At 70.9% G+C, this 55,690-nt stretch carries 53 protein-coding genes (2 of these 53 running past the window's edge); 24 read left to right on the forward strand and 29 right to left on the reverse strand.

The window, feature by feature from the left end:
* The 4 genes in view from A37W_RS0101400 to dctP are tightly spaced (at most 40 nt apart) and all read right to left on the reverse strand, a layout consistent with a single transcriptional unit that may run on beyond the window.
* Positions 1–706 carry the 5' portion of a cytochrome P450 gene (locus tag A37W_RS0101400; protein ID WP_018301238.1) on the reverse strand. Its footprint begins 494 nt before the window's first position, so 706 of the gene's 1,200 nt are visible here — the first part of the coding sequence; its start codon is at positions 704–706; the stop codon falls past the left edge of the window.
* Positions 676–1,956: a TRAP transporter large permease gene (locus A37W_RS0101405; RefSeq protein ID WP_018301239.1), complete on the reverse strand. Its 1,281-nt coding sequence runs from the start codon at positions 1,954–1,956 to the stop codon at positions 676–678. The genes A37W_RS0101400 and A37W_RS0101405 overlap by 31 nt, the downstream gene beginning before the upstream one ends.
* A complete protein-coding gene (locus A37W_RS0101410) occupies positions 1,957–2,475 on the reverse strand; it encodes a TRAP transporter small permease (protein ID WP_018301240.1) in 519 nt (172 codons plus the stop codon).
* 40 nt (positions 2,476–2,515) lie between these two features.
* Positions 2,516–3,520, reverse strand: coding sequence for a TRAP transporter substrate-binding protein DctP (dctP, locus tag A37W_RS0101415; RefSeq protein ID WP_018301241.1), 1,005 nt, complete (start codon positions 3,518–3,520; stop codon positions 2,516–2,518).
* A 192-nt stretch (positions 3,521–3,712) separates the two neighbouring features.
* Here dctP and A37W_RS22615 point away from each other — a divergent pair, with 192 nt between their 5' ends.
* Positions 3,713–4,249, forward strand: coding sequence for a MarR family winged helix-turn-helix transcriptional regulator (locus A37W_RS22615; protein WP_018301242.1), 537 nt, complete (start codon positions 3,713–3,715; stop codon positions 4,247–4,249).
* Here A37W_RS22615 and A37W_RS0101425 read toward each other — a convergent pair.
* A complete protein-coding gene (locus A37W_RS0101425; protein ID WP_018301243.1) occupies positions 4,246–5,409 on the reverse strand; it encodes a CaiB/BaiF CoA transferase family protein in 1,164 nt (387 codons plus the stop codon). The two genes, A37W_RS22615 and A37W_RS0101425, sit on opposite strands and share 4 nt — an antisense overlap.
* Before the next feature lie 124 nt (positions 5,410–5,533).
* On the opposite strand from A37W_RS0101425, the gene A37W_RS0101430 reads away from it, so the two are divergent.
* The 14 genes from A37W_RS0101430 to hisD (A37W_RS0101500) all read left to right on the forward strand — a co-directional run bounded on the left by A37W_RS0101430 (position 5,534) and on the right by hisD (A37W_RS0101500) (position 20,273).
* Positions 5,534–6,622 (forward strand): 2-hydroxyacyl-CoA dehydratase family protein, encoded by a 1,089-nt coding sequence (locus A37W_RS0101430; protein WP_018301244.1) that lies wholly within the window; start codon positions 5,534–5,536, stop codon positions 6,620–6,622.
* Positions 6,619–7,857 carry a 2-hydroxyacyl-CoA dehydratase family protein gene (locus tag A37W_RS0101435; protein ID WP_018301245.1) on the forward strand — a complete coding sequence of 413 codons (1,239 nt, stop codon included), beginning with the start codon at positions 6,619–6,621 and terminating at the stop codon, positions 7,855–7,857. The genes A37W_RS0101430 and A37W_RS0101435 overlap by 4 nt, the downstream gene beginning before the upstream one ends.
* Positions 7,858–7,916: 59 nt before the next feature.
* Complete coding sequence (locus A37W_RS0101440; RefSeq protein ID WP_018301246.1) at positions 7,917–9,101, forward strand: CaiB/BaiF CoA transferase family protein; 1,185 nt, start codon at positions 7,917–7,919, stop codon at positions 9,099–9,101.
* A complete protein-coding gene (locus A37W_RS0101445) occupies positions 9,098–10,135 on the forward strand; it encodes a CoA transferase (protein ID WP_018301247.1) in 1,038 nt (345 codons plus the stop codon). The genes A37W_RS0101440 and A37W_RS0101445 overlap by 4 nt, the downstream gene beginning before the upstream one ends.
* Complete coding sequence (locus A37W_RS20680) at positions 10,135–11,262, forward strand: CaiB/BaiF CoA transferase family protein (RefSeq protein WP_018301248.1); 1,128 nt, start codon at positions 10,135–10,137, stop codon at positions 11,260–11,262. The genes A37W_RS0101445 and A37W_RS20680 overlap by 1 nt, the downstream gene beginning before the upstream one ends.
* A gap of 31 nt (positions 11,263–11,293) precedes the next feature.
* A complete protein-coding gene (locus A37W_RS0101455) occupies positions 11,294–12,298 on the forward strand; it encodes a TRAP transporter substrate-binding protein (RefSeq protein ID WP_018301249.1) in 1,005 nt (334 codons plus the stop codon).
* Positions 12,299–12,350: 52 nt separating this feature from the next.
* The gene (locus A37W_RS22620) at positions 12,351–12,863 is read left to right on the forward strand and encodes a TRAP transporter small permease (RefSeq protein ID WP_018301250.1); all 513 of its coding nucleotides are present in this window, start codon (positions 12,351–12,353) and stop codon (positions 12,861–12,863) included.
* Positions 12,860–14,158 (forward strand): TRAP transporter large permease, encoded by a 1,299-nt coding sequence (locus A37W_RS0101470; RefSeq protein ID WP_018301251.1) that lies wholly within the window; start codon positions 12,860–12,862, stop codon positions 14,156–14,158. The genes A37W_RS22620 and A37W_RS0101470 overlap by 4 nt, the downstream gene beginning before the upstream one ends.
* Before the next feature lie 38 nt (positions 14,159–14,196).
* Positions 14,197–15,027 (forward strand): alpha/beta hydrolase family protein, encoded by an 831-nt coding sequence (locus tag A37W_RS0101475; protein ID WP_156169257.1) that lies wholly within the window; start codon positions 14,197–14,199, stop codon positions 15,025–15,027.
* Between the two features lie 82 nt (positions 15,028–15,109).
* A complete protein-coding gene (locus A37W_RS0101480) occupies positions 15,110–16,333 on the forward strand; it encodes a cytochrome P450 (RefSeq protein ID WP_018301253.1) in 1,224 nt (407 codons plus the stop codon).
* A 340-nt stretch (positions 16,334–16,673) separates the two neighbouring features.
* Positions 16,674–17,132, forward strand: coding sequence for an NUDIX hydrolase (locus A37W_RS0101485; protein WP_018301254.1), 459 nt, complete (start codon positions 16,674–16,676; stop codon positions 17,130–17,132).
* A gap of 46 nt (positions 17,133–17,178) precedes the next feature.
* Positions 17,179–18,666: an inorganic phosphate transporter gene (locus A37W_RS0101490; protein ID WP_018301255.1), complete on the forward strand. Its 1,488-nt coding sequence runs from the start codon at positions 17,179–17,181 to the stop codon at positions 18,664–18,666.
* A 3-nt stretch (positions 18,667–18,669) separates the two neighbouring features.
* Positions 18,670–18,876 carry a hypothetical protein gene (locus A37W_RS0101495; RefSeq protein ID WP_018301256.1) on the forward strand — a complete coding sequence of 69 codons (207 nt, stop codon included), beginning with the start codon at positions 18,670–18,672 and terminating at the stop codon, positions 18,874–18,876.
* Positions 18,877–18,983: 107 nt separating this feature from the next.
* On the forward strand, positions 18,984–20,273 hold the full coding sequence (gene hisD / locus A37W_RS0101500; RefSeq protein WP_018301257.1) for a histidinol dehydrogenase: 1,290 nt from the start codon (positions 18,984–18,986) through the stop codon (positions 20,271–20,273).
* Between the two features lie 166 nt (positions 20,274–20,439).
* Here the strand turns inward: hisD (A37W_RS0101500) and A37W_RS0101505 are convergent, their stop codons facing one another.
* The 17 genes from A37W_RS0101505 to A37W_RS0101585 form a co-directional block, all read right to left on the reverse strand.
* Positions 20,440–21,786: an amidase gene (locus A37W_RS0101505; protein WP_018301258.1), complete on the reverse strand. Its 1,347-nt coding sequence runs from the start codon at positions 21,784–21,786 to the stop codon at positions 20,440–20,442.
* The gene (locus A37W_RS0101510) at positions 21,773–21,952 is read right to left on the reverse strand and encodes a hypothetical protein (RefSeq protein ID WP_018301259.1); all 180 of its coding nucleotides are present in this window, start codon (positions 21,950–21,952) and stop codon (positions 21,773–21,775) included. The genes A37W_RS0101505 and A37W_RS0101510 overlap by 14 nt, the downstream gene beginning before the upstream one ends.
* Complete coding sequence (locus A37W_RS0101515; protein WP_018301260.1) at positions 21,949–22,647, reverse strand: RraA family protein; 699 nt, start codon at positions 22,645–22,647, stop codon at positions 21,949–21,951. Before A37W_RS0101515 ends, A37W_RS0101510 begins: the two co-directional genes overlap by 4 nt.
* Complete coding sequence (locus A37W_RS0101520) at positions 22,644–23,336, reverse strand: alpha/beta fold hydrolase (protein WP_018301261.1); 693 nt, start codon at positions 23,334–23,336, stop codon at positions 22,644–22,646. Before A37W_RS0101520 ends, A37W_RS0101515 begins: the two co-directional genes overlap by 4 nt.
* The gene (locus A37W_RS0101525) at positions 23,333–24,451 is read right to left on the reverse strand and encodes a cobalamin-independent methionine synthase II family protein (RefSeq protein WP_018301262.1); all 1,119 of its coding nucleotides are present in this window, start codon (positions 24,449–24,451) and stop codon (positions 23,333–23,335) included. The genes A37W_RS0101520 and A37W_RS0101525 overlap by 4 nt, the downstream gene beginning before the upstream one ends.
* Positions 24,448–25,485 carry a dipeptidase gene (locus A37W_RS0101530; protein WP_018301263.1) on the reverse strand — a complete coding sequence of 346 codons (1,038 nt, stop codon included), beginning with the start codon at positions 25,483–25,485 and terminating at the stop codon, positions 24,448–24,450. Before A37W_RS0101530 ends, A37W_RS0101525 begins: the two co-directional genes overlap by 4 nt.
* A gap of 28 nt (positions 25,486–25,513) precedes the next feature.
* On the reverse strand, positions 25,514–25,957 hold the full coding sequence (locus A37W_RS0101535) for a hypothetical protein (RefSeq protein ID WP_018301264.1): 444 nt from the start codon (positions 25,955–25,957) through the stop codon (positions 25,514–25,516).
* Complete coding sequence (locus tag A37W_RS0101540; RefSeq protein ID WP_018301265.1) at positions 25,957–26,955, reverse strand: cupin domain-containing protein; 999 nt, start codon at positions 26,953–26,955, stop codon at positions 25,957–25,959. Before A37W_RS0101540 ends, A37W_RS0101535 begins: the two co-directional genes overlap by 1 nt.
* A gap of 32 nt (positions 26,956–26,987) precedes the next feature.
* A complete protein-coding gene (locus A37W_RS0101545; RefSeq protein ID WP_018301266.1) occupies positions 26,988–27,998 on the reverse strand; it encodes an ester cyclase in 1,011 nt (336 codons plus the stop codon).
* Positions 27,995–29,023 carry a LacI family DNA-binding transcriptional regulator gene (locus A37W_RS0101550; protein WP_018301267.1) on the reverse strand — a complete coding sequence of 343 codons (1,029 nt, stop codon included), beginning with the start codon at positions 29,021–29,023 and terminating at the stop codon, positions 27,995–27,997. Before A37W_RS0101550 ends, A37W_RS0101545 begins: the two co-directional genes overlap by 4 nt.
* On the reverse strand, positions 29,023–29,787 hold the full coding sequence (locus tag A37W_RS0101555) for an SDR family NAD(P)-dependent oxidoreductase (protein ID WP_018301268.1): 765 nt from the start codon (positions 29,785–29,787) through the stop codon (positions 29,023–29,025). Before A37W_RS0101555 ends, A37W_RS0101550 begins: the two co-directional genes overlap by 1 nt.
* 5 nt (positions 29,788–29,792) lie before the next feature.
* Positions 29,793–31,121, reverse strand: a complete 1,329-nt coding sequence (gene hisD / locus A37W_RS0101560) for a histidinol dehydrogenase (protein WP_018301269.1) — start codon at positions 31,119–31,121, stop codon at positions 29,793–29,795.
* Complete coding sequence (locus tag A37W_RS0101565) at positions 31,118–31,624, reverse strand: ester cyclase (protein ID WP_018301270.1); 507 nt, start codon at positions 31,622–31,624, stop codon at positions 31,118–31,120. Before A37W_RS0101565 ends, hisD (A37W_RS0101560) begins: the two co-directional genes overlap by 4 nt.
* Complete coding sequence (locus A37W_RS0101570; RefSeq protein ID WP_026198228.1) at positions 31,621–32,670, reverse strand: ABC transporter ATP-binding protein; 1,050 nt, start codon at positions 32,668–32,670, stop codon at positions 31,621–31,623. The genes A37W_RS0101565 and A37W_RS0101570 overlap by 4 nt, the downstream gene beginning before the upstream one ends.
* A 5-nt stretch (positions 32,671–32,675) precedes the next feature.
* Positions 32,676–33,530, reverse strand: a complete 855-nt coding sequence (locus A37W_RS0101575; protein ID WP_026198229.1) for a carbohydrate ABC transporter permease — start codon at positions 33,528–33,530, stop codon at positions 32,676–32,678.
* Between the two features lie 92 nt (positions 33,531–33,622).
* On the reverse strand, positions 33,623–34,651 hold the full coding sequence (locus A37W_RS0101580) for a carbohydrate ABC transporter permease (protein WP_018301273.1): 1,029 nt from the start codon (positions 34,649–34,651) through the stop codon (positions 33,623–33,625).
* A 158-nt stretch (positions 34,652–34,809) separates the two neighbouring features.
* Positions 34,810–36,051 (reverse strand): ABC transporter substrate-binding protein, encoded by a 1,242-nt coding sequence (locus A37W_RS0101585; protein WP_018301274.1) that lies wholly within the window; start codon positions 36,049–36,051, stop codon positions 34,810–34,812.
* Positions 36,052–36,258: 207 nt separating this feature from the next.
* On the opposite strand from A37W_RS0101585, the gene A37W_RS0101590 reads away from it, so the two are divergent.
* From A37W_RS0101590 to A37W_RS0101600, 3 genes are all read left to right on the forward strand, one after another.
* Complete coding sequence (locus A37W_RS0101590; RefSeq protein WP_018301275.1) at positions 36,259–37,326, forward strand: nuclear transport factor 2 family protein; 1,068 nt, start codon at positions 36,259–36,261, stop codon at positions 37,324–37,326.
* Positions 37,327–37,423: 97 nt separating this feature from the next.
* Positions 37,424–38,605 (forward strand): nuclear transport factor 2 family protein, encoded by a 1,182-nt coding sequence (locus A37W_RS0101595; RefSeq protein WP_018301276.1) that lies wholly within the window; start codon positions 37,424–37,426, stop codon positions 38,603–38,605.
* An 83-nt stretch (positions 38,606–38,688) separates the two neighbouring features.
* Positions 38,689–39,180 (forward strand): cell wall hydrolase, encoded by a 492-nt coding sequence (locus A37W_RS0101600; protein ID WP_156169254.1) that lies wholly within the window; start codon positions 38,689–38,691, stop codon positions 39,178–39,180.
* Between the two features lie 167 nt (positions 39,181–39,347).
* On the opposite strand, the gene A37W_RS0101605 is transcribed toward A37W_RS0101600, so the two are convergent.
* Positions 39,348–40,121 (reverse strand): ribonuclease activity regulator RraA, encoded by a 774-nt coding sequence (locus A37W_RS0101605; RefSeq protein ID WP_018301278.1) that lies wholly within the window; start codon positions 40,119–40,121, stop codon positions 39,348–39,350.
* A gap of 131 nt (positions 40,122–40,252) precedes the next feature.
* Here A37W_RS0101605 and A37W_RS20690 point away from each other — a divergent pair, with 131 nt between their 5' ends.
* Both A37W_RS20690 and A37W_RS0101615 read left to right on the forward strand, forming a co-directional pair.
* Positions 40,253–41,560 carry a mandelate racemase/muconate lactonizing enzyme family protein gene (locus A37W_RS20690; RefSeq protein ID WP_018301279.1) on the forward strand — a complete coding sequence of 436 codons (1,308 nt, stop codon included), beginning with the start codon at positions 40,253–40,255 and terminating at the stop codon, positions 41,558–41,560.
* Positions 41,560–42,555, forward strand: coding sequence for a mannonate dehydratase (locus tag A37W_RS0101615; RefSeq protein ID WP_018301280.1), 996 nt, complete (start codon positions 41,560–41,562; stop codon positions 42,553–42,555). Before A37W_RS20690 ends, A37W_RS0101615 begins: the two co-directional genes overlap by 1 nt.
* 260 nt (positions 42,556–42,815) lie before the next feature.
* Here the strand turns inward: A37W_RS0101615 and A37W_RS0101620 are convergent, their stop codons facing one another.
* The 5 genes from A37W_RS0101620 to A37W_RS0101640 all read right to left on the reverse strand — a co-directional run bounded on the left by A37W_RS0101620 (position 42,816) and on the right by A37W_RS0101640 (position 49,445).
* On the reverse strand, positions 42,816–43,466 hold the full coding sequence (locus tag A37W_RS0101620) for a glutathione S-transferase family protein (protein WP_018301281.1): 651 nt from the start codon (positions 43,464–43,466) through the stop codon (positions 42,816–42,818).
* 189 nt (positions 43,467–43,655) lie between these two features.
* A complete protein-coding gene (locus A37W_RS22625; protein WP_018301282.1) occupies positions 43,656–45,614 on the reverse strand; it encodes an ABC transporter permease in 1,959 nt (652 codons plus the stop codon).
* Between the two features lie 66 nt (positions 45,615–45,680).
* Positions 45,681–47,072, reverse strand: coding sequence for an ABC transporter substrate-binding protein (locus tag A37W_RS22630; RefSeq protein ID WP_018301283.1), 1,392 nt, complete (start codon positions 47,070–47,072; stop codon positions 45,681–45,683).
* A gap of 109 nt (positions 47,073–47,181) precedes the next feature.
* Positions 47,182–48,336, reverse strand: a complete 1,155-nt coding sequence (locus A37W_RS0101635; protein WP_018301284.1) for a mandelate racemase/muconate lactonizing enzyme family protein — start codon at positions 48,334–48,336, stop codon at positions 47,182–47,184.
* Positions 48,333–49,445: an ABC transporter ATP-binding protein gene (locus tag A37W_RS0101640; protein WP_018301285.1), complete on the reverse strand. Its 1,113-nt coding sequence runs from the start codon at positions 49,443–49,445 to the stop codon at positions 48,333–48,335. The genes A37W_RS0101635 and A37W_RS0101640 overlap by 4 nt, the downstream gene beginning before the upstream one ends.
* 337 nt (positions 49,446–49,782) lie before the next feature.
* On the opposite strand from A37W_RS0101640, the gene A37W_RS0101645 reads away from it, so the two are divergent.
* Positions 49,783–50,685 (forward strand): AEC family transporter, encoded by a 903-nt coding sequence (locus A37W_RS0101645; RefSeq protein ID WP_018301286.1) that lies wholly within the window; start codon positions 49,783–49,785, stop codon positions 50,683–50,685.
* A gap of 31 nt (positions 50,686–50,716) precedes the next feature.
* On the opposite strand, the gene A37W_RS0101650 is transcribed toward A37W_RS0101645, so the two are convergent.
* Positions 50,717–52,735: an aldo/keto reductase gene (locus tag A37W_RS0101650; RefSeq protein ID WP_018301287.1), complete on the reverse strand. Its 2,019-nt coding sequence runs from the start codon at positions 52,733–52,735 to the stop codon at positions 50,717–50,719.
* 102 nt (positions 52,736–52,837) lie between these two features.
* Here A37W_RS0101650 and A37W_RS0101655 point away from each other — a divergent pair, with 102 nt between their 5' ends.
* From A37W_RS0101655 to A37W_RS0101665, 3 genes are all read left to right on the forward strand, one after another.
* On the forward strand, positions 52,838–53,818 hold the full coding sequence (locus A37W_RS0101655; RefSeq protein WP_018301288.1) for a cation diffusion facilitator family transporter: 981 nt from the start codon (positions 52,838–52,840) through the stop codon (positions 53,816–53,818).
* Positions 53,819–54,175: 357 nt separating this feature from the next.
* A complete protein-coding gene (locus A37W_RS0101660; protein ID WP_026198232.1) occupies positions 54,176–55,456 on the forward strand; it encodes an ABC transporter substrate-binding protein in 1,281 nt (426 codons plus the stop codon).
* Between the two features lie 6 nt (positions 55,457–55,462).
* On the forward strand, positions 55,463–55,690 hold the 5' portion of the coding sequence (locus A37W_RS0101665) for a carbohydrate ABC transporter permease (RefSeq protein ID WP_018301290.1). The gene runs 783 nt beyond the window's last position; the window shows 228 of its 1,011 coding nt (coding positions 1–228); the start codon lies at positions 55,463–55,465; its stop codon lies beyond the right edge, outside the window.

A 55,690-nucleotide genomic window follows, 5' to 3' on the forward strand; every position in this document is an offset into this window, starting at 1 on the left:
CCATGCCGGCAAGCTCGGTCTCGTCGAAGGGTTCGCCGCGGGTGTCGTGGGCCATGAAGCCGGACACCATGTCGACCTCGGGGTCCCGCGGGGCGGCCATCCGGTCGGCGACGAGGTCCCGGGCGAAGCCGTCGATGGTGCGGCTGATGCCGCCCGCGGTCTTCAGATCCCGCGACTGCACCGCGGCGACGTAGTCGTGGGACAGCCGCCCGATCTCGTCCGCCTCGGCCACGTCCATGCCGATGACGAGGCAGAGCGCCCGGACCGAGAAGGGCGCCGAGAAGGCGGTGCCGAACTCGGGCTCCGCCTCGGCCTCCAGCTCCGCCCGCAGCGCCTCGGCCTTGTCCCGCAGCGGCGACTCCATCCCGGCGATCCGGCTCTCGCGGAAGAACCGGTTCAGCGCCTGCCGGTAGCGATGGCTCTCGGGCGGGTCGCGCTGGAGCGGCAGGCGGGGCAGGCCGATCTTGGGCGAGGCGGGGATGACGGACTGCCGCGTGGCGGTGAAGGTCGCGGGGTCCTTCGACGCCGCCACGACGTCCTCGTAGCGGGTGAGGGTGAAGAAGCCGCCCCACTCGGTCGATCCCGCCACCGGGCACTCGGCCCGCAGGCGCGCGTGGGTGCCGATCGGGTCGGCCAGCTCGGCCTCGCCGTGGGGGTTCCAGTCGGGCGTCGGGCTCAGCGGGCGTAGACCGTCGTCGGCAGCCATAGCGAGATCTCCGGGATGTAGGTGACGAGGAGCAGGAACAGGACCATCACGACGGTGAAGGGCCAGATGCCGCGCACCGCCTCGGACAGGGGGGCGCGGGCGATGGAGGACAGGACGAAGAGGTTGAGGCCGATCGGCGGCGTCAGGAACGCGATCTCCATGTTCACGATCAGGATGATGCCGAAATGGATCGGGTCGATCCCCAGCGTCGGCAGCACCGGCAGGACGATGGGCGTCACGATCAGCAGCACCGCGACGGCGTCGAGGAACATGCCCATGACCAGCATCACGAGGTTCAGCGCGATCAGGAACTGCCAGGGCTTCAGATCCCACGCCGCCGCCAGCTCCACCAGCGCGGTCGGCACGCCCGATCCGGTGATCCAGTGCGCGAAGAGCAGGGCGAAGATCACGATGAAAGTGACGGCGCTCGCCGCCTTCATCGCTTCGGCCACCATGCCGAACACGTCGCGCCAGCCGATCTCGCGGTAGACCAGCACCGCGACGAGGACCGAGGCGATGGCGGCGACGCCGGCGCTCTCGGTGACGGTGGTGTAGCCGGTGTAGATGCCGGCGAAGACCGAGACGGGGATCGCCAGGGCGGGCAGGGCGCGCAGGTTGCGCCGGGCGAAGTCGCGTGCGGGCACCCGCTCGCCCGAGGCGTAGCCGCGGCGGCGCGAGATCACCATCACGACCAGGGCGAGGAGGACCGCCTGCAAGAGGCCCGGCACGACGCCTGCGAGGAACAGGCGCGGCACCGACTGCTCGGCGATCAGGCCGTAGAGGATCATCGACAGCGACGGCGGGATGAGGATGCCGAGCGTCCCGGAGGCGCCGACCACGCCAAGGGCGAAGGGCCGGTCGTAGCCGCGGGCCACCATCGCCGGGATCAGGAACGTGCCCATCGCCATCGCGGTCACGACGGACGAGCCCGAGATCGCGGCGAAGAGCGTCGTCGCGATCACGCAGACCAGCGCCAGCCCGCCCCGGAAGTGCCCGACCCAGGCCTCGGCCGCGTCGATGATGACCCGGGCGATGCCGCCCCGCTGCATGAAGGTCGCGGCCATGACGAAGAACGGCACGGCGAGGAAGGTGGTGGAGTTGATGCCCGAGATCGACGTCGCCGCGGCGTCCAGCAGCGGCCGACCCTCTGTCGCCAGCATGATGAGCGCGGCGGCGCCGAGGGCGACGAAGATCGGCGCGCCCAGCGCCATGAGGACGAGCATCCCCAGAAGTCCGACGAGTGCGTCCATCTATTCCGCCTTCGTCGGCAGTTCCGGCTCGGCCACCGGGGTGATGCCGCGCCCGGTGGCGGCGAGGAGGAGGATGCGCACCACGATCAGCGCCATCCCCACGGGCAGCGCCAGGAACACCGTCCAGGCCTGCGGCGTGCGCAGCGACGAGCCCGACCGTTCGTCCAGCATCAGCGCGAAGTCGAAGGCCTGCCAGCCGAAGATCGCCATCGCGATGCAGAAAGCCAGCGTCAGCAGCGTCATGCCGATACCCACGGCCCGCTTCGCCCGCGGCGGCATCAGGTCGGTCACGATCTCGGTGTTGATGTGCCGCCCCTCGGCGGCCAGCACGCTGCCCGACAGGACCGTCGCCCAGATGATGAAGTAGAGTGACACCTCCTCGGCCCAGTCCACCGCGTATTGCGGCGCGAGCGTGCGCACCGCCGCGCCGCCGAGGAAGGTGGCGAGCGAGCACAGGACGAGGATCCCGATGAGGACGGTCTCGATCCGGGACCAGACGGTGAGGATGCGGTCGATCATGGCAGGCGGGGCGCCCGCGCCGGCGGGCGCCCCCTTGCTCTCACTCTGCGTCGAGCTCGGCCTGCACGCGCGACACGAAGTCCGCGTTCATGCCGCTGTCGCCGACGATCTGGTCCTGCAGGCCGACCATCTGCTCGCGCATCGCCGCGACCATCTCTTCCGGCGGGTCGACATAGACGACGCCGTTCTCCTCGTTCGTGGCGCGCGCCGTCTCCAGCTCCTCGGCGGCATAGTCGCGGGCCCAGCCGACCACCTCGCCCCAGGCATCCTGGACGATCTGCTGCTGCTCCTCGGTCAGGTTCTCCATCGTGCCGGCGGAGACCAGCGGGATGTAGACGCCCCAGCCCGCGTTGTCGGCGAAGGCGTGCGCGATCCCCGCTTCCCACAGCTTGCCGCCCGAGATGGTGAGGTCGGTGACGCTGCCCATCCCGTCGATCTGGCCCTGCGTCAGCTGCAGCACGATCTCGGTCCGCGGCGTGGCGACCGGGTTCGCGCCCATCTGCTGCAGGATCGAGACGACGACGGGCGAGGGCGGCGTGGCGAGCTTGACGCCCTGCAGGTCGTCGTAGCTCTCGACCACCGCCTCGGTCGTGTAGGCGGAGTTGTTGGGCGCGAACTCGAAATGCCCGCCCTCGGGCACGACGATGCCCTTGCCCTCGAGCATGCCCCATAGCTCGTCCCCGAGCGGGCCGTCGAGGATGCCGCGCACGTCCTCGCGCGTCGCGCCGAAGAACATCGGCAGGGTGATCACGCTCATGTTCGGCTCGAACTGGCTGAGCGTCGGCGAGGCCTGGATCGACATGTCGAGCGAGCCGGCGGCGAGGGCGCGGATCGCGCCGGCGCTGTCGTAGAGCTGGCCGGCGGGGAACACCTCCACCGTGATGTCGCCGCCCGACATCTCCTCGATCGCCTCGGCCCAGCGTTCGGCCGCGAGGTTGCGGACGTGGCCCGGCGGCGTCTCGATCGACAGCCGCAGCTCGGTCTGCGCGGCGGCGCCGCCTGCGGCCAGGGCGGCCAGCGCCGCGATGGTCAGGGTGATCCTCATGTCGTCTCGCTCCTCCCTAGGACGGAGCCTTGCCCTGCGGGATACGCGCGATGCGTCCTCCGTCCCGCGGCCGGCCCTCGATAAAGTTCATAGGGTGAACCTTTTTGATTCGTGTCAACCGCGCAGCGGGCGTCCGGCCGTTCGTGCCGGCGGACTTGTCAGCCTGCGCCGGGTGGCGCAGGGTCTGCCGGGATGGACGACGGGCACTCTCTCCTGCAGCCGGCCCTGTTCCGGCTCAAGTCCGGCGCGCAGGTGCGGGCCGGCTGGATGGCGCACGACCTGCCGTTCCTCACCCGCTCGCTCCGCTTCCTCATGCGCGCCGACAGCGACATGCTGCGCCGTGAGATGGCGCTGGAACCCGGCGAGATCGGGATCATCGGCCTGCTGGCCGAGAATCCCGGGATCAGCCAGAACGACCTCGCGATGTCGCTGGTGCTGAAGAAGTCCGCCGTGACCAAGCTGGTGCAGGGGCTGGAGAAGCGCGGCCTGCTCGACCGCCAACGCAGCGAGAGCGACCGGCGCAGCAACGAGCTGACGCTGACGGCCGCCGGGCGCGAGAAGGCGCGCGCGGTACACCTGCGCGTGGCCGAGCTGCACCGCGACTGGTTCGCCGGCATCCCCCCGCGCGACCAGGCGGTGTTCTTCTCGGTCCTGTTCCGGGTCGTCGCCACGATGGCCGAGCGCAGCGGCGAGGCGGCCGCGATGGACGGCGGCGGCAGCGACGACTAGTCGTCCGCGATCTCGCGCAGCACCGCCTCGGTATGCTCGCCGAGTGCGGGGGCAGGCCGGTGGTGCCCCGGTCCGTCATGGGCGAAGCGGAAGCCTGCATTGAGGATCCGCGCCTGCGGCAGCGACTCGTGCGGGGTCGGGACGTCGAGGAACAGCCCGCGCCCGGCGATCTGCGGCAGGTCCAGCGCCTCCTCGATCCCGCGCACCTTGCCCGCGGGCACGCCCGCCTCGGCCAGCGCCACCTCCCACTCCTCCGCCGTCCGCGCCCTGAACCGCTCGGCCAGGATCGCCTGCAGCTCGGCATCGTGGGCCACCCGCGCGTCGGGCGTGGCGAAGCGCGGATCGTCCAGCACGCCCTCGCAGCCGAGGGTGCGGACCAGCCGCTCCACCTGCACCTGCTGCACCGCGCCGATGGTGATGTCGCCGTCCGCCGTGGCGAACGTGTCCGCCGTCGGCGCGCCCGAGAAGCCGCGGTTGCCGGTCCGCCGGTGCCCGCGCCCCGAGATGGTCAGCGGCGCGAGGACCGAGGACATCATCACCAGCGTCGTGTCGAGCATCGAGACGTCGACGACCTGCCCGCGCCCCTGCGGGTCCGCCTGCCGCTGGGTCCAGGCGGCGAGGATCGCGAAGGCGGACATCAGCGCGCAGTAGGTGTCGACGAGGGGGAAGCCGATCCGCATCGGCGCGTCCCCGTCCTCGCCGGAGAGGGACATGAGGCCCGACACGCTCTGGATCACCTGGTCGATCGCCGGCCAGTCCCGCATCGGCCCGTCCTGCCCGAAGCCAGAGATCGAGGCGTAGATCAGCCCCGGCTTCTCGGCCCGCAGTGCCTCGGCGCCCAGGCCCAGGCGGGCGGCGACGCCGGGGCGGAAGTTCTCGACCACGATGTCGGATCGCAGGGCGATCTTCCGGGCGGCCTCGCGGCCCTCGTCGGTCTTGAGGTCGAGGACGACGGAGCGCTTGCCCGCGTTGGCGCCGACGAACGGCTCTGCCATGCCGCGCAGCTCGGGCCGGGGCGTGTAGTAGCGCATCGCGTCGCCCTGCGGCGGCTCGACCTTGATGACGTCGGCGCCGAGGAGGCACAGGAACTGCGTCGCGAGCGGCCCGGCGATGACGTGGCTGAAATCGGCGATGCGCACGCCGGCGAGCGGCTGGGCCATGCGGGTTCCTCCTCCCGTTTCGTTCATCCTATGAACCATCCGGGGCGAGGCGGTCAATTCTTCCCGCCTCTTGACACATGGCCGAAATGGTTATCCCAATGAACCATCTTCGGGAGGAGGCGACATGTCGGACGGCGCGGCGGCCCGGCTGGAGGCGGCGTTCCAGGCGCGCGCCCGGTCTGCGGTGGGGGATTGCCCCGTCGTCGGCCTGTTCGGCGACGGCTGCCCCGAAGCGCTGATCGCCGCCTGCGGCGCACGCCCGGCGGAGGTGAAGGCGCCCCCGGCCGGGGACGCGGACGTGCCGCGCTCCGAGGTCGTGGCGTCGATCCTCGAGACCTTCGTCGATCCCTACGCCGCCGCCTTCCTGCACCGCCTCGCCGCCGGCTGGTACGACGGCTACGCCGCCCTCGTCTTCGTCCGCGACGACGTGGCCGCGCTCACCGCCTACCAGTACGCGACCGAGCTGCGGCGGCAGGGGCTGATCGCGGGGAAGGGCCCGCGCTTCCTGCTGTGGAATCTGGTGCGGGCGCGGACCGACTCGGCGCACCGGTTCAACATGGTGCAGGCCGAGCGGCTGATCGGAGAGCTGACGGCGCTCCTCGGCACCTCCTTCGGCGACCTTGCCGCCGCGCAGGCGGCGGAGGACCGGCGGCGCGCGGCGCTGTCGCGGATGGAGGCAGCGCGCCCGTCGGCCCGGCAGGCGCTGATCTGGCGCAACGCCGGCCGGTGGCTGCCGCCGGACGAGCATGCCGGCCTGCTGGACGCCGACCTCGCAGGGGCCGATGCGACGACCAGGCCGCGACTCGGCCTCGTCGGCACCGCCACCATCGACCCTGCCTTTCACGCCATGCTCGACCGCTGCGGGTCTCTCGTCGCCGACCTTCAGCCCTACGGTCGCGTCTGGCCCGCCTGTCACGCCGGCGGCGAGGATCTCGACGCCCTGCTCCGCGCCGTCGCCGCGGACCCGCTGCACCTGCGCGCCGCGCCGCCCGCATCCTGTCGTCGGGCGTTGCTGGAGGGGCTCGCCGGCTGTGACGTGGTGGTCTCCCAGGTCGATCCGTCCGACGACGGCTTCGGCTGGGAGGTGCCTGCGCTCCGCGACGCGTTGGGGGCGCGGGGCGTGCCGCTGGTCGACCTCGGCTTCCGCCCGCCCGCGCCGGACGCCGCCTGGCTGGACGCCGCCGCCGCCCGCATCGAGGAGGCCTGCCGATGACCTGCGCCAGGGCCGCCACCGAGTACCAGCGCGAGTGGACCCGGGGCCTGCGCGCCCGCATCACAGCGGGCGAGCCCTTCGCCTTCGCCAACGCCGACACCCCGCACGAGCTGTTCCACGCGATGGACGTCCCGCTGGTCACCAACCAGTGGTGGTCCGCGGTCATTTCGGCCAAGCAGCTCGCCCCGCACTATTTCGACCTGTCCGAGGAGATGGGCTTCCACCCCCACCTGCCGCGCTATTCCAGCCTGCCGCTGATCGCCGAGCTCGCGAACGACCCCGAACGCCAGCCCTGGGGCGGCCTGCCGACGCCCTCGATCCTCTGCGCCCGCGCCAGTTCGGACGAGCATGCCCGCATCTTCGGCCTCTGGGCCGAGGCGACGCGTGCGCCGCTGCACCTGCTCTCCGCCCCCGCCGTGCCGGACCCGGCGCCGGAGTGGTGGCGACTCGCCCGCGACGACTGGGAGACGCTCTACGGCACCGACCGCCTCGACCTCATGGTCGCCGAGATGCGCGACCTCGTCGCGGCGCTGGAGGACCTGACCGGCCGCCCCTTCGACGAGGACGGCTTCGCGGAACGCATGGACGCCATCGACCGGCAGGAGCGCATCTTCGAGGAGGTGGCGGACATGATCGCCGCGGCCCCGAAGGTGCCGATGCGCATCAACGAGCAGATGCCGAACGTGATGATGCCGCAATGGCACCGCGGCTCGGACTGGGCGCTGTCGCACGCGGCCGCCTTCCGCGGCGAGGTGGCGGGGCGGATCGAGCGGCAGGAGTGGGTGCGCGACGACGAGCGCATCCGCATGATGTGGATCGGCGCGGGCCTGTGGTTCGACACCTCGTTCTACACCGCCTTCGAGGAGAGCCACGGCGCCGTCTTCGCCTGGTCGATGTACCTGCCCTTCGCCTCGGACGGTTACATCCGCGCCAGCCACGGCGACCCGATGCGAGCGCTTGCCGCCCGCGTCTCGTCCATCAACGAACAATTGCACCAGCCGCCCTGGATCAACGCGTGGATGGTGCACCAGGCGCGGAAGTTCCGCATCGACGCCGCACTCCTGCTGGTGCCCGAGCACGACCGCTTCTCCGGCCTCGGCTCGCTCTTCGCGAAGCGGGCGCTGGAGGAGGCGGGGGTCAAGGTGATCGAGGTGCGCGGCGACATGGTCGATCCGCGGGAGTGGGACCGCGACGCGATGGTGGCGCGGGTGGGGGCGGAGCTGGACACACTGTGATTGACAAAGGTTCACTCGGTGAACCAAACTGAGGATCGACAAGCGCGGGGAGGACCGTCGTGGGCGCGCTGGACGGAGTGAGGATCGCGGACTTTTCGTGGGTCGGGGCGGGGCCCCGATCGACCAAGGATCTCGCCGACAACGGCGCGACCGTGGTCAAGATCGAATCCGCCCGCCGGCTGGACCTCGGCCGCCGCTCGCCGCCCTTCGCCAAGGGCGAGAGCCGCAACCACGACGCCTCGGCCTTCTTCGCGCAGACCAACACCTCGAAGATGTCGGTGACGATCAACCTCGGCGATGCGCGCGGGGTGGAGGTCGCCAAGCGGCTCGTCGCCTGGGCGGACGTGGTGGTCGAGAATTTCGGCCCGGGCTACATGGACCGGATCGGCCTCGGCTGGGACGTGCTGCAGGAGATCAACCCGGGCGTCATCCTCGCCTCCGTCTCGGTCGCCGGGCGCTCCGGCCCGATGGCGGGCTTCCGCGGCTACGGCAACTCCGCCGCCGCCCATTCCGGCCACGCGGTCATGTCCGGCTGGCCCGGCACCGACCCCCACATGCCGCCCTTCGCCTACGGCGACGTCGTGGCGCCGATGTTCCTCACCGTCGGCATCCTCGCCGCGCTGGAGCGGCGGGAGCGGACGGGGCAGGGCGGCCACGTCGACGTCAGTCAGATCGAGCCGATGGTGCATGTCCTCGCTGACCTCTTCGCCGAGACGCCCCAGGAGAAGCCGGCCAACGCCGACCCCCTCATGGCGCCGCACGGTGTCTGGCCCTGCGCCGGCGCGGACCGCTGGATCGCCATCGCCTGCGAGGACGACGCGCAGTGGGCGGCGCTGCGGGAGGTGCTGGACCTGCCGGCGGAGGACCGCTTCGCCACCGCGGGCGGCCGCAAGGCGGCGGAGGCGGAGCTGGACGCGCTGGTCGCCGGGATGGTTGCGGGCCGGGACCGGGACGAGCTGGCGCAGGTGCTGGCGGAGGCCGGCGTTCCGGCTGGGCCGGTGACGGACGGCCGGGACCTCGCGACCGATCCCGCGCTGACGGAGGCCGGGCACTTCGTGCAGGTGCCGCACCCCGTCCTCGGCCCCTCCGCCATGCCCGCCCCGCCGATGCGCCTGTCCGCCACGCCCTGGGAGGTCGGCCCGTCGCCGTGCCTGGGGCAGCACAACAAGGAGGTGTTCGAGGGCCTGCTGGGCATGGCGCCGGACGAAGCCGCGGCGCTGGCGGAGGAGGGCGTGCTGGCATGAGCCTGCTTGACGGCCTCAAGGTGGTGATCGTCGCCGACCGCCTCACCGACCTCGGCGGCCGGATGCTGGCGGAGATGGGGGCCGACGTGGTGCTGCTGTCCGAGCGGCAGGAGACCACGGACGCCCGCCGCGCCGCCTGGCTGCACGGGATGCGCCGCCCGGCGGAGGGCGAGACGGCCGAGGGCCTTGTCGCCGCGGCCGACATCCTGCTCGACGGCCGCCGTCGGGGCGCCGAGCCGGGGCTGGACGACGCCGCCGCGCAGAACCCGCGCCTGATCCACGTGATCGCCCATCCCGGGATCGGCACGGACGACACCCCCGCCACCGATCTCACCCTCATGGCCCGCTCCGGCCTGATGACGGTGATCGGCGACCCCGACCGCCCGCCACTGCGTCTACCGGGCGAGCAGGGCTATGCGCTCACCGGCATCCAGGTCGCGACCGCGGCGCTCCTCGGCCTCGCCGCGCGCAGGCGGACGGGGCAGGGGCAGCGGATCGACGTCTCGGCGGTGCAGTCCGCGACGCTGGCGAACTACCGCGAGGCGGTGATGTACGCCTGGACCGGCCGCGTCGGCCGGCGCACCGGCAACCGGCTGGTGCGGGGCTCTTCTGGCGTGCGGCAGGTCTGGCCCTGCGCCGACGGGTACGTCACCTGGTCGATGATCGACAACCCGAACATGATGCGCAGCCTGGTCCGGGTGATGGAGGCCGAGGGTGCAGCGGGCGAATTGTCGGACATCGTCTGGGAGGACATCCTCGTCGCCGACACCGACCAGGCGGTGATCGACCGTTGGCAGGAGGTATTCGGGGCCTTCTTCGCGTCCCACGACAAGGCGACGCTCGCCGACTGGTCGCTCCGCCACGGCTGGGGCCTCTCCGCCATCGCGACGCTGGACGAGGTGCGGGGCAGCCCCCACCTCGCCGACCGCGGCCTCTGGGTCGAGGTGGACGACCACGGCACCACCCGCCCCCTGCCGGGGCCGCTGTTCCGGTTCGACCGCGCCGAGGCCGCGCCGCTTCGGAAGGTGCCGTGATGGGCGCGCTCGACGGCCTCCGCGTCCTCGACTTCTCGCGGCTCCTGCCGGGGCCCTACTGCACGTGGTTGCTGGCGGACCAGGGCGCCGAGGTGATCCGCATCGAGACGCCCCGCGAGCTGGCTAAGCAGGCGAAGGTGTTCGGCTGGGACCGGCTGGACGAGGAGGGCAGGGCGCGGCAGCGGGCGCAGGACATCCTCGCGCGCAACAAGAAGTCCGTCCTTCTCGACATCGGCGACGAGGATGCCCGCGCCACGATCCGCGCGCTGGCGCGGGACGTGGACGTGGTGGTCGAGGATTTCCGCCCGGGCGTGCTCGCCGGCCTCGGCCTCGGCCACACGGACCTGAGCGAAGGCAACCCCGCCCTCGTCTACGCCAGCCTCACCCTCTGCGGCCAGACCGGCCCCTACCGCGACCGCCCCGGCCACGACCCCGTCGCACTCGCCCTGTCGGGCGTCCTGTCCCGCACCGGCGAGGATCCGGACGCGCCCGGCCTGCCCGGCGTGCCGAACGCCGACGTCACCACCGGCGCCCATGCCGCCTTCGCCATCCTCGCCGCGCGGATGGAGGCGCAGCGGACCGGGCAGGGCCGCCATGTCGACGTCTCGATGACCGATTGCTCGATGAGCCTGATCGCCAACGTGCTGTCGCGCTACAGCGACCCCGCCGACGCGCCGCCCCGCGGCCAGCGGCGCGCCGACCTCGGCCTCTGGCGCTGCGCCGACGGGCGCTGGCTGGTGACGACGGACATGGAGCCGCGCTACTGGGCGACCTTCTGCGAGGTGATGGGCCGGCCCGACTTCGTCCCCCACCAGATCGACCCGGCCAAACGGGACGAGATCCGCGCCACCTTCGCCGCCGCTTTCGCTGCGAAGCCCCGCGCCGAGTGGCTCGACATCCTCGCCCGCGCCGGCACCCAGTTCGCCCCTGTCAACGACGTGACCGAGGCGCTGGCCGACCCGCACCTGATCGCCCGCGGCATGGTGATCGAGGTCGCGGCCCCCGGCGGCGGCACGCTGACCCAGATCGGCGCGCCCGTGCGCCTCGGCCCCCAGCCGCCGCCCCGCGCGGCGGTGGTGCCGGGCGCCGACAACGACGCGGTGCTCGGCCGCCTGTCCGAGACCTGAGACGACGTCCGCAGAGGGAGGAGACCCAAGGATGACACTGACACTTCGCACGACGACCGCCATCGCCCTGGCGCTGGCCGCGACCCACGCGGCGGCGCAGGACTTCACGCTCACCTACGCCTCGCCCTACACCGAGACGCACCCCTACGGGCAGGCCGACGCCGAATGGATCGCCCGGATCGAGGAGCAGACGAACGGCCGGGTGGAGATCACGCCCTACTGGGGCGGCACCCTCGTCACCAGCCGCGAGGGCGTGGACGAGCTCGCCGCCGGGGTGGCCGACATGGCCTACATCGCGCCGATCTACGCGCGCTCGGGCTACGACATGAACCGCCTCGTGCCGGGCATGTTCTACGGCTACACCGACCCCGCCGAGGTGCTGGAGGTCTATACCGGCCTCGTCGAGGAGTATCCGCAGTTCACCGAGGAGCTGCAGGGCGTCCACGTCCTCGGCTACAACGTCGGCACGCCGATGCACCTGCTCCTGCGCGAGGCGCCGGTGGAGACGCTGGACGACCTGCAGGGCCTGCGCATCCGCTCGGCCGTCGACTTCATCGGCCCGCTCGCCACCTTCGGCGCCGAGGGCGTCACGATGCCGATGACCGAGACCTTCCCGGCGCTGGAGCGCGGCGTCGTGGACGGCGTCATCGCCCCCTACGAGGCGCTGAAGTCGCTGAGCTTCGGCGACGTGGTCGGCTACTATTCCGGGCTGCCGCACAGCCGCGGCGCCTATCCCAGCCGCGCGATGAACCAGTCCGTGTGGGACTCGCTGCCGCAGGACATCCAGGCGGTGTTCGACGACAACGTGGACTGGCTGTCCCAGCGCACGATGGAGCTGAGCCAGGTGGCCGAGGATGCGGGCCGCGAATACGGCGAGGAGCAGGGCGTCGTCTTCAACGAGATCGCGCCCGAGGTGCAGGCCGAGTACGCCGCCTCGTTCGAGCCGTCGATCCGCGAGGTCGCGGCCGAGCTCGACGCGATGGGCAAGCCCGGCACCGAGGTGCTCGAGGCGGTTCGCGCCGCCCACGACGAATGAGCCTGCGCGGGCGCCGGTCCATCCGGCGCCCGCACCTTGCCGGGAGGAACGAATGGCGGCGATCGAGAAGTGGCTGGGACGGATCGTCGCCGTGGCGGCGGTGATCGGCGTGGCGGCGATCGCCGCGCTCGTCTGCCTGACCGTCGTCACCGTCACCTTCCGCTTTCTCGGCATCGCCTTTCCCGGCACCTACGTCCTGGCCGAACTCCTCATCATCCCCGCCGTCACCCTCTCCCTCGCCTACGCCGCCTGGGAGGGCGCGCATACGCGGGTGGAACTGCTGACCATGCGCCTGCCGCCGCGGGTCAGGGGGCCGCTCGAGGGGCTGATGCTCGCCGTCGGCTCGGCCTTCTGGGGGATGGTCGCCTTCGCGGGCGTCGAGGAGGCGCTGCGCCGGGGCGCGCAGGGCGAGCGGACGATGCTGCTGGACATTCCGGTGGCGCCCTTCCGCTGGCTGATGGTCGCCGCGCTGGCGCTGCTGATCGTCGTCCTGCTGCTGCGGGCCGCGCAGGCGGCGATGGGGCAGGGCGCTCCGCACGACGCGGGCGGCGAGGTGCGCGAATGACGCCCGTGGCGGCCGGCGGAGTCGGCGTCCTGCTGCTCTTCACGCTGATCGCGCTCGGCATGCCCATCGGCTTCGCGATGGGGCTGATCGGGTTCGCGGGCCTCGCGCTGCTGCTGTCGTTCCACGCGGCGATCATCAAGACCGGCGTGATCGCCTTCGACCTCGCCACGAACTACGCCATCGGCACGGTGCCCTTGTTCCTGTTCATGGCGCATATCCTGTTCGCCAGCGGCATCGGGCGCGACCTCTACGATTTCGCCGCGCGGATGCTGGGGCACCGCCGCGGCGGCCTTGCGATGGCCACCGTCGGCGCGTCGGCCGGGTTCGCCTCGGTCAACGCCTCGTCGCTCGCCACCACGGCGACGATGGGCCTCGTCGCGCTGCCCGAGATGAGGAAGCACGGCTATTCCGACCGCCTCGCCGCCGGCTCGGTCGCGGCGGGCGGCACCATCGGCAGCCTGATCCCGCCGTCGGGGATGTTCATCATCTACGGCATCCTGACCGAGACTTCGATCGGCGACATGTTCGCCGCCGGCATCGTGCCGGGCGTGCTGCTCGCGATGTTCTACATGGTCTCGATCGGCATCCGCTGCCGCCGCGACCCGTCCCTCGGCCCCGCCGGCCCCCGCTTCGGCGCGCGCGAGCGCCTGGCGGGCCTGCGGCGCACCGGCGACGTGATCCTGCTCTTCGTCCTCGTCATGGGCGGCATCCTCTGGGGCTGGTTCACGCCCACCGAGGCGGGCGCGATGGGCGCCTTCGGCGCCGTCGTGATCTCGGCCCTGCGCGGCCGGCTGAGCGTGGCGGCGGTACGCGACGCCATGTACGAGACGCTGAAGACCACCGGCATGATCTTCGGCATCCTGTTCGGGGCGCTGGTCTTCAACGGCTTCGTCACCGTCACGACGATCCCGCTGCACGTCGTCGGCTGGGTCGCCTCGGCCGAGCTGCCGCCGATCGGGATCCTGCTGCTGGTGCTGCTGGTCTACCTGTTCCTCGGCATGATCCTCGACGCCAGCGCGATGATGACCCTGACGGTGCCGCTGTTCTTCCCCCTCATCACCGGCCTCGGCTTCGATGCCGTCCTGTTCGGCGTCCTCGTCGTCAGGATGACCGAGATCGCGCTGATCACGCCGCCGGTGGGGATGAACGTCTACGTCCTGTCCGGCGTCGCCCGGGACATCCCCCTGTCCGAGATGTTCCGCGGCACGTTGCCCTTCGTCCTGGCCGACATCCTGCACGTGGCGCTGCTGATCGCGGTGCCGGCGCTGGTCCTGTGGCTGCCGGGGCTGATGTGAGGTCGGGGAGGGAGAAACCCTTCGTGGAGGAGATGACGATGAAACGTACCCTGATCGCGGCCCTGGCCGCCACCGTGGCCGCGCCGGCCCTTGCCCAGGAGGCGCCCTATCCGGTGCTGCGCAGCGCGGCGGAGGGGCTGGACGGCTACACGCTGTACGCGCCGCAGGGGCTGGCCGACGCGCCGGCCGTCCTGTGGTTCAACGGTGGCTGCGTCCTCTCGCACGCGCAGGCGACGGCGCTGATCGTCGGCGTGGCCGAGCAGGGCTACGCCGTCCTCGCCACCGGCGCGCCGGGCGACTACTCGACCGACCGGGACGGGCCCCGCGCGGACAAGGTCGGCCCGATGATCGACTGGCTGGAGGGGGCGGGGGCCGGGCAGCTGGGCGCGGCGCCCTCCGCCATCGGCACGATGGGCTGGTCCTGTGGCGGCGCCGAGGCCCTCCTCGGCGGAGCCGAGCCGCGGGTCGACGCGATCCTCGGCCTCGCGACCGGCTTCTTCACCGAACCGGACGAGAGCCGGCCGCCGGAATACGGGATCGAGAACCTGGGCTCGATCACCCAGCCGACAATGATCGCCGCCGGCGGTCCGTCCGACATCGCGTGGGAAAACGCCAATGCCAACTTCGACCAGGCCGACTTCCCGATGATCCTCGTCGGGCACGAGAGCGCGGGCCATGGCGGCCTCGTCACCGGCGCCTACGAGGGGCAGGGGGTGGAGGTGCAGGCGCTGGCCGATTCCATCGCGCTCGCCACCGACTGGCTGGACTGGCAGCTCAAGGGCGACGAGGCGACGGGGCAGGCGGCGTTCCTGGCGGAGGACTGCACGTGGTGTGCCGCGCCCTGGTCGGTCGAGACCAAGGGGTTCTGATACCGGGCGGCGGGGCCCGAGGCTCCGCCGCCTGCGTCCGTCGGGCGGATGGCCGCGACGATCTCCAACGACGAGGACCGCGATGAGCCGGGTGATCCACGACCGCCGCGAGGCGAAGGGGCGCGAGACCTTCTCGCGGGCGCATGATTTCGACGCGGACGTGACCGAGGGCTTCGACGATGCGCACAGACTGTTCGACGACCTGCGCGAGCGCTGCCCGGTCGCCCACTCCAACGACTTCGAGGGGTTCTGGGTGCTGACCCGCTATGCCGACATCGAGGCGGCGATGGACGATTCCTCGCTCTTCTCGACCGCGGTGCAGAACGTCGTGCCCCGCGTGGCGACGACCGGCCGGCGGCCGCCGCTGCATCTCGACCCGCCGGAGCATACGCCCTACCGCCGCGCCATCTCGCCCCTGTTCCGGCGCGAGCGGATGGAGCATTGGGGCCCGGTCGTCCGCGGCATCGCCCGCCGCCTGTTCGAGCCGCTCGTGCCGCAGGGGGAGTTCGACCTCTGCCTCGACTATTCCTACCACCTGCCGATCCACGTCCTGGCCGAGTTCTTCATGATCCCGGACGAGACGGCCCAGCGAGTCCGCGCCATCGGCAAGGAGTTCAACCTCGCGCTGCAGACCAAGGACGTGGCGGCGATGCAGCGCACCAGCCTGTTCCTCTACGAGGTCGCGCAGGGCGTCATCGACGAGAGGAAGGCCCGCCCCCTCGACCCCACGGTCGACCCGACGAGCGCGCTCCTCGCCGCGCGGGACAACGGCGAGCAGCTGCCCGAGCACCTGATTCTCGGCACCATCCGCCAGCTCCTCGTGGTGGGGATCATCGCCCCGACGACCTTCCTCGGTTCGGTCGGCGTGCACTTCTCGCGGCACCCCGAGCATTTCACGATGCTGAAGGACGACCCGTCGCTGATCCCCGCCGCGACGGAAGAGCTGCTGCGCCTCTACACGCCTTACCGCGGCTTCGCCCGCACGCCGACCCGCGAGGTCGATATCGGCGGCCGCACGATCCGCGAGGACGAGCCGGTCGCCCTGGCCTTCGCCGCCGCCAACCGCGATCCCGAGGCGTTTAAGGACCCTGCGGAGTTTCGGCTGGATCGGACCGACGCTCCGCCGCACCTCGCCTTCGGCCGCGGCCCGCACATGTGCGCCGGCGCGCCGCTGGCGCGACTGATGCTGACCGCGTCGATCGAGGTCTTCACCGACCTCTGCGACGGGTTCGAACTGGTGGGCGAGACGCCGATGACGACCTGGCCGGAATACGGCCCGATCTCGGTGCCGCTGCGGCTGAGGTAGCGGGGATCGAGAGACCCTCACCGATCGAATACCCGCCCCGGGCTTGACCCGGGGGTCCGACGGGCAGGAGCGCTCCGGTCCGGCGGGGTCCCGGGTCAGGCCCGGGACGGGATGTTCGGGGAGGCGCCGTTCTTCATGGTGCGGCAGCGTCCCGACATCGGATTGCTCAGGCAAGCCAACCACATCACCCCTGCCGATCGAACCTCCGCGCTGCATTTGCCCGCCCGTCATTTGACCCTGTCGGCCGCCTGCGCCACCATGGCCCACCGCCCTTCCGCACAGGGGGGCGGGCGATCGGAAGGGCGGCGGTGACAGGACATCACGACAGGCACGGCGACGGATGAGGCTGGCCCGCCGCCTGTGGACCGGCCTGCTGCGGCCGATGCTGCGCCGGCCGCCCCGGTTGCAGGTCGCGGCGCTCTGCCATCGCGGCGAGGGCGCGGCGCGCGAGATGCTCGTCATCACCAGCCGCGGCACGCGGCGCTGGGTGCTGCCCAAGGGCTGGCCGATCCGCGGGCTCGACGCCGCCGGCTCGGCCCTGCAGGAGGCGTGGGAAGAGGCCGGCGTGCGCGGCCGCGTGGCGCCGGCTCCGATCGGCAGCTACACCTATCGCAAGCGCAAGTCCGCCGGCTGGGCGCTGCCGGTGGAGACGCTGGTCTATCCGGTCGCCGTCGAGGCGATGGAGGACAGCTTTCCCGAGGCGGGCCAGCGGACGCTGCGCTGGGTCCCCCCGCGCGAAGCGGCGCAGATGGTGGACGAGCCGAGCCTGCGGACCCTTCTGGAGGAGTTCGGGCGTTGAAGTTCCGGACGCGGACCGGTACGGGGCCGGACCCGGAGGAGACGCCATGACCGACAGCAGGGACTTCGAGGCCCGCCACCTCGAGACGCTCGACCGCGACCTCGGCCGGTTCTCGAACCTCGAGATCGCGACCAGCTATGCCGGCCGGCCCGCCGTCGGCTTCGGCATCGCCTTCCTGTTCGTCGCGGTCGCCGCCCTCGCCGCCGGGCTTTTCTTCCAGCAATCGCCGAACACGGTGATCGTCGCCGTCGCGGCCGCCATCGGCGCCTACATGGCGCTGAACATCGGCGCCAACGACGTCGCGAACAACATGGGGCCAGCCGTCGGCGCGCGGGCGCTGACGATGGGCGGCGCCATCGCCATCGCCGCGGTGTGCGAGACGGCGGGCGCGCTCCTCGCCGGGGGCGACGTGGTCGGGACCATCGCCAAGGGCATCATCGACGTGGACAGCCTCGGCTCGTCCCGCACCTTCGTCTGGGCGATGCTGGCCGCGCTGCTGTCCTCGGCGATCTGGGTGAACCTCGCGACCTGGATCGGGGCGCCGGTCTCGACCACGCACTCGGTCGTGGGCGGGGTGATGGGCGCCGGGATCGCCGCAGCGGGGTTCGGCGCGGTGTCGTGGCCGACGATGGGGGCGATCGCGCTCAGCTGGGTCGTCTCGCCGCTCCTCGGCGGGACGGTCGCGGCGGGCGTGCTGTGGTTCATCAAGGCGCGGATCATCTACCGCGACGACAAGATCGCCGCCGCGCGGGTCTGGGTGCCGGTGCTGACGGGCCTGATGGGTGGCGCCTTCGCCACCTACATCGTGATGAAGGGGCTGAAGTCGGTGATCGACGTCGGCTTCGGCGCGGCGCTCTTCATCGGACTGGTCGCCGGCGTCGGCATCGGCGCGATAATGGTGCCGGTGGTGCGCCGCCAGGCGCGGGGGCTGGAGAACCGGAACAAGTCGCTGAAGGTCCTCTTCGCGGTGCCGCTGATCGTGTCGGCCGGCCTTCTCAGCTTCGCCCACGGCGCGAACGACGTCGCGAACGCGGTCGGCCCGCTCGCCGCCATCGTGCAGGCCTCGGGCAGCGAGGGCGTCGCCGGCACCATCGGCATCCCCGCCTGGGTCATGGTGATCGGCGCCTTCGGCATCTCGTTCGGCCTGTTCCTGTTCGGCCCGCGCCTGATCCGCATGGTCGGCGGCGAGATCACCAAGCTGAACCCCATGCGCGCCTACTGCGTCGCCCTGTCCGCGGCGCTGACCGTCATCGCGGCGAGCTGGCTGGGCCTGCCCGTCAGCTCCACCCACATCGCGGTCGGCGGCGTGTTCGGCGTCGGCTTCTTCCGCGAATGGCACACCGAGCGGCGGATGCGCGCCGCGCGGCTCGCGGTGCCGAATCCGCCCGCCGTCGCCGCGGAAGAGCGGGCGAGGCGCAAGCTGGTCCGCCGGTCGCATTTCCTGACCATCGTCGCCGCATGGCTCATCACCGTGCCCGCCGCCGCGATCCTGTCGGGCGTGCTGTTCCTGATCGTCACGACGCTCGCGGGGTAGGCGGTGAAGCTGCTGGACCGCGACCACCCCTTCTTCCGCCCGCTGTGGCGGCGGGTCGCGGTGACGGCCGTCTGCTTCGGCTGGGCCGGGGTGGAGGCGTCCTCGGGCGAGGCGGGCTGGGCGACGATCTTCGTCGGCCTCGGCATCTGGTGCGTGTGGGAGCTGTTCCTGGCGCGGCCCGGCACCCCTCCGGGCGACAGGGACGGCTGACCGTTTCCCCCGCGGAAGATTCCCGTTGCGCGGCGCCGCGGGCTGTTGGATAGGTGTCTGTGAATACGTATGCAAAGACGGCGCCCGCCGCCCGACAGGGGACATCCATGACCGACCTTACCGACCTTCCGCCCGGCGTCACCCACCTGCGCCGCCCGACCCGCGACGCGACCGCCGACACCGGCTCGGTCGCCGAACTGGTGAGCGGCATCCTGGCCGACGTGCGCGACCGGGGCGACGCGGCGGTGGCCGAGTACGCGCAACGCTTCGACCGGAGCGAGCTGGAGCGGTTCGAGGTCACGGCAGAGGAGCGGCAGGCCGCGCTCGACGCCCTCGACCCGCAGACCCGGGCCGATACCGAGTTCGCCATCGCCAACGTCCGCCGCTTCGCCGAGGCGCAGCTGGCGACGATGCAGCCCCTCGACATGGAGGCGCTGCCGGGCGTGCACATGGGCCACCGGGTGATCCCGCTGGAGCGGGTGGGCTGCTACGTGCCGGGCGGACGCTATCCGCTGCTCTCCGCGCCGGTCATGACCATCGTGCCGGCCAAGGTGGCGGGCGTGGGCGAGGTCATCGCCTGCCTGCCGCCGAACGCGCATCCCGCGATGATCGCCGGCTGTCACCTGTCGGGCGCCGACCGCATCTTCCGCATCGGCGGCGCGCAGGCGATCGCGGCGATGGCCTTCGGCACCGAGAGCGTGCCGCGTGTCGACAAGATCGTCGGCCCCGGCAACGCTTTCGTCAACGAGGCCAAGCGGCAGGTCTTCGGCCCGGTCGGCATCGACCAGCTGGCCGGGCCGTCCGAGATCTACATCCTCGCCGACCATACCGGCGATGCCGAGATGATCGCGACGGACCTTCTGGCGCAGGCCGAGCACGACGTGCGCACCCGCGTCGGCCTCATCACCACCGACCGCACCGTCGCCGAGGCGGTGGAGGAGGAGGTCGCGCGCCAGCTGACCGAGCTCGCCACCGCCGAGACCGCCGCGCAGGCCTGGCGAGATTACGGCGAGATCGCGCTCTGCGACGACGAGGCGGCGATGATCGCCTATTCCGACCTGATCGCGGCCGAGCACCTGCAGGTGCACACTGAGGATTCCCACGGGCTGGCGGCGAAGCTGCGCAACTACGGCTCGCTCTTCATCGGCGAGCTGGCGAGCGTGGTCTATTCCGACAAGTGCTCGGGCACCAACCACACGCTGCCGACGATGGCGGCGGGGCGCTATACCGGCGGCCTCTGGGTCGGCGCCTACGTGAAGGTCGCGACCCACCAGTGGCTGACGCCCGAGGGCGTTTCCGCCGTCGCGCCGCCGGCGGTGCGGCAGAGCACCTCGGAAGGGCTGGACGGCCACCGGCGGGCGGCGCAGCTGCGGCTGGACCGGCTGCAGAAGGGCTGAGAGCGGTAGCCGGCAGGCGCGGGGGCGCCTGTCGACCCCCTCTACGCTCGAGCCGGCGCGACGACCGCGACCTCTGCAGGGTGCTTGAAGAATGACACGTCGGCCCGTCTGCGACGGACCGGCGGGCGGGCTCCGGCCTTTCAGGCAGTGGCAGGACAGGAGGCGGTCAGACCCCCGGCCGCAGCGCGCCGTGGTCCGTGGCCGCCTCGAAGGCGGCTCCGATCCGCAGAATCGTGGCCTCGTCGCCGGGAAGGCCCACGATCTGCAGGCCGACCGGCAGGCCGTCCACGAACCCCATCGGCACCGACAGCGCCGGGTGGCCGGTGACGTTGAAGGGCAGCGTCCGCATCGGCGTCCACGCCGCCCTGCCGTCCGCGAAGGCGGAGAGCGGCGGCGCCGGGGTCAGCGTCGTCGGCGTGACGAGGGCGTCGCAGGTGGCGAGGACGGCGTCGATCTCCGCCCTCAGCCGCACCGCGAGGCGGCGCGCCCGGGCCGTGTCCTTGCCCGTCAGCGCCGCTCCCGCGATCAGGCTCTGCCAGGCCATGCGGCCGTAGCCGGCGCCGGTGCCGGTGAGGCCCGGATGGCTCTCCAGCGCCTCGGCGTGGATGAGGACGGCGCCCACCGCCTCGGCCAGCGCGATGTCCGGCAGCTCCACGATCCCGACCGACGCGCCCTCGAGCGACAGGACCGAGACCGCGTCGTCCGTCCGCTCCAGCACGCCCGGCGCCGCCTCGTCCGAGACCGCCCAGCCGCGGCCGTAGCCGATCCGCAGCCCCGACAACCCGCGCCCCAGCGCCGGCAACGCCGTGCCCGTCAGCGCCGCGAACATCGCCGCCGCGTCGGGCACGGTCCGGGCGAGGGGGCCGACATGGTCGAGGCTGGGAGAGAGCGGGTGCACGCCGTCCAGCGGGACGGCGCGATAGGTCGGCTTCAGCCCGACGATCCCGCAATAGGCGGCGGGGCTGCGCACCGAGCCCCCGGTATCGGTGCCGAGCGCGACGCGCACCAGCCCGCCCGCGACGGCCGACGCGCTGCCGGAGGAGGAGCCGCCGGTGATGTGCGCCGCGCTCCAAGGATTGCGGGCGGGCGGGTAGGGGCCGTCGGTCGAGGGGCCGACGAGGGCGAACTCGTAGGTGGCGACCATGCCGAGAGGAACCGCGCCGGAGTCCAGCAGGCGCTGAACGGCCGGGGCGGTGGCGGGGGCGGTCCGGTCGACGTGGACGCGGGAGCCGTTGGTGACAGTGGCGCCGGAGAGGTCGATCAGGTCCTTGATCGCGAAGGGAATGCCTTGCAGCGGTCCCCGGTCGATGCCGGCGGCGAAGTCGGCGTCGGCCGCTCTCGCGGCGGCGAGCGCCCGCTCTTCCGTGACGTGGACGAAGGCGCGGAGGTCGCCGTTCCGCCGCTCGATCCGGTCGAGATGCGCCCGCGTCAGCGTCTCGGCGGTGAGCGTCCCGTCGCGCAGCGCCGCGCCGGCCTCGACCAGCGACAGGTCCGGGGCGTCAGTCGCGATCATCGCGGGCCTCTGCTCCGGCGTCGGCCCCTTCGGCCTCGCGCAGGAGGCGGGTGCACCGGTCGAGGTAGCGGGCGATGGCGAGCGCCCCCTCCCGGTCCGCCGCGTCCGGCGTCAGCCCCCGCGCCTCCAGCGCGGCCTCGAAGTCCGCGTCGGTCAGGTCGCTCACGTCCGCGCCCTCTCGAACGCCGCCCAGGCGGCCTCGAAGGCGGCGAAGTCGAAGCCCTCGCGGCGAGCGGGGTCCAGCACCAGCCGCTCCGTCTCCTGCATCTTCGCGATCGCGGCGCCGAGCTGATCCACCACCTCAAGCGGGATCACCACCGCGCCGTGCCGGTCGGCATGGACGAGGTCGCCGGGCGCGACGGTCAGGCCGAACACCGTCACCGGCGTGCCGATCTCGCGGACATGGACGAAGCCGTGGCTGGGGCCGATGGAGCCGGCGATGACCGGGAAGTCCGGCGCCATGTCTCCCAGATCGCGCATCACGCCGTTGGTCAGCGCGCCGGACATGCCGAAACCCTTGTGAATCGTGGTGTTCACCTCGCCCCAGTAGGCGCCGATGGCGTCCGGCCCGTCCACGTCCTCGACCACCGCGACCGACGGTTTCGGCGCCTCGGCCATGGCGCGGTAATAGTCCATCCGCCGCGCGCGGATCATGTCCGCCGGCTCGGTCGGCGGCGCCACGGCGGCGATCTTCGCGGTCACGGCGTAGCCGACGATGGCGCGGGACGTGTCGGAGGCGATCACCGTGCCGCGGGTGAAGGCGTCGAAGCCGCGCTTGCCCTGCGCGGTCTCGATGGCGTTGCACACGGTGGGCGTGTCGACGCGGCTCAGGAGCGCGAGCAGATCGGGGGTCAGGGTCATGCGGCCTCCAGCCAGCGGCGGAGCGCCGCGTTTGTCTCGTCCGGTCTCTCCAGCGTCGGCAGGTGGCCGGCGCCCTCGATCACGGTCAGGGTCGAGCCGGGGATCAGCCCGTGCATCAGGGTGTGCCGCTCCACCGGGCAGAGCGCGTCCTTCTCGCCGCAGAGGATCAGCGTCGGCACGGTCACGGCCCGCAGCGTGTCCTGCTGGTCGGGGCGGTCACGCAGGGCCACGGACTGGCGGACGAACACCTCGGGGCCGAGGTCCATCGCCATGTCCATGCACAGGTCCAGCACCTCCTGCCGGCCCGGCCCGTCGGCGAGGTAGTTCGGCTTCATCTCGTCCCGCATCACGGCGCGCAGGCGGCCGGCGCGCGCGGCCTCGATCTGGGGCGCCCGGCGGGCCTGCACCTGCGGCGTCTCGGCGCGGGGGTTGGTGTCGAGAAGGGCGAGCCGCTCCACCCGCTCCGACGCCTGCCGCAGCACCTCCATCGCGACGATCCCGCCCATGGACAGGCCGGCGAGGGCGAACCGCTCGGGTGCGGCGGCGAGGACCTCCGCCGCGAGCGCCTTCATGCTGTCGTGGCCGCCAATGGAGGGCACGTGGATCCCGCGCCCCTCCAGCGCCGCGATCTGCGGGCCGAAGAGGCGGGCGTCGCACATCATGCCCGGCAGCAGGACGAGCGGCGTCATGCGAGGCGCGCGCCCTCGGCCATCGCGGCGAGCTTGGCGTAGGCGATGTCGGGATCGACCGCGCCGAAGCCCGCGAAGGTGCCGAAGCCGCAATCGCTGCCCGCGATCACGCGGTCGGCGCCGACGATGTCGGTGAAGCGCTGGATGCGCTGCACGATCAGCTCGGGATGCTCGACGAAGTTGGTGGTCGTGTCGACGACGCCGGGGACCAGCACCTTGTCGCCCGGAATGTCGGCGGCGCGGTCGCGGAACACCGTCCATTCGTGCCCGTGGCGCGGGTTCGACGTCTCGAACAGCACGTAGCGGGCCTTCGCGCTCATCAGCGTGTCGAACATCTTGGCCATCGGGATGTCGCAGACATGCGGGCCCTCGTAGTTGCCCCAGCAGATGTGGATGCGCACCCGCTCCTGCGGGATGTCGGACAGGGCGTGGTTCAGCGCCTCGACGTGGGAGGCGGCGACCTTCACGAACTCCTCGTCGGAGAGATCGGTGAACAGCATGTGCCGCGACAGGGCGAGGTCGGGGCAGTCGAGCTGCAGGTCGAGGCCGGCGGCGACGATCGTCTCGTACTCGTCCTTCATCGCGTCGGCGAGCGCGGCAAGGTAGGCGTCCCGCGTCTTGTAGTACCGGTTCTGCAGGAACAGCGAGATGACGCCCGGCGAGGCCGCGTTCATGAAGCCCCGCTCGACCCCGTGCTCGCGCATCGCGGCCTTGAGGTTGAGGATGTCCTTGGCGAGTTCGCCGTTCTCCTTGGACCGCACCTCGCCCGTGCATTCGGGGCGGGCATATTGCGGGGTGCCGCCCTCGTCGGCGATCCGCTTGAGGAAGGACGGGAACAGCTTGAGGTCGGCGGGCGCGTTGCGCGGGCCGTCGCCCTCGAAGCCGGTGTAGCGGTCCTTGACGTAGGTCGCGTAGCTGATCTTCGACGTCTCGCCGTCCGAGACGATGGAAACGCCCGCCTCCTTCTGGCGGCGGACCGTCTCGGTCACCGCCCTGGCCATCGCGGCGTCGAAGGCTTTCTCGTCGTAGGGCTCGTTCCGTTCGCGGGCGAAGATGAAGTCGACGACCTCCTGCGTGCGGGGCAGGGAGCCGACATGGGTGGTGAGGACGCTCATCGCGGGGTCCTTTCGAAATGGCGGTGCAGGAAGGCGATCCAGTTGCCGGCGCAGAGCTTGGCGGTCAGCGCGTCGCCGAAACCGTGGGCGCGCATCGCCGCGACGAGGGCCGGCAGGTCGGCCGCGCCGGACAGGCCATCGGGCATCGGCGCGCCGTCGAAGTCGGACCCCAGGCCGACATGGTCCTCGCCGGCGACCGAGATCATGTGGTCGAGCTGGCGCAGACACGCGTCGATGGTCGAGCGGCGGGTGGTCCAGCCGGCCTCGTCGAGGAAGATCGTCCCGAAGTTCAGTCCCACCATGCCGCCCGTCTCGCCCACCGCGCGCAGCTGCGCGTCGGTGAGGTTGCGGGTGGAGGGGGCGACGGCGACCGCGTTGGAGTGGGTGGCGACGAGGGGGAGGCCGGCTTCGCCCACGTCCCAGAAGCCCTTCATCGTCAGGTGGCTGGTATCTACCACGATCCCGAGCTCGGCGCAGCGGGCGATCAGGCGCCTGCCGTCCTCGGTCAGCCCCGGCCCGGTGTCGCCGTCGGCGTTCCAGCCGAAGGGCACGCCGTGGCCGAAGATCGTCGGCCGGGACCAGACGATGCCGAGCGAGCGCAGGCCCATCGCGTAGAAGGCGTCGAGCGCCAGGAGGTCGGGGCCGATGGCGTCCGCCCCTTCGAGGTGCAGGATGCAGGCGAGGGGGCCGCCCTCCAGCGCCGCGTTGAGGGCCGCGCCGTCGCGGCAGATGGCAAGGTGCCCCGCCGCCTCCAGCCGCCGCGCGATGCCCGCCTGCGCGATGGCGGTCTGCAGCGCCACCGCCTCGTCCAGCGGGGCGGGCAGGCGGCCGGCGTACTTGGTCACGTCGAAGGCGGCCGGGTCGAAGGGCGAGCGGTCGGCGGTCGAGAACAGGGCGAAGAACCCGCCCCGCAGGCCGCCCGCCGCCGCGTCCGGGACGTTCACCATGCCGACGGGACGCGCGAAGTCCGCCACCGGGTCGGCGCTGCCGGCCCAGAGGCGCCCCAGCGCGTCGTTGTGTCCGTCGAAGATCAAGGCCGCGCCTCCGGACGCCGTCTCGCCCTCATGTCGTGTCCCCGGTTTCGGCCGCGCTCAGCACCGGCCATGTCTTCCACGTGGTGCCGTAGTCGATTCGTACCCTCTCGGGCAGTCCCGTTTCGCCCAGCCACACCCAGCCGCCCTGGTCCACGCCCATCACCTCGAGGTCCGCCCGCTCCGGCCGGCGATCCAGCGCGACGTCCCACGGCCCCCGCCGCTCCTGGGTCCGCACAAGGGCGAAGGTGCCGGTCCTCGGCCCGTCCCCGGCGGGCGGCGGCCTGAACCGGACGGTCGCGAAATGGCCGCCCCGCCGCGTCGCCGCGGGATCGCGCAGCAGCCGCCAGAGGATCCCGCCCGCGACCGCCAGGACGGCGAGCGCGGCCAGCGCCTCGCTCGGTCGTCCGGCGGCGAGGGCGGACAGCGCCATCGCCCCGGCGGCGAAGACGGTGAAGGCGGCGGGGATCCGCATCAGCCCTTCCAGGTCGGCCCGGCCGGATCCGCGGTCGAGACGACGTGGAACAGGCTCGCATGGCCGGTCATCGACGGCACGGCCGAATGCGGCAGGTTCTCGGGCACGCTCATCGTGTCGCCGGGCGCCAGCGTCGCCTCGCCGCTGGGCCAGCGCACCTTCCAGTGGCCGCGCATCGGCATCAGGACGGACGGCACGTCGTGCTGGTGCATCTCCTCGGTCGCGGAGTCGCGGGTGACGAAGCCGACCTCGAAGCCGGGGCGGTCGGGCAGCATCCCAGTCTCGCCGATGACCAACGCCGGTTTCTTGCCGGCCATCGCGACCATGTCCCAGTAGCGGGCGACGTGGCGCGGGATGACGTCGGCGGCGGTCGGCTCGGGGTAGTCCTTGAGCTGCTCTTCCGTCAGCACCGGCATCGGCTTCACCCCCTCGGGCAGCGACTGGCCCTTCTTGCTGTCGTACAGCTTGCCGTTCTCGCCCAGCACCAGCCCGTGGTCGGCCGCGTCCTCGATCACCTGCGGCGCCCAGATCACGCCGCCGCCGGCATCGTCGCCGCCGAGCACGGCCATGATCATCCCGTAGTCGGTGCCGATGTTCTCGAATCCGCGGAAGATGCCGGTGGGGATGTTGATGATGTCGCCCTCTTCCAGCACCACCTCGCCGGCATTGCCCCAGCGGCCCCAGAAGAAGCGCCAGCGCCCGGACAGGACGAAGAACACCTCGGCCGTGCGGTGCGAGTGCAGCGAGTTGCGGCACTTGGGCGGCTGGCCCGCGGCGCCGATGTTGAAGCCGTGGGGAATGGTGATGTGGACGTGCTGGTCGGCGCTTTCGCTGACGCCGCCGCCGATGATGGTGAAGTTCTCCTTCTGGTTCGAGCCCGGCGTATGGGCGTCGATGAAGGCGGTCTTGCAGGGCTGCAGGTCGCCGTAGCGGACGATCCGCGCCTCCATCTCGGCGGCGGTGATCGTGGGGGCGGTCGCGTGTGCGGTGTCGGGCATGAAGGTCTCCTCCGGGGGGTGCGGGCGGCGCGTCACTCGTGCGCGCCGGTATGGATGAGGATCTGCTTCCAGATCGCGGTCTCGTCGAACAGCGTCCACTCGCGGCGGATGCTGTGGTCGGTGCCGAGGTGGCGCTCGGTGAAGGGGCCGAACTCGGCCTGGGTGATCGCCATGACGTGCACGGGCGCGCCGGTGGGGGCGCCGAACGCGCCCCAGCCGGAATGGGTGCCGGTCAGCGACCAGCGTACGGCGGCGCGGGGCGGCATCATCGGATCCTCGCGGCCGATGACGTGATGGATTTCGAACGCCGCGTCAGGGAAGGCGGCGCGCAGCGACGTCCAGAAGCGGTCGGCGTCGCCCCAGGACTGGCCGTCGACGCCGCCCGGGTAGGCCAGCTCGCACGCCCGGTCCCACAGCTGCGGGATCGCGGCGAGGTCGGCCTGCATCAGCCGCCCGAGCGCGTCCGCGAGGCGCTGGCCCCAGATGTTGTCGTTGCCGCGCCCGGTATAGGGCCCGGCCTTGTCGGCCTCCGGCGTGAAGGGGCGGGCGCACGTCTCGGGCCCGCCCTCGCGCGCGATCTGGGCGCGGGCGTAGCCCTCGGGCGTCAGGCCCATCTGGCGGACGATGGCGCCCTGGTCGCGGATCAGCCACTCGTCGGTGATCGTGTTCCCGATGGCGTAGCAGTCGGCGAGGATCCGATAGCGCAGCTTCCGCCCCGTCGCGGGGCCATAGGCGCCGTCGCCCAGATGCGTCGCGGTGGACAGAAGCCGGTGCGACGACAGCATCCCCGCCTCGGGCGTGCCGGACCAGATCACGTCCTGCCCCAGCAGCGTCCGGTCCGGGAACTCGGCCAGCGTGGCCAGCGTCGCGGCGATCACGCCCTTGTTGCCCACGGTGACGCCCGCCGGCGCGCGCACGACGATGTCCTCGCCGTAGTAGCGGTGCAGCGTCGCGATCCCGCGATCCTCCCAGATCTCCCTGGTGATCCCGATGATGTAGTCGGGAAAGTCGCGGAACTTGGGGTCGAAGCCGGTCAGGCTCATGCTCTGTCCTCGGTCGGGCGGGTGGAGCTGCGTCTGACCAGCTCTCCCTGCAGTGTATGGCGGCGGGGGGTGACCGCGTCGTCGGCGATCCGCTCCATCAGCACCTCGACGGTGCGGGAGACCATCGCGTCCAGCGGCTGGCGGAAGGAGGTGAGGTCGTAGGCGGCCCAGGACGCGATCGGCACGTCGTCGAAGCCGGCGACGGCGACGTCGCCCGGCACGTCGAGGCCGAGCTTGGCGCGCAGCACGTCCATCACGGCAAAGGCCATGTGGTCGTTGCAGACGAAGACCGCGTCGGGCCGGTCGCGGCCGGCGAACATCTCGAGCGCGGCGGCGCGGGCGGTCTCGTGCTGGAAGTTGCCGACGCCGCGGAACTCCAGCCTGGCACCCGCCTCGTCGAGACCCTCAAGGAACCCCGCCTCGCGCTCGATCTGGGTCGAGGCGCCCTCGAAGCCGGCGATGTAGCCGATCCGCGCCGCGCCGCCCGCGACCAGGTGGTGCGCGATCTGGCGCCCGCCCTCGTGGTTGTCGGTGACGACGCTGGCGAGGCGCGGGTCGGGCTGGGTCCGGTTGAACAGGACCACGGGGATGCCGAGATCGTCGCACCGCCCGGCGAGGACCGAGGACATCGAGACCGAGGCGAGGACGATGCCGTCGACCTGGTAGTCGAGGATCTCCTGCATCACCGACTGCACGTCGCCGATCGTGTTCGACGCCATGAAGACGAGGACGTGGTAGCCCTGCCGCTGCAGCTCCACGCTCAACCGCTCCACCGCGAGCGGATAGAAGTGGTTGTCGAGGTAGGCGACGACGAGGCCGATGATCCGGCTCTTGCCGGTGATCATCGCGCGGGCGAGGACGTTCGGCCGGTAGCCCAGCTCCTCGGCCGCCTTGCGCACCTTCTCGACCGTGCGCTTGCTGGCGGAGGCGCCGGGCGTGAAGACGCGGCTGACGGCCGACTGGCTGACCCCGGCGCGGCGGGCCACGTCGAGCGAGGTGACGCGGGAGGGCGGATCGCCGGCCATCAGTGCGCCGTCCAGCCGCCGTCGATCATCAGCGCGGTGCCGGTGACGAGGGCGGACGCGTCCGAGGCGAGGTAGAGGATCCCGCCCATGACGTCCTCGATCTCACCCACGCGGCCGAGCTTGATCATGCTCTCGATCCAGGCCCGCCGCTCGGGCACCTTCAGCGTCTGCTCGGCGAGGGGGGTGCGGATGAAGGTGGGGCAGACCGTGTTGATGCGGATGCCGTGGCCACCCCATTCGATCGCCATCGCCTTCACCATCCCCTCCAGCGCGTGCTTGGACGCGCAGTAGACGGCGCGGTCGACGCCGCCGACGTGGCCCATCTGGGACGAGACGTGGATGATGGAGCCGCGGACCTGCGCCGCCATCATCCGCTCCGCCGCGCGGGCGGACAGGAAGTAGGCGGCGCGCAGGTTCACCGCCATCACGGCGTCGAAATCCTCGGGCGTCGTCTCGAGCGCGGGGGAGTGGCGGCCCATCCCCGCGGAGTTCAAGACGACGTCGAACGGCTGCTGCGCCGCCAGCGCCGCCTCCATCGCGGCGAGGTCCGCGACGTCCAGCGGCAGCGCCTCGACGCCGTAGCCCGCCGCCGCCATCGCGGCGACGGCCTCGTCCAGCCGCCCGGCCCCCCGCGCCGCGCAGACGACGTGCGCGCCGGCGTCCGCCAGCGCGACGGCCGCGCCGAGGCCGATGCCCGACGAGGCGCCTGTCACCAGCGCGCGCCGGCCGTCGAGGCGGGAGGAGGGAGGCTTGGGCAGGTCCATGAGGCTTACTCGGCCGCGTCCCGGTAGGGCGCGGCGCCGCCATAGGCGAGGTTCACGCCGCCGTAGCGGCGGACGCGGACGTTGCACTGCTCGGCGTGGCCGACGAACCCTTCCAGCAGGCACAGGCGCGAGCCGTAGGCGCCGATCGTCGCCGCGGCCTCGTCGGTGGTGATGCGCTGGTAGGAATGGGTCTTGAGGAACTTGCCGACCCACAGGCCGCCGGTATAGCGCCCCGCCTTCTTCGTCGGCAGCGTATGGTTGGTGCCGATCACCTTGTCGCCGTTCGCGACGTTGGTGCGGGGGCCGAGGAACAGCGCCCCGTAGGAGTGCATGTTCTCGAGATACCAGTCGTCGCGGTCGGTCATGACCTGCACATGCTCGTAGGCCATGTCGTTGGCGACCTGCAGCATCTCGTCATGGGTGTCGCACAGGATCACGTCGCCGTAGTCGCGCCAGGACACGGCGGCGGTCTCGCGTGTCGGCAAAAGCTCCAGCAGGCGCTCGATCTCGGCCAGCGTGCCCTCCGCCAGCTTGCGGGAGTTGGTGATCAGGCAGGCGGGGGAGTTGTAGCCGTGCTCGGCCTGGCCGAGCAGGTCGGTCGCGCACATCTCGGCGTCCACCGTCTCGTCCGCGATCACCATCGTCTCGGTCGGCCCGGCGAAAAGGTCGATGCCGACCCGGCCGTACAGCTGCCGCTTGGCCTCGGCGACGAAGGCGTTGCCGGGGCCGACCAGCATGTGGACCGGCTCGATCGTCTCGGTGCCGAGAGCCATCGCGCCGACGGCCTGCATCCCGCCGAGGACGTAGATCTCGTGCGCGCCGCCCATGTGCATTGCGGCGACGATGGCCGGGTGCGGCGCGCCGTTCACCGGCGGGGCGGAGGCGACGATGCGCGGCACCCCGGCGACGGAGGCGGTGAGCACCGACATGTGGGCGGAGGCGACCATCGGGAACTTGCCGCCGGGGACGTAGCAGCCGACCGACTGCACCGGGATGTTGCGGTGGCCGAGGACGACGCCCGGCATCGTCTCGACCTCGATGTCGGTCATCGACGCCCGCTGCGCCTCGGCGAAGCCGCGGATGCGGTCCTGGGCGAAGCGGATGTCGGCCATGTCGCGGTCGGATACCTTCTGCATCGCCGCCTCGATCTCGGACGGCGTCAGGCGGAACCGCTCCGGCTCGTACTTGTCGAACTTTGCCGACAGCTCGCGGACCGCGGCGTCGCCGCGGGTCTCGATGTCCTTCAGCGTCGCCTCGACGATGCCGCGGACCTTGGCGTCGTCCTCGGCCCGCTCGGCGTCGGGCTTGCCCGATTTCAGGTGCGTGATCGTCATCTCGTCGTCTCCTCCTCGGGGCGCGGGGGCACGCGCGTGCCCTCGTCGTAGGCCTCCCAGCCCTCGCCGCCGAACACGTCGCGGCCGAGTTGCGCCAGCACGCTGGCGAAGTCCACCGACACCCAGTTGTCCTTGATCCGGCCGTCCTCGACCTTCCAGAAATCCATGTAGGGGATCGTCACCCGCTTGCCGGTCGGCGCGATCCCCATGAAGGCGCCGGTATGCGTCGCCTCGATGTGGCCGAAGCACGAGGCCCAGTCGTCTTCGCAGACGAAGCGCTGCGTGTGGTAGCTGCGCTCGGTGAAGGCGGCGCGCAGCGGCAGCTGCCAGTTGGCGCGGAAGGCGGCGAGGCCGTCCTTGGTGCCGCAGCCCCGATTGCCGTACCAGTGGAAATCCTCGTGGAAATGCGCCGCCATGTCGTTCGAATTGGCGGCGAGGGCGTCCTCCATCCGCCGGACTACCTGCCGCGTCGCCTCGGCCCGCTCCTCGTGGGTCATGCTCATCGCGGCAGCGCCTTTCCCGTTTCGGCGTCGAAGAGGTGGCAGATCGCAGCGGGCACGCTGGCCTCCACCATCTGGCCGGTCTCGGCGCGGTACTCCTTGCCCGTTTTGACCGAGACGAGCGCCTCGCCCAGCCGCCAGGTGATCATCGACGCTTCGCCCAGCAGCTCCACGGCGTAGACGGGGGCGGCGATCTGGCCGCCGGAGGGGACGATCGCCGCGTCCTCGGCGCGGAAGCCCAGCGTCACCGGCCCGTCGGGCGCGCTCAGCCCCTCCACCCGGATGCCGTCGCCGGTGAAGGTGCCGCCCTCGATGCGGCCCTCGACCAGGTTCATCGCCGGCGAGCCGATGAAGGAGGCGACGAAGGTGTTGGCCGGGTTGTCGTAGATCTCGGTCGGCGTGCCGACCTGCTGGATCGCGCCCTTGTTCATGACCACCACGCGATCGGCCAGCGTCATCGCCTCGATCTGGTCGTGGGTGACGTAGACGGTCGTGGTCTTGAGCTTCGACTGCAGGTTCTTGATCTGCGCCCGGGTCGAGACGCGCAGCTTGGCGTCGAGGTTCGACAGGGGCTCGTCCATCAGGAACACGGTCGGCTTGCGGACGATCGCGCGGCCCAGCGCCACGCGCTGGCGCTGGCCGCCCGACAGGTCGGCGGGGCGGCGGTCCATGAACGGCTCCAGCTCCACCATGCGGATCGCGGTCATGACCATCTCGTGGTGCTTGTCCTTGGGCACCTTCCGCACCCGCAGGGGAAAGCGGATGTTCTCGTAGACGGAAAGGTTGGGGTAGAGGCCGTAGGACTGGAAAACCATCGAGATGTCGCGGTCCTTCGGCTCGAGGTCGTTCACCATGCGGTCGCCCAGCCAGATCTCGCCGCTCGACACGTCGTCGAGGCCGGCGATCATCCGCATCGTTGTGGACTTGCCGCAGCCGGACGGGCCGAGGAGCACCAGGAACTCCTGATCGACGATGTCGAGGTCGAAGTCCTGGACGCCCACGTAGGAGCCCCAGCGCTTGGTGACGTTCCTGAGTTGCAGTCGAGCCATGAGGGTCAGCCTTTCACGGCGCCGGCGGTCAGGCCGCTGACGATCTGGCGTTGGAAGAACATGACGAGCACGAAGAGCGGCGCGATCGCCGAGACCACGGCGGCGACCGCGTACATCACCTTGCCCTCGGCCTGGGTCGAGCCGAGGAACGAGTTGATGGCGGGCACCATCGTCTGGTTCTCGGCCGTGAGCAGCATCGAGGTGACGGTGAAGTCGTTGTAGGCGAGGAGGAAGCTGAACAGCCCCGTCGTGATGACGCCCGGCCACATGACGGGGATGACGGCCAGCCGGAACGCCTGGAACCGGGTGCAGCCGTCGACCATCGCGCTCTCGTCCAGATCCTTCGGGATCGACAGGAAGAAGCTGTGCAGCATCCACAGCGTGAACGGCTGGTTGATCGCGACGAGGACGATGATCGTGGTCGCGAGGTATCCCCAGATGCCGAGCTGGAAGAACGGCAAGAGGTAGCCCGAGACCAGCGTGACGTGCGGCATCGCCCGGAAGATCAGCGCCGCGATCAGGATCCAGAACGTGTAGCGGTAGCCCGACCGGGCGAGGGCGTAGCCGCCGAGGGTGCCGAAGGTGAGCGAGATCACGACCACGAAGAACGTCACGATCCCGGTGTTGATGACCGCGCGCCAGAAGTCCTGCTCGACCCACGCGCCCTGGTAGCCGTCGCCGGTGAAGGCGTCGCCGGTCTGGCGGATCGTCTGCACCCCGGTGATCGCGTTCATCCAGTCCTGCCGCGAAAAGAAGTCGGCCTCGACCTTGAACGACCCCCAGGCGGTCCAGAGGAAGGGGAAGGCGGCGGCGATCACCCACAGGACGACGAAGCCGACCGACAGGGTGACGAGGGGCAGGGACCTCGCGGTGGCGGAGCGGCGGCGCCGGCGCCGGCGCGGGGTCGCCAGCTTGGCGTCTGCGGCGGTGGTGTCGGTCACGGGCGCCCTCCTCAGGCCTTGCGGTTGAAGTCGCGCCAGGTGCGGACCAGCACCGGCATCAGCAGGATGATGACCCCCAGCGTCGTCAGCACCGACGTCGCGGCGGCCGAGGCGAAGAGCGGTGAATCAGCGCTGCGCAGGTCCGAGTAGATGAGGTAGCTGAGCGAGGTCGCGTTCGCCTCGGCCGAGAAGCCGACGATGGGCTCGAACACCCGGAAATTGTCCATCAGCTGCATCAGCGCGATGAAGGTGGCGAGCGGCATGAGGTAGGGAATGGTGACGAAGCGCACCCTCTCCCACCGGCTGGCGCCGTCGACCATGGCCGATTCCATCGTGTCCTTGGGCACGCCCTGAAGGCCGGCATAGAACACGACGAAGGCGAACGGGGCGGAGTGCCAGATGCCGTAGACGAACAGCGTCACCCAGGTCAGCGTCGGCGACGCCTTGAGGCTGAGCGTCGGGTCGCCGACCAGCGTCTGCAGGGCCGAGCCGATGATGCCGCGGCTGTCGATCATCCAGTACAGGACGAGGCTGCCGATCAGCGGCGTCACGATCATCGGCAGCAGCGAGAAGAAGATCACCGGACCCTTGATGAGCCCCGGCAGCGCGTTGACGCCGAGCGCGATGAAGAAGCCGAGGATGATGACGAAGGGCGTGACGATGAACGTGTAGCTGAGCGTGAAGATCAGCGCCTTGTAGAGCGGCAGGTTCATCACCTGGTCGAGGAAGGTGCCCCAGTCGTCGGTCCGCTCCCAGATCTCGCCGATCCGGTCCACCGCGAGGTGCCCGGCGTTCAGGTACGTCCCGATCCCGTTGAACCGGCCGGCCGGCTGCGCCTCGCGCAGCTCGCGCATCGCCTCGGCATCGACCCGGCGCTCGATCGTGCAGCCGAACGGGCCGCAATTCTCGACCTCGACCATCACCTGCTCGTGCTCGATGAAGAGCGACTGGTAGACGACCGAGCCGATGGGCAGGGCGACGAACAGGATCATCGCCAGCAGCGACGGCAGGATGAAGAGCGAGAAGGTCCTGTGCGGCATCGGGCGCGTCCTTCGTCTGGGGGGCCGGTGCGGGAACGTCGCGGGGCGGGCAAGGCCAGGCCGGTCGCGCGGGGGCAGGGCCGCGCGGCGGGGCTGGTCTCGGTGGCGGGGAGAGGGGGTGGAGGGCGGCGACCGGGCGCCGCCCTTCGGGTCTTGGCTTACTGGATGAAGCCGGCCTCGGTGGCCGCGGTCGTGTAGGCGGCGACCACGTCCTCCAGCGCCTCTTCCGCGCTCTCCTGGCCCTGCAGGAACTCGGCCAGGTTGTCGCCCAGCGCGGTGTGCAGCAGGCCCATGTAGGGCGTCATCGGGTAGGGCGCGGCGCCGGCCTGCATGTTGGCGATCACGCCGGCCGCGGCGGGCTGCGGCTCGTACCCGTTCACCAGCCACGCGGCCAGCGCGGCGGTCTCGGGATCGGCCACCAGCTCGGGCGACAGGGCGTACATCATCGCCTGGAAGGACACTGCCGCGTCCTCGTCCGAGATGTTCTTGGCCATCGCGAAGCCGTCCCACCACAGTGTCGTCGCCGGGATGCCGTTGCCGCCCCAGCCGGGCATCGCCACGACCTCGGTCTCGGCGGCGATCTCGGGCGTGGCGCCGTTCTCGTCGATGAAGGCGGCGGTGCGGCTGCCCCAGCCGGTCATGAAGGCGACTTCCTCGTTCTCCCAGTAGGGCTGCGCCTCGTTCGAGTTGTAGGTCATCATGTCGGGACCCATGTACTCGGTCATCTGCTTCATCATCTCGAGGGCGGCGATGCCGGCCTCGTTGTTGATGGCGGGGACCGCGGAGCCGGGCTCGAAGAAGGGCTGGCCCGAGCCCATGTACATGTTGATGAATTCCTCGCCGAGGTCCCAGCCGGGCTTGAAGCTGGCGTAGAGCGGGGTCTCCATCACGCCGGCCTCGCGCAGCGCGGCGGAGGCCTCGATCAGCTCCTCGTAGGTGGTCGGCACGGCGATGCCGTTCTCCTCGAGGATGTCGGCGCGGTAGTGCAGCATCTGGCTGTTCGCCATGAACGCGATGGCCATGATCTGGCCGTCGATGCGGATCAGCTGGCTTTCCTGCAGGTTCTGGCCGTACTGCTCCACCAGATCGTCGAGCGGACGGGTCAGGCCCTCGTTCAGCAGCGGCACGAGGCTGCCGTTCGCCACCACGGCGACGGTGTAGGCGGCCGGGTCGGTCGACAGCGCGGCGACTTGGATGTCCTTGTGCTCGGTCGTCTCGTTCGTCGTCACCTCGACGGTGTCGGACGCGCACTCGGCGGCGCGGGCGACGACCGCGTGCAGCGCCTGGAAGTCGTTGGCGAGGATCCGGACGGAGCCTTCGCCCTCGATCGTGCATTGCGCGGCGGCGGCGCCGGCGAGGCCGATCAGCGCGGCGGTCGTGGACAGGAGCGTCTTGTTCATGAAGTTCCCTCTCTGAAGGTGGTGGCGCGGCGTCCTTCCCAGGGGCCGCGGGCACGGGTCGTGCGGTCCCTTTCCGGGGGCTCCGCCGCGCGCCGCCGGGTTTCTTGCGACCCTGCTGTCTCGCGCGTTGACGTAGAGGCTAGGAGGTGTTGAATACGTTTGCAAGAATTTTCTGGAACCCGGCGGAACCGGGGGTCGGAGGGGCGGATGACCGGCACGGGCGACATCGACAGGGCGGGGATCCTGGAAGGGCTGAGGGCGCTGGCCGAGGCGCAGCCGGCGGACCTGCCGCGGCGCCTGCAGGCGCTCTATGCCCCGGACGCCGAATGGCGCGGCTCCTGCCCGATCGACGAGATGCAGGGGGCCGAGGCCATCGCCGAGGGCGCCTGGGGGCCGCTCCTGCAGGCCATCCCCGACCTCGAGCGGCGCGACGACATCTTCGTCGCCGGCAGCTACGACGGCCGCACATACGTCGCCGCCGTCGGCCACTATTGCGGCACCTTCCGCCAGGACTGGCTCACGATTCCCGCCACCGGCCGCCCCGTCTTCCTGCGCTACGGCGAGGTGCACCGGGTCGAGGGCGGACGGATCGTGCAGTCGAACTGCCTGTGGGACGTGCTCGACCTGATCCGCCAGGCGGGCTTCTGGCCGCTGCCGCCCAGCCTCGGGACCGAGGGGCGCTGGCCCGGCCCGATCACCGGCGACGGCGTGCGGCTGGCGCCGTCCGATGCGGCCGAGGGCGAGGCCAGCATCGCGCAGACGCTGGCGATGCACGCCACGCTCCACGCCTTCGCCGATACCGAAGGGCGGGGGCGGCAGGGCCTGCTGGAGATGCCGCAGAAGGACCACTGGCACGAGAGGATGATGTGGTACGGGCCGAGCGGCATCGGCATGGCCCGCGGCCTGCAGGGCTTCGTCGACTATCACCAGATGCCGTTCCGCGCCGCCTTTCCGCGCCCGGCCACGCAGGCGGACGCCGACGAGGTCGCGGCCGCCCGTGCGGCGACCGGCGGCGGGCACTACATCCGCATCGGCGACGGCCCCTATTCCGTCACCGGCGGCTGGCCCAGCCGTGTCGACCGCCATGCCGGGCCGAACCTCTTCGGCCTTCCGGCGACGGGACGGATCGTCGGCATGCGGGTGATGGATTTCTACCTGCACCACGAGGGCCGGATCCGCGAGAACTGGGTGCCGCTCGACGTGCTTGACCTGATGCGACAGCTCGGCGTCGACGTGATGACGCGGATGCAGTCGATCTTCCGCCGCGGCAGCTGATGCTTGCAATCGTATGCAAACCTGTCAGTGTAGACCCCGCACCGACAGCCCGGCGGGACCGCTCCCGGCCGGGGCCCACAACCCGACAGGAGAGGTCATGACAGCCCCCGCAGATACCGGCGCCGACGCGCCCAGGTCAAACGGCTCCGGCAAGGGGGGCAAAGCCCCGTCCGGCGAGGCGGTGCTCCAGCCCGAGCGTCTGGACTTCACCCGGATGGTGCCGACCGACCGCCCGCGAGCGCAGTCGATGCAGGGCTTCGATCCGATCTACACCGACATCGTGGACTACATCGTCCGCTGCACCCACCGCATCTGGGACGAGCGGGACGTGGGCCTGATCTACACCCACTATACCCACAACTGCGTCGTCTATTCCTCGACCGGCACGGTCTACAACCGCGAGGACGTGGTCCAGAATACCATCCAGCGCCTGTGCATGCTGCCCGAGCGGCGGGGCATGGCGACCCACGTGATCTGGGGCGGCAACGACCAGGAGGGGTTCTACACCTCGCACCTCGTCACCGGGTCCGGCCGCCACACCCAGCCGGGTCCGTGGGGCAAGCCGACGGGCAGGACCTTCGTCGCCCGCACCATCGCCGACTGCATGGTGTTCGAGAACATGATCTACCGCGAGTGGCTGGTGGTCGATTCGATGGCCCAGCTCCGCCAGGTCGGCATCGACGTCGATGCCTTCGCCGAGAACCTCGCGCAGAGCTACTTCGACAAGGGCCTCCTCGCCATCGACATCGGCGAGACGCGGCGCCTGATCGGCCAGTACCCGCCCGAGGCCGAGGCGGACACCTCCATCGCCAGCAACGACATCGAGCGCGAGACGCTGGAATGGCTGCACGAGGTCCACAACCGCCGCATGTTCGGCAGGATCAAGGACGTCTACGCCCCCACCGTCCAGTGGCACGGGCCGCTGATGAAGGAGCTGTACGGCATCGCCTCGGTCATGCACCAGACGATTGGCCTCTACGGGACAATCCCCGACGGCGCCTTCATGCCGCAGCATATCTGCTCGGTCCCCTCGGACGAGGGCGGCACCAAGGTGGCGGTGCGCTGGCTGATCGAGGGGCACCACCTCGGCTGGGGGATCCTCGAATCGCTCGGCGCGCCGACCGGCAAGCGGGTGCAGGTGATGGGGATGAGCCACTTCCACTACAAGAACGGCCGCATCGTCGACGAATGGACGAACTACGACGAGCTGTCGATCCTGATGCAGGTGAAGCTGGCGCAGATGGCCGACCGGCCGACGGCGATGCTGCCCGACCTTTGATCTGCAGGCGGGCGGCGATTGAACGCCGCCCGCCCGACCTGCTAGCCTTGCCGGAAAAAGAGGGCAGGGCGATGGGGCAGGCGATGCGACGGATTTTCCTGGGCTTGGCGATCCTGGCGGCCGCCGCGGGCTGCAGCCGCAGGCCAGCGGTGCATGCCAGCGCGCTCGACTGCATGACCCGGGCGATGTATTTCGAGAGCCACCGCTCCAGTCGCGACGGCCTGATCGCGGTCGGCAGCGTGGTGATGAACCGCGTCGCCTCGGACGACTTCCCCGATACGGTCTGCGGCGTGGTCGCCCAGCGCGGCCAGTTCACCCCCGGCATCATGACCAACCCCATGCCGTCGCGCGCGCTGCCCGACGTCCAGGCCGCCGCCGCCGCCGTCCTGCGGGGCGAGCGGCATCCGTCGGTCGGCCGGGCGATGTTCTTCCACGCCGCCACCTACCGCGCCGGCTACAACAACATGCACTACACCGTGACGGCCGGCGGCAACGCCTTCTACGAGCGCCGCCGCCCCGAGCTGGTCACCCAGCCCTCGCCGCTCCCGGCGACGGAGGGCCTGACGCGGGGGTGAACGGTCGCCGCGCGCTACTGCCACTGTCCAGGGGCGCGCCAGCCGCTCGGGCGCCGCGGGTCGTCGTCGGGCCCGCGCCCCTCCCTCTCACCGAGCCATAAATATCCTCGGGGGGGCGGCGTCAGCCGCGGGGGCAGACAGCCCCCCTCCGCCGGCCCGGCCGGGCGCTACTTGTCCGGGCTCTCGCCCTTCGCCTTCAGCCAGGCCTCGTATTCCGGGTACGCGTCCTTGTGCAGCGGATAGTACCGCTTCAGCGACTCGCCCGCGAACAGCTTCTCCTTCGAGAAGCCCTCCCAGCCGTGGTCCTTGTGCGCCTTCTCCACCATCTGCTCGGCCAGCTTCACCGGCACGCAGACCGCGCCGTCGTCGTCGGCGACGATGATGTCCCCCGGCAGCACCGTGACACCGCCGCAGGCGACCGGCACGTTCACCGCCAGCGGCATCAGGTTCGTCTGCGCGTGGTAGTTGGGCGTCACGCCCCTGATCCACATCGGAATGCCGAGCTCCTTGATCTTGGCCCAGTCCCGGACGCAGCCGTCGATCACCATTCCGGCGCCCCGCTTGCCGCGGAAGTAGGTGCTCATCATGTCGCCGAAGATGCCGGAGGTCATGTCGCCCCTCGCCTCCACCACCACCACGTCGCCCGCCTCGACCTGGTAGAGGACGTGGCGGTGCAGCTGCTTCTCGACGTCGGCGTACTCGCCCTCCTCGAACAGGTCCTCGCGCTTGGGCATCATCTGCAGCGTCACCGCCGGTCCCGCGATCGCCTCGCCCGGGGTCCAGCAGGTCGGCCCCACGATGTGGCAGTTGCGGATCCCCATGTGCGCGAGCGTCGCGCTCGCGGTCGCGGCGCCCACCTCGCGCACCCTTGCCACCAGCTCCGCGGACGGGCGCTCGATCGGCTCGATCAGGCCCGGGTCGTCGACATGCAGCTTCACCATCTCAATCCTCCCTCGACCCCTCCCGGGCCGCCTCGCGCGAAGGGTTCCATTCCGCGCCGCCCGCCGCAAGCGGGGAGTTGCCTGAACCGGCGCGGCGGGCTCTAGTCGGCGGGAGGAGAGGGAGGACAGACATGAACCAGCATCCGGGAGAGACCGCCGAGAACGCCGTGCGCCGCGCGTCCGAGCCGACGAAGCTGCGCATCACCGACATCCGGGTGGCGACCATCCGCGCGCAGGGGATCCACCCGATCATCCGGATCGACACCAACCAGGGCGTCTACGGCCTGGGCGAGGTGCGCGACGGCGCGCACCCCGACACCGCCCTGCGGCTGAAGCCGCTGATCGTCGGGCAGAACCCCTGCAACGTCGAGTACCTGTTCCGCCGCATCAAGCGCTACGGCGGCGAGAGCCGCGAGGCCGGCGGCGTCTGCGCCATCGAGATCGCGCTGATGGACCTCGTCGGCAAGGTCTACGGCATCCCCTGCTACCAGCTGCTCGGCGGCAAGTTCCGCGACCGCGTGCGCGTCTACGGCGACACGCCGACGCCGGACGATCCCACGCCCGACGCGTTCCGCGAGGTGGTGCGCAGCCGCAAGGAGATGGGCCTGACCTTCATCAAGTTCGACCTCTCGGCCCGCATGTTCGAGGGCTTCGAGGGCGGCATGGTCGGCAGCGACACCAAGTACGAATACCCCCAGTACCGCCAGTTCCACACCCCCGGCCGCGGCGCCGGCGCCCGCATCTCCGAGGCCGGGCTCGACTACGTCCGCGAGGTCTGCGCCGCCGTCCGCGACGAGGTGGGGCCGGGGATATCGCTCTGCACCGACCATTTCGGCGAGGGCTTCGTGACCGAGGACGAGGCGATCCGCATCGGCCGCGCGGTGGAGCCCTACAACCTCGCCTGGATCGAGGACGTGCTGCCCTGGACCGACATCAAGGGCCACCGCCGCGTGGCCGAGGCGCTGCTGACGCCGGTCGCGGCGGGCGAGGACCTCTACCTCTTCGAGGGCTTCCGCGAGGCGATCGAGACCCGCGCCTTCGACATCATCCACCCCGACATGCTGTCCTCCGGCGGGCTGACCGAGACCAAGAAGATCGCCGACCATGCCGAGCGGCACCAGATCCCGACCGCGCTGCACGCCTGCTGCTCGCCCATCGCGTTCATGGCGAACGTCCACCTCGCCGCGTCGCTGGCGAGCCTGATGGCGGTGGAGAACCACGCCCTCGACATCCCCTGGTACACCGACATCGTGACCGGGCTGGACAAGGACTACATGGGCTCCGATGGCTACGTGCCGGTGCCCGAGGCGCCCGGCCTCGGCATCGACATCGTCGAGGAGGCGCTGGAGGAGCGGCTGGTCGACTGGTCCGGCCTGTTCGCGGAATCGACCGAGTGGGATGCGGAGAGGACCGGCTTCCTCGGCCATCTGGTGCACTGATGCACGTCGGCACCCAGAACCGGGTCACGACCGACGCCGAGTATCGCCGCTTCGCGCAGCTGGGCGTCGGCCATGTCTGCGCCGACCCCGCCGGCAATCCCCACGACTGGACCCTGGACGACCTGGAACGCCACCGCGACCGGATGGAGGCGTGCGGCCTCGTGCTCGAGATGGTCGAGCTGCCGATGAACTCGCGCCCGGTGGAAGAGCAGGCCTCGCCCGACGTGCTGACCGACGGGCCGGATCGCGACCGGCAGATCGACAGCATCTGCCGCCTGATCGAACGGATCGGCGCGGCGGGCATCCCGGCGGCGAAGTACAACCTCAACCTCATCGGCATCCCGCGGTCGGAGCCGGAGCGGGGCAGGGGCGGCTCGCTCAACTCCACCTTCCGGTGGGAGAAGATGGACCGGGACGCGCCCCCAGGGCTGGCGGGCGTGCTGGACGAAGAGGAGAACTGGGCGCGGATCGACCGCTTCCTCGCCGCCGTGGTGCCGGTGGCCGAGGCGTCGAAGGTCCGCCTCGCCTGCCATCCGCACGACCCGTACACGCCGCCCGGCTACCGCGGCGTGACGCGGGTGCTGGGGACGGTGGAGGGGCTGAAGCGCTTCGTGCAGATGCACGAGAGCCCGTGGCACGGCCTCAACTTCTGCGTCGGCACGGTGGCCGAGATGATGGAGGATCCGCGCGCCGAGATGGCAGACGTCATCCGCTGGTTCGGGACACGCGGCAAGCTCTTCAACATCCACTACCGCAACATCCGCGGGCGGCGCCTGTCCTTCATGGAGACGTTCCCCGACGAGGGCGACCTCGACATGATCGCCGTGCTGCGCGTGCTGGCCGAGCTCGGCTACGAGCACATGGTGATGCCCGACCACGTCCCCTCCTGCGACGCGGACGAGGACCACGCGATCGCCTTCGCCTACTGCTTCGGCTACATCCGCGCGGCGCTGCAGGTGCTCCGGCCGGAGTTTCCGGACGTGATCCGGCTGTAGCGCGCCCCCGGGGGAGGCCGAGCGGAGCGCGCCGCCCGCGGCCCGCCCCTTCCTCTCATCGAGCCACAAATATCCCGGGGGGAGTCCTGCCTCCGGCAGGACGGGGGGCAGCGCCCCCCGCGGGTCGGCGCCGTCAGGCGACGACCCGACTGCGAATCAAAGCGCGGCTCGACCCGCCCGGGCCGATCCGCCCATGCCATCCGCAATGCCGGGGTCCACACGCATGCCCCGGCCGCACTCCGGGATCGGGCATCCCCTCGTCACGCGCCGGTCGCCCCCCGCTCCCCCTCCGGCAGGAACGCCTTGGAATGCGTCGACGCCTCCACCGCCCGCCGGTAGGCCGGCCGCGACCGCACCCGCCCTAGGTACGTCTCCACCACCTCCGGCACGGCGAGGCCGGAATAGATCGTGCCGTGGTTCAGCCCGTAGGTGACCGAGATGTCGGCCGCGGTGAACGCGTCCCCCGCCACATGCTCCGTCCGCTCCAGCTGACGCGCCACCAGGGCGACGCGGCTGTCGAACTGGTATCTCGCGAAGCGGATGCCGGGACTGTCCTCCTCGCCCGACACCCGGCGCAGGTTCATGAGATAGAAGGCCGCCGTCGCGATGCCCGCCTCGCCCATGAGCAGGAACTGCCGGTAGGTAGGATAGGCCGGATCGTCTTGCGCCGGCACCAGCGGCGTCGGCCCGTGACGCGCGGCGAGCACCTCGAGGATCGCGATCGACTCCACCATCCCGACCTCGCCGTCCCGTATGGCCGGTATGAAGCCCGACGGATTGATGGCAAGGAAGTCGGGATCGTGGGGCGCGTCCGACAACAGGTCGATGTCGACCAGCCGGTAAGGCAGGCCCATCTCCTCCAGCATCCAGAGCACGCGAAAGCCGCGGCCCTCGCCGTAGACGGTGATCATCGCGCGCTCCCCCGGATCTTCTGCGGATGAATTGATATCAAGCCATCCGGCGGTGCAAGCCGGTTCGCCGCCGGGTCGGAGACTTCGGCCCGGGCCGCTTCGCGGCTGTTCCGGGCCGGGAAAGGTCCACCCCTCCCGCTCCGCTATAGGCTGGGTGAAACCAACCGCTGCGGTGCCCGTGTCGCCCCGCTACCCCTTCACCCCGCCGACCGTGAGCCCCTCCGCCAGGTAGCGCTGGGCGTAGATGTAGAGCACCGCCACCGGGATCGCGGTCAGCAGCGACGCCGCCATCAGCTTGCCCCAGGGCAGGATGTCGCCCACCACCATCGACTGCAGGCCGATGGGCAGCGTCCGCAGGTTCTCGGACGTGATGAACACGAAGGCGAACAGGAACTCGTTCCAGGCCGTCGTGAAGGCGAAGAGCGTCACCGCCAGGATCGCCGGCGCGGCCAGCGGCAGCGTGATCTTCCAGAACGCGTAGATCCGCGAGGCGCCGTCGATCATCGCCGCCTCCTCCAGCTCCACCGGGATTGAGCGGAAGTAGCCGAGCAGCACCCACGTGGCGAAAGGCAGCAGGAACGTGGGGTACGTCGCGATCAGCGCGGCGTAGGAGTTGATGATCCCGAGGTTCGACAGGATCTGGTAGAGCGGGATGAACAGCAGCGTCCCCGGCAGCAGGTAGGTGATCAAGAGAAACGTCGTCAGCAGCCCCGCGCCGCGGAACTTCAGCCGCGACAGCGCATAGGCGGCGAGAGAGGCGAAGGCGACGGAGATCAGCGTCGCAGCGGCGGCCACGAAGACCGAGTTGCCGAGCCAGATCAGGAACGGCGTGTCCTGGATCAGCGAGCGGTACTGCTCTCCCGTGAACGGCTCGGGCCAGAAGATCGACCGCCGCTCGGAGATCTGGGGCGTCGTCTTCAGCGAGGTGATGAGCACCCAGTAGAACGGGAACAGCACGAACAGCATGAACGGCGACAGGACGAGGAGGCGCCCCCAGAGGCTCGCCCGACGCTGGCCGCGGCGGCCGAGCATCGGCTGACCCGGCGGCTTGCCGAGGGCGCGGCGGACGGCGACCACGCCGCGGGTCCACAGGCGCAGCGCCATCTCGGCCGGCCAGAAGACGAGGTCGAGGATCGCCGAGAAAAGACGGCCGACGACCCGGAGCACCCGGTCGCCGAGACCCGGCTCGGTCCGGGCGCGGGCGGCCTTGTCGTCGGCGCGCATGAACCGCGCCAGCAGCCAGATCACGACGACCATCAAGGGCGCGACCGAGAAGGCGATGGCGGTGCCGGGGCCGTACTGCAGCGAGGCGATGGCCTTCTCGTAGGCGAGGATGGAGTAGAGCTTCGTCGCGCCGGACGGCCCGCCCTGGGTCATCAGGAAGGGCAGGCCGAACTGGTTGAAGGTCGAGATGAAGGACAGGAGCAGCGTGACCACGATCACGTAGCGCATCGACGGCAGGATCACGTGCCGGAACCGCTGCACGGCGGACGCGCCGTCGATCTCGGCCGCTTCCAGCTGCTCGCGGTCCACGGCCTTCAGGCCGGCCAGCAGCAGCAGCACGAAGAACGGGATGCCCTTCCAGATGTTCACCACGATGATCGACGGCATGGCGAGGTCGTGGTCCGACAGCCAGCCCTGCGGCTGGTCGATGACCCCGAGGCCGAGGAGGATGGGGTTCAGCGAGCCGAACAGCGGGTCGTAGATCGACTTCCACGTCAGCGCGGTCACGATCTCGGGCACGATCCAGGGCAGCAGCATGATGCCCGACAGCACGTTGCGCCAGGGCAGGCGGCTGTTCAGGACCATCGCGATGGTCATGCCGACGATGAACTTCCACAGCAGCGACCAGAAGGTGAACCGCACCGTGTTGCCGATCGCCTGGTGGTAGTCGCTGTTGTCCCAGAGCCGGGCGTAGTTGCGGAATCCGACCCAGCCGGTCTCGCCGGTCAGGAAGTTGAGCGAGGTGCCGGACAGGCGGATCGCCTCGATGAACGGCCACAGGATCAGGCCGACCATGACGAGGACCATGGGCAGCACGAACGGGTAGGCGACGTTCCAGTCCTTCCCGAACAGCGTCCTCATCCTCTTGCCGGAGCGTCGCGGGATCCGCGTCGCGGCGGCGGGAATGTGGGTGCTGGTGCTCATGGCCTCGGCCCTCCTGGCGGCGGGGGCGGGGCAGCCCGTCACGGGACCGCCCCTCCTTGGGTCACGTCAGTCCTGCGGCAGGCCGCCTTCCTCGAAGAGGTCCACCATCTTCTGGTGCGCGTCGGCGACCGCCTCCTCCGGCGTCATCCGGCCCGAGATCATGTTGCCGAGCGACTGCTCGACGATGCCCTGGGCGCGGATCGCGTCGATCGCGGCGTTGGGCGTCGCCGGCCAGGACGGGCCGATGAACGGCTCGGGCACCGAGACCTGCTCCTTGATGATCGCGAAGTTCGGGTCGGCGGCGATCAGCTCGTCGGTCCACTGGTTCTCGAACGCGGGCATGAAGAGGCCGCCCGCGACCGAGGACATCTGGTTGAAGTTCTCGGGGTCGAGGAGGTCCAGCGCCAGCTGCTTGGCCAGCTCCACGTTCGGCGCCCCCTTGAAGATGGTCAGCCAGCCGCCCGTCGCGCCGCCGTCGCGGCTGTCGCCGTTGTTGGCCTCGGGCATCCGCAGCAGGACGGTGTCGGGGAAGACGGGGTTGTTGTCCCGCTTCGCCGCCGCGTAGACCGAAAAGGCGTTGTGCGTGTAGCCGACCTGGCCGGCGAGATACGCCTCGTTGTTGCTGATGTCGCCCCAGCTCTCGACGCCGGGCGGCAGCATAGCGGCATAGGGCCCCTCGCGGTCGTAGGTCTCGTTGATCCACTCGTAGGCGGCCAGCGTCTCGGGCGAATCGAACTCCACCTTCGTCCCGCTCTCGTCGGTGAAGTGTCCGCCGAAGGCGTTCAGGATCGAGGTCGCGACGCCCCAGCCGTCGCCCGACTGGTTCACCGTCAGGCCCCAGCCGTAGAACCCGTTGTCGGGATCCGAGATGGCCAGCGCCGCGTCCCGCCGGGCGTCCCAGGTGGTCAGCGTGGCGGGGTCGATCCCCGCCTCGGCCAGCTTGTCGCCGCGGAAGAAGGTGCCCGTCGTGTTGGCGATGAACGGCACGGCATACCACCTGCCGTCGATCATGCCGAACTCCTCGGCGTTGATCCCGGCCATGACGTCGCCGTACATCTCCCTGGCCTGCTCCACGACGTCGGTCACGTCCTCCAGCAGGCCCAGAAGCTGCATCTGCGGGATCGACACGTTCGAGGTGTAGGCGAGATCGGGCGGGTTGCCGGCGCGGACGGCGGCGGACATCTTGCCGAGGAAGTCGCCGAACGCCTCGGGGTTGGTGGTCGAGATGTCGAGTTCGACATTGTGGGCGTCCGCGAAGTCCTGGCAGATCTGCCGGAACGTGGTCTGCGCGGCCTCGAAATATTCGGTGCGGTGGATGACGGTCAGCTTGCCTTCGGCGCCGACGGGCAGATCCTGCTCCGCCGTCTCCTGGGCGAAGCCGGGCCCGCCGATCAGCGCGCCTGCGCCGAGGGCCGTGGATGTCTTCAGTACGTGCCGACGAGTGAACTTCTGTGCCATTGTTTCCTCCCTGTGGAATGGCGACGTCCGCCAGCGGCGGCCCGTTCTCCTCCCGGCCGTCCGCTGCGAAACTCAAGAAAAACCCACTGCTCTAGCCGTCAAACTCCTCTCATTCGAACCAGGTGGTGCCCGGGAACTGGTGCTGACGCGCGACCTCCTCGTTGAGCGTCAGACCGATGCCGGGGGTGTCGGGGATCTCGATGTACCCGTCCTTGATGATCTCGCCCTCGTCCACGACGGTCGACCACCAGTCGCGGGTGGTCCAGTGCCACTCCAGGATCAGGAAGTTCGGGACCGTCGCGCAGACATGGGCCGAGGCCATGGTGCCGATCGGGGACGAGACGTTGTGGGGCGCGAACGGCATCGAGTAGATCTCGGCCATGTTCGCGATCTTGCGGCATTCCGACAGGCCCCCGCATTTGGGGATGTCGGGCATGATGATGTCGACCGCGTGCTTCTGGATCAGGTCGCGGAAGCCGTGGCGCAGGTACAGGTTCTCGCCCGCGCAGATCGGCGTCGAGGTGGCGGCCGTGATCTCGCGCATCGTGTCGACGTTCTCGGGCGGGACCGGCTCTTCCAGCCACATCAGGTTGAGGTGTTCCAGATCGCGGGCCAGACGGATCGCCGAATGCTTGTCGAAGCGGGTGTGCAGGTCGCACGCCACCTCGACCTCCGGCCCCGCCAGCTCCACCACCATCTCGGCGAGCCTGACCATGCGGTCGTGCTCCCACCGGTTGGGGGTCATATTGAACGGGTCCTTGATGTAATGCTCGGTCTCGGAGCCGGTGTGGCCGTAGGCGAAGATGTCGAGGTCGATCTTCAGCGCGGTGAAGCCCCGCTCCACCACATCGCCGACGACGCGCCTCGCCTCGTCCATGTTCATGCCGGGCTCGATCTCGCAGTCGGCATAGAGGCGGATGCGGTCGCGGAACTTGCCGCCCATCAGCTCGTAGACCGGCGCGTTCAGCGCCTTGCCCTTGAGGTCCCACAGCGCGATCTCGATCCCCGTCAGCGCGGTGATGAGCGCGCCGGCGAAGCCGCCCTGGAAGACGTGGCCCCGGCGCAGCTCCTCGAAGATGGCGTCGATGGCGAAGGGGTCGCGGCCGATCAGCCGCGGCTCCAGCGCCTTGATGAGGGCGATGGCCTCGTGCTCGCCGTGGACGCACTCGCCGATGCCGGTGATGCCGGCGTCGGTCTCGACCTTGACCCAGAGCTGCATGCAGTGGCCGCGGCTGGCGGCGGTGCGGACGCGGGTGATCTTCATGCGGGGATGGCCTCGATCGCGGCCTCGGGCGCAAGGCGCGGGCCGGAGGGAAGGAAGAGGTGCGCCTCGGCGGCGTCGAAGTCGAGGCCGATGCGGTCGCCCGGCTCCACCTCCGCGGTGCCGGCGGCGAGGGCCAGCGCGGTCGTGCCGGACGGCAGGCGGACGTTCATCACGGTCTCGTCGCCGAGACGCTCCACCAGCAGGACGGTGGCGCGGATGCGGGCCTGTTCGGCCGGCACGAGGCGCAGCGACTGCGGCCGGACGCCGAGGATCAGTTTTTCCGGCGCGCCCGCCGCGGCGGGGCCGAGCGCGAAGGTCGTCGCCGCCACGTCGTCCGAGGCGACCTCGACCCGGCCACCGTCGCCGCCGGTGCGGCGGACCGGCAAGAGGTTCATCTTGGGCGAGCCGATGAAGCCGGCGACGAACAGGTTGGCGGGCCGGCGGTACAGCTCCAGCGGGGGGCCGACCTGCATGATCTCGCCCTTCTCGAGCACCACGATCTTGTCGGCCAGGGTCATCGCCTCGACCTGGTCGTGGGTGACGTAGATCATCGTCGCGTCCAGCTCCTGGTGCAGGCGCGCGATCTCCATCCGCATGTCGACGCGCAGCGCGGCGTCGAGGTTGGAGAGCGGCTCGTCGAACAGGAACACCTTGGGATGCCGCACGATGGCGCGGCCGATCGCGACGCGCTGGCGCTGGCCGCCCGACAGCTGCGCCGGCTTGCGCTCCAGCAGTTCCTCCATCTGCAGGATGCGGGCGGCGTCGCGGATCTTGGCGTCGGCCTCCGACTTCGGCGTGCCGGCCATCTTCAGCGCGAAGCCGACATTCTCGTACACGGTCATGTGCGGGTAGAGGGCGTAGGACTGGAACACCATGGCGATGCCGCGGTCGCGCGGGGCGATGTCGTTGCAGATCTCGCCGTCGATCAGCAGATCGCCCGCCGTGATGTCCTCCAGCCCCGCGATCATGCGCAGCAGCGTGGACTTGCCGCAGCCGGAGGGGCCGACGAAGACCACGAACTCCCCGTGCCGGATGTCGAGGTCGATGTGGCGGAGAACTTCCAGGGCGCCGAACGATTTGCCGATGTCCCGCAGAAGCACGTCGGCCATCAGAGGTGACCCCGACCGTGACGGCCCGCCGACGGCGTGGCCGCGCGAAAAGACACCATCGGCATCGGCCGCAGCCCCTTGTTCCTCGCTCCCGTCAGCAAGGCTATTCGGCGGTGAGAAGACCTGTCAACTGTCGCGACTCCGGCGGAGCGCCATTCGGCGCAATCGATTTAGTTCGGGCGGCGTCCGGCCCCCGTTCGGCCCCGTGGGCCGGCCTCCCCCTGGGGATATTCGAGGCTCGGTGAGAGGGGCAGGAGGGGCGCGCGCCGCTCGGGGCTTGCGCACCGGTGCGGGCCGGTGTGGATGCGAGTGGATTCGCGCCGGGAGGGCGCCGCCCATGCTGATCGTCACCATCTGGCCGCTCTTCGCGCTGATCTGCCTCGGTTTCGTGCTGATGCGGTCGGGGTTTCCGGGGGACGGGTTCTGGCCGGCGGCCGAGCGGCTGAACTACTTCGTGATGTTCCCTGCGCTGCTCGTCGCCAGCCTCGTGGATGCGCCGGTGCGCGATCCGGCGATCCTGCGGCTGGGCGGGGCGGCTGTGGCGGCGATCCTGGTGGCGGCCGGCGCGCTGGCGGCGGTCCGCCTCTGGCGGCCCGTCCCGGCGGCGCGGTTCGGACCGGCGCTTCAGGGGGTGATCCGGTTCAACACATATCTCGGCCTCGCGATCACGGCGAGCCTCGCGGGGTCCGAGGGACTGGGGCGGGCGGCGATCGTGCTCGCCGTCGCGGTGCCGCTGGTGAACGTCCTGTCGATCCTGGCGCTGACCGGGGGCGGGGGACGGGCCGGGGGGCGAATCGTCCGGGGCGTCCTCGGCAATCCGCTGATCCTGGCCTGTCTGTTCGGGCTCGCGCTCGCGCTGCTCGGGGCGCGGCTGCCGTTCGGTCTCGACGCGTTCCTCGGCCTGGTCGCCCAGGCCAGTCTGCCGCTCGGCCTGCTCTGCGTCGGCGCCGCGCTGCGGCCCGACGGGCTGCGCGCGGACGCGGTGGCTCTCGCCGGCGTGACCGCGCTGCGGCTGCTCGCCGTGCCGGCGCTGGCGGCCGGGGCGGCGTGGGCCTTCGGCCTTCCGCCGGTCGAGGCGCTGGTCCTCGTGATCTTCGCCGCGATTCCGACCGCGCCCACCGCCTACGTCCTGACCCGGCAGCTGGGCGGGGACGCGACCTACATGGCCGGCCTCGTGACCCTGCAGACGCTGGCCTCGGTCGTGACGATCCCGCTCGTCCTCGCGCTTGTCGCGGGCTGACTCTCGGCGTCACCGGACCTTTCGCCGGAGGTCAGGCGGCCGGCCGGTCGTCCCGCTCGAGGTTCAGCCACGCGGCCTCCTCGGGCGACAGGTCCAGCGTGAGGCCCGGCAGGGTCGAGGCAATCTCGCCGGGACTGCGCGGCCCGATCAGCGCGAAGGACGGGAAGGACTGCGCCAGCACCCAGGCCGTCGCGACGTTGTGGGCGGAGACGCCCCGCTCGGCCGCGAGCGTCTCGGCCCGGCGCCGCCGCTCGGCGTTGGCGTCGCTGCCGTAGCAGGTTTCGGGCCGCGTATCCTCGGGCAGGCGGTCGCGCAGCTCGGCCGGCAGGAAGTAGCCGCGGGCCTGGCTCGACCAGCTGAGATGCATCGTCCCGGTCCGGCGGAGGTAGTCCAGCATCTCTGGCGTGTTGGACGTCACGCAGCCGGGCCAGACCGGCTTCTCCATCACCGCGAGGGAGAGGTTGTTGTTGAGGATGCGCGGCGGCTCCTTGCCGTGCGCCTCGGCCCATTCCACGGCTTCCGCGAAGCGCTCGGGCTGCCAGTTGGAGCCGCCCCAGATGCCGATGCGCCCGGCCTGCCTCTCGGCGTCGATGGCGTCCACGAACTCGCCCACGGGGATGTCGGGGTTGTCGCGGTGCATGATGTAGATCGGTACGCCGTTCAGGCCGAGGCGGCCGAGCGAGGCGTCCAGCTGAGGGCCGATCGCCTGCGGCAGGCAGTAGGGCGAATGCGCGCCCTTGCCGATGACGTTGATCCGGTCCGCGACGCCGCGGCTGGCGATCCACTGTCCCAGCACCGCCTCGTGCCGGCCGGCGCCGTAGACGAAGGCGGTGTCGAAGGTGGTGCCGCCCGCCTCAATCCAGGCGTCCCAGACGATGGCGCCTTCGGCCGGCGTGTCGCGGTTGTCGCAGCCGAGGACGAGGCGGCTGACGGGGTTCGGCACGCCGGGCACGTCCACGGTCGGCATCGGCGGCAGGACGGCGGGCAGTGTGCCCTTCAGCGTGCGCACGACGCCCGGCGCCTCGGCGAAGGTGGCGTAGCCGACCTCGGCCCGCCAGCGGTCGAGCGCGGCGTTGTTGCCGATGCTGGCGGCGGGGTCCATCGCGGGGAAGGAGAGGCCGGGCCGGCCGTCCAGGATCGCGCGGGAGGCCGCCTCCGCCTCGAAGGCGAAGAGCATGCGGGGGTCCGGTACGTCCTCGCGGCGGGTCTCGCCGCCGACGGTGACCTCGATCACGGTGTCGGAGGGGCCTGCCTCGCGGCCCGGCACCCAGGGGGTCGGCAGGACGATGTGCCCCTTGTCGCCTTCGACGCGGATCGTGTTCTCCATGTTTCGCGCCACGGCGCAGGCGACCTCGGCCGTGACGCCATTCGCGAAACGGAGCGTTCCGTAGGCCACCTCGTCGACGCCGCTCTGCCCGATCAGGCCGGTGCCCTTCACCACCACCGGATCGGCAAACCGACCGTCCGTCGCCCCGGCGAAGAGGCGCGCGGCCGAGACCGGATAGCCGCCGACGTCGAGAATGCCGCCGCCCGCGAGCTGCGGGTCGTAGAGACGCGACGCGGCGTTGAACGGCGCCAAGAAGCCGAAGACGGCCCGGACGTGCCGCACGATTCCGATCTCGCCCGCGCGGATGATCTCCACCGCCCGCGCGATCTGCGGGTGGGAGAGGTACATGAAGGCCTCCATGAAGAAGACGCCTTGCTGTGCGGCGGCCTCCACCAGAGCGGTGACTTCCGCCGCGTTCAGGCCCGCGGGCTTCTCGACCGAGACGTGCTTGCCGGCGCGGATTGCCATGAGCGCCGGGCCGGCATGGAACGGGTGCGGCGTCGCGATGTGGATGGCGTCGACGGCGTCGCTGGCGCACAGCGCCTCGTAGCTGTCGAAGCGGTTCGCCTCGGGCACGCCGAAGCGGTCGCCGAAGGACGCCCGCCGGCCGGCGTCGCGGCTGGCGATGGCGGCGAGCGTGCCGCTGTCGCTCTCGGCCAGCCCCTTGGCGAAGTTCGCCGCGATCGACCCCGGCCCGATGATCCCCCAGCGTACGATGTCCATGCCCGTCCTCCCCTCCGGTTGCCGCTGCCCCGACCGGAGCCTAGCTTGCGGGCGAACAGACGAGAGGGCGCGGGGAAAGGCAACCCCGCCCGAGGAGCGGCGATGGCGCACGAACACGGACACGACCACGACGGGAGCCACGGTCACGGCGGCGGCCATGCCGGGCACGCTCACGCGCACCTCGACCCGTCGAGCGGCGACCGGCGCGTCTCCATCGCGATCTGGGCGAACGCGCTGCTGACCGTGGCGCAGATCGTGGGCGGGATCTTCGCCGGCAGCCTCGCGCTGGTGGCCGACGCGCTGCACAACTTCTCGGACATGGCGTCGCTGCTGATCGCCTTCATCGCCCGCAAGATCGCGCGGCGGCCGGCGGACGCGCGGATGACCTTCGGCTACGGCCGGATCGAGGTGGTGGCGGCGCTGATCAACTACACCACGCTGATCCTGGTCGGGGTCTACCTGATCTACGAGGGCGCGATGCGGATGATCGACCCGCCCGAGGTGGCGGGCTGGACCGTGGTCGTCGTGGGCATCATCGCGCTGGTGGTGGACGCGCTGACGGCGGCGCTGACCTGGTCGATGCAGAAGGGCAGCACCAACATGCGCGCGCTGTTCCTGCACAACCTCTCGGACGCGCTGGGCTCCGTCGCGGTGGTCGTGGGCGGCACGCTGATCCTGCTCTACGACTGGCGGCTGATCGACCCGATCGTCACCATCGGCATCGCCGGCTACATCCTGTGGCTGGCGCTGCGCGAGATCGGCGGGCCGGTCCGCACGCTGATGCTGGGCAGCCCGCCGGAGATGGACTGCGCCGCGGTCATCGACGAGATGCTGGCGGTGGACGGTGTGGAGGACATCCATCACGTGCACCTGTGGCAGATGCAGGAGAACGAGGCCGCGCTCGACTGCCACGTGGTCGTGGAGGGCGGCGCGCTGGACCGGATCGAGGAGGTGAAGGCGGCGCTGAAGGCGCGGCTGCAGGAGCGGTTCGGCATCGGCCACTCGACGCTGGAGATCGAGGAGGCCGGCCGCTCGGACTGCCATGCCCGCCGCATCGGCCACGCGGTCGCGGGCGCGGGTTGAGCCGGCGATCCGGCGGCGCGCCTGGCGGCGCATTGTCCTTCGCGCGGGGGGCGTCCCGCCCCCGTCCGGCTGGCGCCGGACTCCCCCTGGGGATATTTATGGCTCGATGAGAGGGGGGATGCGGTCTGCCGGATGCGCGCCCGGTGCGCCGCGGCGGATCGGGGGCTGCGTCCGCGGGAAGGGGGCGATAGCATCGACCCGGGCGCACCCGATGACGGGTGCGTCCCATTCCGCGACGACGGGACCGTCCGCGCGGAGGGGCGGGTCATCGACCCGGGGATTCACGATGACGGGCTGGCGGGTGATCCTGTCCCGCGGCCCGCTGAAGAACAGGCAGGACACCAAGGGAGGATGGACATGAGGAAGACGATCTCGCTGGCGGCGCTGACCGCCGTGCTGGGCGGCGCGGCCCTCGCGCAGGACCCGGTGGAGCTGCGGATGCTGTGGTACTCCGACGGCGTCGAGGGCGAGGTGATGGCCGATCTGCTGGAGCGGTTCGAGGAGGAGAATCCCGATATCGACGTCGTCCTGGACAACGTCGCCTACCAGGTCGTCCAGGAGCAGCTGCCGATCCAGCTGGCGAGCGGGCAGGGCCCGGACGTCGCCCGCGTCGCCTCGACGTTGAAGTCGGACGCCCAGCACTGGCTGGACCTGCGCCCCTATCTGACGGACGAACAGGTCGCCTACTGGCAGGAGAACTTCGGCAACCGCCTCGACTGGATGCGGCCCGACGGGTCGGACGCGATTCCGGGATTCCTGACCCAGCTGACGATGGTCGGCGGCTTCGCCAACGCCACCCTGTTCGAGCAGGCGGGCGTGGATCTGCCGGGAGAGGGCGCGACCTGGGACGAGTGGGTGGCCGCCAGCGCCGAGGTGATGGAGAGCCAGGGCACCGCCGCCGCCTTCGCCATCGACCGCACCGGCCACCGCATCTCGGGCCCCATCGCCTCCTACGGCGGAAACTACATCGGCGAGGACGGCATGCCCGCGCCGATCGACGACGGCACGATGGCGTTCCTGACGAAGCTGGTGGAGTGGACGGACGCGGGCCTGATGCTGCCCGAGGTCTGGGTCTCGGCGGCGGGGACGACCTACCGCTCGGGCGCGGACGACTTCATCAACGCGCAGATCCCGCTCCTCTATTCGGGCTCGTGGCAGGTGGCGAACCTGTCGACGAAGATCGGCGACGCGTTCGACTGGGTCGCCATCGGCTCTCCCTGCGGGACGGAGGGCTGCTCCGGTCTGGCGGGCGGCGCGGGGCTCGTGGCCATCAGGTATACCGAACACCCCGAGGAGGTGGCGCGCCTGATGGACTGGCTGGCAAGCGAGGAGATCGTCCGCGAATTCTCCGAGCGGACGCTGTTCCTGCCTGCCCATGCGGGGATCGTGGAGGCCGGGGGCCTGACCTTCCAGTCCGAGGACCCGAACGTGCCGCCGGCGCTCGACCGGTTCGTGCAGGCCTCGGGCGAGACGCTGCCGATGGCCGACGCGCTGCCGGCGTGGAAATGGGCCAACGCCTATTACGGCGCGCTGGTGACCCGCGTCAGCCAGGTCATGGCCGGCGAGATCACCCTCGACGAGGCTCGGGGCCTGATGGACCGGGACATAGCCGACGCCGTCGAGAACGCCTCGCAGTAAGGACGCGTGGGCACGATCAGGCACAGGACCGGCGCCGTCCTCGCGGCGCCGCTCGTCCTCCTCGCCCGCCTCGTGGACGTGCCGATGCGCGCGCTGCAGAGGCGGACGGGGCAGGGCGGCATGGCGGCCGCGTTCCTGCTGCCGAACATGGCGATCTTCGGCGTGTTCGTGCTGGTGCCGCTGGCGCTGAACGTCGTCTACTCGACCACCGCGGGGACCGACATCCTGCTGGCG

Origin of the sequence: Wenxinia marina DSM 24838 (assembly GCF_000379485.1) — a bacterium.
Taxonomy (GTDB): Bacteria; Pseudomonadota; Alphaproteobacteria; order Rhodobacterales; family Rhodobacteraceae; genus Wenxinia; species Wenxinia marina.

What these genes read in the sequence shown, in the direction of transcription:
- A37W_RS20680 (WP_018301248.1), top strand. Translation starts at nt 10,135, where the DNA reads ATGGGCGCGCTCGACGGCCTCCGCGTCCTCGACTTCTCGCGGCTCCTG.
- A37W_RS0101515 (WP_018301260.1), bottom strand. Translation starts at nt 22,647, where the DNA reads ATGACCCTGACCCCCGATCTGCTCGCGCTCCTGAGCCGCGTCGACACG.
- A37W_RS0101490 (WP_018301255.1), top strand. Translation starts at nt 17,179, where the DNA reads ATGACCGACAGCAGGGACTTCGAGGCCCGCCACCTCGAGACGCTCGAC.
- A37W_RS0101640 (WP_018301285.1), bottom strand. Translation starts at nt 49,445, where the DNA reads ATGGCCGACGTGCTTCTGCGGGACATCGGCAAATCGTTCGGCGCCCTG.
- A37W_RS0101595 (WP_018301276.1), top strand. Translation starts at nt 37,424, where the DNA reads ATGACAGCCCCCGCAGATACCGGCGCCGACGCGCCCAGGTCAAACGGC.
- A37W_RS0101455 (WP_018301249.1), top strand. Translation starts at nt 11,294, where the DNA reads ATGACACTGACACTTCGCACGACGACCGCCATCGCCCTGGCGCTGGCC.
- A37W_RS0101410 (WP_018301240.1), bottom strand. Translation starts at nt 2,475, where the DNA reads ATGATCGACCGCATCCTCACCGTCTGGTCCCGGATCGAGACCGTCCTC.
- A37W_RS0101600 (WP_156169254.1), top strand. Translation starts at nt 38,689, where the DNA reads ATGCGACGGATTTTCCTGGGCTTGGCGATCCTGGCGGCCGCCGCGGGC.
- A37W_RS22630 (WP_018301283.1), bottom strand. Translation starts at nt 47,072, where the DNA reads ATGGCACAGAAGTTCACTCGTCGGCACGTACTGAAGACATCCACGGCC.
- A37W_RS0101580 (WP_018301273.1), bottom strand. Translation starts at nt 34,651, where the DNA reads ATGCCGCACAGGACCTTCTCGCTCTTCATCCTGCCGTCGCTGCTGGCG.
- dctP (WP_018301241.1), bottom strand. Translation starts at nt 3,520, where the DNA reads ATGAGGATCACCCTGACCATCGCGGCGCTGGCCGCCCTGGCCGCAGGC.
- A37W_RS0101555 (WP_018301268.1), bottom strand. Translation starts at nt 29,787, where the DNA reads ATGGACCTGCCCAAGCCTCCCTCCTCCCGCCTCGACGGCCGGCGCGCG.
- A37W_RS0101645 (WP_018301286.1), top strand. Translation starts at nt 49,783, where the DNA reads ATGCTGATCGTCACCATCTGGCCGCTCTTCGCGCTGATCTGCCTCGGT.
- A37W_RS0101570 (WP_026198228.1), bottom strand. Translation starts at nt 32,670, where the DNA reads ATGGCTCGACTGCAACTCAGGAACGTCACCAAGCGCTGGGGCTCCTAC.
- A37W_RS0101565 (WP_018301270.1), bottom strand. Translation starts at nt 31,624, where the DNA reads ATGAGCATGACCCACGAGGAGCGGGCCGAGGCGACGCGGCAGGTAGTC.
- A37W_RS0101435 (WP_018301245.1), top strand. Translation starts at nt 6,619, where the DNA reads ATGACCTGCGCCAGGGCCGCCACCGAGTACCAGCGCGAGTGGACCCGG.
- A37W_RS22615 (WP_018301242.1), top strand. Translation starts at nt 3,713, where the DNA reads ATGGACGACGGGCACTCTCTCCTGCAGCCGGCCCTGTTCCGGCTCAAG.
- A37W_RS0101480 (WP_018301253.1), top strand. Translation starts at nt 15,110, where the DNA reads ATGAGCCGGGTGATCCACGACCGCCGCGAGGCGAAGGGGCGCGAGACC.
- hisD (WP_018301257.1), top strand. Translation starts at nt 18,984, where the DNA reads ATGACCGACCTTACCGACCTTCCGCCCGGCGTCACCCACCTGCGCCGC.
- A37W_RS0101485 (WP_018301254.1), top strand. Translation starts at nt 16,674, where the DNA reads ATGAGGCTGGCCCGCCGCCTGTGGACCGGCCTGCTGCGGCCGATGCTG.
- A37W_RS20690 (WP_018301279.1), top strand. Translation starts at nt 40,253, where the DNA reads ATGAACCAGCATCCGGGAGAGACCGCCGAGAACGCCGTGCGCCGCGCG.
- A37W_RS0101545 (WP_018301266.1), bottom strand. Translation starts at nt 27,998, where the DNA reads ATGAGCCTGACCGGCTTCGACCCCAAGTTCCGCGACTTTCCCGACTAC.
- A37W_RS22620 (WP_018301250.1), top strand. Translation starts at nt 12,351, where the DNA reads ATGGCGGCGATCGAGAAGTGGCTGGGACGGATCGTCGCCGTGGCGGCG.
- A37W_RS22625 (WP_018301282.1), bottom strand. Translation starts at nt 45,614, where the DNA reads ATGAGCACCAGCACCCACATTCCCGCCGCCGCGACGCGGATCCCGCGA.
- A37W_RS0101650 (WP_018301287.1), bottom strand. Translation starts at nt 52,735, where the DNA reads ATGGACATCGTACGCTGGGGGATCATCGGGCCGGGGTCGATCGCGGCG.
- A37W_RS0101540 (WP_018301265.1), bottom strand. Translation starts at nt 26,955, where the DNA reads ATGCCCGACACCGCACACGCGACCGCCCCCACGATCACCGCCGCCGAG.
- A37W_RS0101445 (WP_018301247.1), top strand. Translation starts at nt 9,098, where the DNA reads ATGAGCCTGCTTGACGGCCTCAAGGTGGTGATCGTCGCCGACCGCCTC.
- A37W_RS0101430 (WP_018301244.1), top strand. Translation starts at nt 5,534, where the DNA reads ATGTCGGACGGCGCGGCGGCCCGGCTGGAGGCGGCGTTCCAGGCGCGC.
- A37W_RS0101620 (WP_018301281.1), bottom strand. Translation starts at nt 43,466, where the DNA reads ATGATCACCGTCTACGGCGAGGGCCGCGGCTTTCGCGTGCTCTGGATG.
- A37W_RS0101535 (WP_018301264.1), bottom strand. Translation starts at nt 25,957, where the DNA reads ATGCGGATCCCCGCCGCCTTCACCGTCTTCGCCGCCGGGGCGATGGCG.
- A37W_RS0101425 (WP_018301243.1), bottom strand. Translation starts at nt 5,409, where the DNA reads ATGGCCCAGCCGCTCGCCGGCGTGCGCATCGCCGATTTCAGCCACGTC.
- hisD (WP_018301269.1), bottom strand. Translation starts at nt 31,121, where the DNA reads ATGACGATCACGCACCTGAAATCGGGCAAGCCCGACGCCGAGCGGGCC.
- A37W_RS0101590 (WP_018301275.1), top strand. Translation starts at nt 36,259, where the DNA reads ATGACCGGCACGGGCGACATCGACAGGGCGGGGATCCTGGAAGGGCTG.
- A37W_RS0101660 (WP_026198232.1), top strand. Translation starts at nt 54,176, where the DNA reads ATGAGGAAGACGATCTCGCTGGCGGCGCTGACCGCCGTGCTGGGCGGC.
- A37W_RS0101505 (WP_018301258.1), bottom strand. Translation starts at nt 21,786, where the DNA reads ATGATCGCGACTGACGCCCCGGACCTGTCGCTGGTCGAGGCCGGCGCG.
- A37W_RS0101470 (WP_018301251.1), top strand. Translation starts at nt 12,860, where the DNA reads ATGACGCCCGTGGCGGCCGGCGGAGTCGGCGTCCTGCTGCTCTTCACG.
- A37W_RS0101405 (WP_018301239.1), bottom strand. Translation starts at nt 1,956, where the DNA reads ATGGACGCACTCGTCGGACTTCTGGGGATGCTCGTCCTCATGGCGCTG.
- A37W_RS0101520 (WP_018301261.1), bottom strand. Translation starts at nt 23,336, where the DNA reads ATGACGCCGCTCGTCCTGCTGCCGGGCATGATGTGCGACGCCCGCCTC.
- A37W_RS0101550 (WP_018301267.1), bottom strand. Translation starts at nt 29,023, where the DNA reads ATGGCCGGCGATCCGCCCTCCCGCGTCACCTCGCTCGACGTGGCCCGC.
- A37W_RS0101585 (WP_018301274.1), bottom strand. Translation starts at nt 36,051, where the DNA reads ATGAACAAGACGCTCCTGTCCACGACCGCCGCGCTGATCGGCCTCGCC.
- A37W_RS0101615 (WP_018301280.1), top strand. Translation starts at nt 41,560, where the DNA reads ATGCACGTCGGCACCCAGAACCGGGTCACGACCGACGCCGAGTATCGC.
- A37W_RS0101655 (WP_018301288.1), top strand. Translation starts at nt 52,838, where the DNA reads ATGGCGCACGAACACGGACACGACCACGACGGGAGCCACGGTCACGGC.
- A37W_RS0101605 (WP_018301278.1), bottom strand. Translation starts at nt 40,121, where the DNA reads ATGGTGAAGCTGCATGTCGACGACCCGGGCCTGATCGAGCCGATCGAG.
- A37W_RS0101635 (WP_018301284.1), bottom strand. Translation starts at nt 48,336, where the DNA reads ATGAAGATCACCCGCGTCCGCACCGCCGCCAGCCGCGGCCACTGCATG.
- A37W_RS0101525 (WP_018301262.1), bottom strand. Translation starts at nt 24,451, where the DNA reads ATGAGCGTCCTCACCACCCATGTCGGCTCCCTGCCCCGCACGCAGGAG.
- A37W_RS0101475 (WP_156169257.1), top strand. Translation starts at nt 14,197, where the DNA reads ATGAAACGTACCCTGATCGCGGCCCTGGCCGCCACCGTGGCCGCGCCG.